Below are 57,671 nucleotides of genomic sequence, written 5' to 3'. Positions count from 1 at the left end.
TATTTTATAACTAAATATAAAAAATCAACAATCTAATTTCACTTATTATTTTTTATTCATTAAAATTTAAATTTTCAAAATAATGGGAACATATTTTGTATAAATATCTAGTTTTGATCAATTTTTTTTGTCAATTTTAAAAATGTTTTAATCGTGGTTTTTAAATTATTTTTAAAATACCTAGATTAAAATTTTAGTCAAGGCAAATAAAAAATTTTATTTATGAGGATTTGTTAATTTAAAAACTAGTGTTTTTTAAAAACACAATATATTTAGGATAAATTTTATAAATTTGGATTAAAAAATAAAAAGTTCTAAAGATTTAAATTTAAGAAAATGTCTATATTGTATGAATTATTACTTTTTATAAGTTATTTAAGTGTAAATATTTTTCTTTAAGAAACTACTTATTAAAGGATATTAAAATTTATATAAACTGAACCAATTTAAAAAGATAATTTATCAAATAGAATTTTAATATAATTACTTTATATTTAAAGAGATTGATATGCTAAAACTTAAAACTAATAGACAAGGAAAATTTACAAGCGAGTCAGTAGGTAAAGGACATCCAGATAAAATCTGTGATCAAATTGCTGATGCAGTTTTGGACCATATTTTAGAACAGTCACCTAATAGTAGGGTTGCTTGCGAAGTTTTAGCTAGCAATCGTTTAATTTTAATAGGAGGCGAAATTACAACTAACAAATATGTAGATGTTGTCAAGTCTGCTTGAGAAGTTGTTAAGCCACTAGGATATACTGAAAATGATTTTACAATTATTTCAAATATTAATGCGCAATCTATAGAAATTGCCAAATTAGTTAACCAAAAAAACGGAAAACTTGGAGCTGGCGATCAAGGAATAACAATTGGATATGCAACAAATGAGTCCAAATCATTTATGCCACTTGGGACTTTATTAGCTAATGATTTACTAATAGAAGTCAATAAATTTCAATTAAATAATGATTGAATTAAGCATGATATGAAAAGTCAAATAACATTAGAATATTCTGATGATAAAGTAGATATAAAACAAGTTATTTTAGCAATTCAACATGATTCAAAAGTTAAATTAGATTATTTGCGTGATAAGATAATTAAATGTGTTATTGCACCAGTTTTATGGAAATATAAATTTATTAATAAATTAAATGATATAGATAAATCAATTTGTTTAATTAACCAATCAGGAACTTTTATAGTAGGTGGGCCTATTGGAGATACAGGTTTAACTGGCAGAAAATTAATGGTAGACACTTATGGTTCATATGCACATCATGGTGGAGGAGCATTTAGCGGCAAGGATTATACAAAAGTTGATCGTACCGGATCATATTATGCTCGTTGAATAGCAAAACATATTGTAGCTTTAAATTGAGCAAGTGAGTGTGAAGTTAAATTATCTTGAGCAATTGGAAAATCTAAACCTATTGATTTATCTATTGACTGTTTTAACACAAACACAAAACCTATGAATGAAATTAATAAAAAAATTGCTCAGTTTTTTAATTATTCCTTAAGTGAAATTGTAGATTTATTTGCAATGAAAAAAATAAAGTATTTACCATATTCAGTTTATGGACATTTTGGTAGAGATGAATCGCCTTGAGAATCATTAAGTTTAATAAAAAAATTAGTTTAATTTTTCAATATATAAAATTTTGTTATTCATAGATTAATTTTTATTTATCAAATACTATAATTAAGTACATATGATATACCTTAATTACATTATTGTGAGTTTATTTTTATGAATTATCTTTTTATTAAAAAATTTATTGATAATGCATTAAAAAAATTAAATTATAAAAATATAAATCAATATTCAATTGAACATATAAAAAAAATTGAATTTGGAGATTTTGCCACTAATGTTGCAATGATTATTGCTAAAAGGATAAATAAAAATCCGATCCAAATTGCTGATGCAATTGCAAAAGAAATAAAAAAAAATAGCAATAAATATTTTTCTAAAATTGAAATAGCAAAACCTGGATTTATTAATTTCTTTATTAATCCTAATTTTTACCAAAATATTTTAAAAAATTTTTTAACAGGAACATTTAAATTAAAAATGCTTCCAAAAAATAAGAGAAAAAAAATTAATTTTGAGTTTGTTTCAGCAAACCCAACTGGTTCATTACACTTAGGTCATGTCAGAAATGCTTATGTTAGTCAAACATTATTTAATGTTTTAAAAATTTTGGGGCATAAAGTTATTAGTGATTATTGGATTAATGATATGGGATCTCAAGTAGATTTGTTTGAATTGTCATGTTTATGTCGCTATTTAGAATTACAAGGCATAAAAAATGATTTTCCTAAAGATGGCTACAAAGGAAAAGATCCATATGAAATAGCTCAAAAAATGAGCGAAAAATTTGGTAAGAAATTTGTTAATGCAAAATACAATGACTTAATGATTGAAGATAAAAAGGTTAAACAGATTGTTAACTCTTTTGCAATTGGTTGTATGTTAGATCAAATAAAAGCACATCTTAAAATGATTGGTGTTTCTATTAAACTTTGAACTAGTGAATACAAAATTTACCATTCAGGCATTTTGGAAAAATTATTGAATGGTTCTTTAAAAAAATACGTTTATACAAAAGATGGTGCAACATGATTAAAAACAACATTATTTAAAATTGATGATAAAGATCGAGTAATTATCAAAAAAGATGGTAGCAGAACATATATGCTAACTGATATTGGTAATCAATACAACAAAAAATTAAATGGTTTTGATTTGTTTTTACATGTTTGAGGTTCTGATCATGAAGGACATGTAAAAAAAATGAAATCAATTATGCCCATGATTAATATTAAACCAGAAGTTTTAGAGGTTGTTTTAATTGAAATGGTTAAGATAGTTAATAATGGCCAAGAGGTTAAATTATCTAAACGGTCTGGTAATGCAATAACAATTCCTGATATGCTAGAAATGATGTCAGTGGACACTTCAAGATGATATATTCTTGCACAAGCACCTAAAACTAAAATTGTTATTGATTTAGCAAAAGTTTCTAAAACAGATAATACAAATCCAGTATTTTATGTTCAATATGCTCATGCTAGAATTTCTCAATTGCTTAAAAAAGTAAAATTAAAAGATAAAAGCATTCCTAAGTCTTTTACAACATTAACTTCTAATAATGAAAGAACCATAATTAATATGTTGTTATCATTGGAATCTATTATTCATTTAGTTGCTAATAATTATGAGCCTCATAGATTGACAACATATTTACATGAATTAGCTAAGGTGTTTCATGCTTGATATAACGAATGTAAAATTAAAGACATAGTAGACTTGTCTGAAAAAAAAGAAAAATATTATTTAGCTAAATCAGTAGCAGTTACTATTAAATTTGTTTTAAAGATTTTGGGGATTTCAGCACCAACACAAATGAAACACTTACAATAAAATTCTTACTTATAAGTTAAATTATTTGCTAGAAAATAATATGTATTGCAAAAAGTAAATTTGCAATTTTAACTAAATTTAAATATTTTTGATTTTGTTATTAAAATTGCACTAAATGCTTTCAAATAAATTTAAAAGGTCTTACAATAAACAAAACACATATTCATTTTTGTCTTTATTGCTATATAATGTACTAGTTAATTAAATTATATTTTTATGAATGAATTTTTGCTTTAAGTAAAGGTTCTTTATACTTTCAATAAAGGGTTATTTATGAAAAAAGGTATTCATCTAGAAAGTACAAAAACAATTTTTACATGTGCTTCTTGCAATTCTAAATTTGATATTACTTCAACATTGTCAGCTACTGAAGTTACTATTGATATTTGTAGCAAATGCCACCCTTTTTACATTGGAAGTACATCACAACAAACCATTAAGGGTCGTGCTGAAAAATTATCATCTAAATTTGCAACTGGTAAACAAGTTATCTCAAAACCATCTTCATCTAAAACAATTAAAGAAAAAACAACATTAAAATCTAATTCTAAAAAAGCTAAAAGTTTGGAAGATCTTTAAGTTATAAATTTTTGGCAAAATAGTATTTTATACTATTTTTCCTATATACTTAATTTTTATCGTTGGTCATCTAAATGGAATATAATAAGCAACTTTTTGCAGCTTTAAAAAATATTCAAGCAAATGCAATTAAACTTGAAAATGAATTAGAAAATATTTCAGGCAACAATATTAAACGTGCTCAAGAAATTAATCGTGAATTAAAGCATAAACGTTTGTTATTGTCAAAGTTTGAATTTTATGAAAAATTAATAAATCAAGGTTTAGAAGCTGAGAAAATATTTAATGATTCAACTTTAAAAGATTTTTATGTTATAGCTCAAAAAGATTTAGATGAATCCAAAAGTAAAATTCCAGATTTAGAAAATGAACTTAAGATTTTATTGCTTCCTATAGATCCTAATGATGATAAATCAGTTATTGTTGAAATTAGACCAGCAGCAGGTGGTGATGAGGCTTCCATTTTTGTTGGCAACATATTTGACATGTACAAAGCATATTGTGATTATCAAAAATGAGAAATTAAAATTTTAGAATCTCAAACTACTAGTGTTGGCTATGGTTTTATTGTTTTTGAAATTAATGGCGAAGATGTTTATGCTAAAATGAAATTTGAATCAGGTGTTCATCGAGTGCAGCGGGTTCCTGCCACAGAGGCTAAAGGTCGTGTTCATACTTCTACTATAACTGTTGCAGTATTACCACAACAAGATGAAGTAGAAATTCAAATTAATCCTAGTGAGTTACGTGTTGATACTTATCGTGCATCAGGAGCCGGTGGTCAACATGTCAATCGTACTGAATCTGCTGTTCGTATTACACATATTCCTTCAGGGATAGTTGTTTCATGCCAAGAAGGCAAATCGCAAATTTCTAATCGAGAAACTGCAATGAAAATGTTGCGAACAAAATTATGAGAAAAAGCTGAAAGTGAAAAAAATGAAAGTTTATCCTCATTAAGAAGATCTCAAGTTGGTAGTGGCGATAGAGCAGAAAAAATTCGCACTTATAATTATCCACAAAATCGAGTTACTGATCATAGAATTGGATTTACACTTAATAACTTAAGTGATTTTATGTTAGGACATTTAGATTCTATTATTGAAGCACTTAGAGCAAATGAACAAGCTCAAAAGATGCGAGAATTTGCTTTATAATGACTTTTTTAGAATTACAAAATAAGTTTAATTATCTAGATAAAAATAGTTTTAATTTAATTATTTTTTATTTATCTAAAAAAGTAAAAAAAAGTTCTGATCTAATTTTTTATAGAAACACAGATATTGATTTTTCATTTAATTTATTTAATAAATATTATCAACTGCATTTCAACAAACAATATCCTTTGAGTTATATTACTAAAAATGCATTATTTTATGGACATAATTTTTTTGTTAATAAACATGTTTTAATTCCAAGAAATGATACTGAAATTATTGTAGATAAATTTATTAGTGCAGTAAAAAAAACTAATTACACTAATAAAAATATTTTGGATCTATGTACTGGTAGTGGTTGTATTGCATTAAGTTTGTCAAAAGTATTTCCTAGTAATTGTATTTATGCCACAGATATTAGTAACTCATCATTAAGAGTAGCTAAAATAAATAAAAAAAAATTAAATTCCAAAAATGTAATTTTTTTAAAAAGTAATTTTTTAAATTGCTTAAATAAAATTAACAAATACATCGATTATCTTATTTGTAATCCGCCTTATATATCATTAAATGATAATAATGTTGAATTTAGTGTAAAAAAATATGAACCTAAGAAAGCATTATTTACTCAAAAAAATGGTCTAAAATTTTATATAGATTTTGTGAACTATATTTTAAAAAACAATTGAAGGCCAACCATTTGTTGTTTTGAATTTGGTTTTAACCAACAAGAAAGTATTAGTAAATTATTAGAAAAAATTTCTTTTTTTTACAATATTTCTTTTTTTAAAGACAATAATAAAGTAGACAGAGGTTTTTTATTAACTAAAAAATAAAATATTATGCAAGTTTATGAACCTAATGAAATTGATGAAATTGTTTATGAATTAAAAAGTGGTCGTGCCATTTTAATTGAAACAGATACACAAATAGGGATTGTTTCGATTGATCCAAAACTTATTTATTTTTTGAAAAAAAGACCTAAACACAAAAAATTAATAAGATTTATTAGTGACCCTTATCAAGTTAAAACTAAAAATAAATTATTTTATCAGTTAGCTAACCATTTTTGACCAGGACAAATTACTTTAATTGTGAATAAGATTGCTTATAGAATCCCAAATCATCCAATTTTGTTACAAATTTTGAAGCAAGTAAATTTTTTATATTCTTCAAGTGCAAATATTTCATCTATGAAACCATTAGAAAATACATTAGAAGCTTTTTCAATTAAACACTTTGTTAGAAATGAAATAGATTTAGTTATTGTTAATGGTAAGTCAAATTCTAGTATACCTTCTACAATATTTAATGTTGATAGTGGTAAAATCATACGTAAAGGAAATATGTATAATGAATTAGTAAATTTTCTAAAAGAAAATGGAATCAAATATGATGAAAACCTACAAAAAACAATCTAAAAAAAAGATTATATATATTGGTGCAGATCATACTGGTGTAAATGTTAAAAATGAAATAATAAAGTATTTAAAAAATAATGATTATTTTGTTAAAGATACAATTGCTTTAAATTCTAAAGATAATGATGATTATCCAGATTTTGGTTATGCCGTTGGTTCCAATGTAGTGAAGCATAAAGGTTCTATTGGAATTGCCATTTGCGGCACAGGAATTGGAATTTCAATAGCTGTTAATAAAGTTAAAGGCGTTAGAGGAGCTTTAGTTTATGATCCCAAAATTGCAGAATTAGCGATAAAACATAATAATGCAAATGTTCTATGCTTAGGTGCTAGAATTACAGACATAAAAACTATGATCCAAATAATTGATATTTTTTTAAATACCAAATTTGAAAAAGGACGTCACTTAAGAAGAATTAAAAAAATATCTCAAATAGAAGAGCAAATGTATGAATCAAACAAAAAATAAAAAAACATTAAATTTAAAACAAAAACAAAGTTTAAAAAATTTTTACATTTCAATAAGTCTTTTTGGAGTGTTTTTAATTGGAACAATAATTTTTTCAATTTTTGGTTTTAGTGGCTATTCTTATACTGTTGATGTTAATGGACAATTTTTAAATCAACCAGGATTAGTTTTTATTGATCCAAAAGATGGTAGTCAAATTTTAAATGGTGGTACAGAGGGACAAGAATTGTATATGTACATTTATCCATTTGTAAAGAATGGAAATGTTAGATTGTTGTTATCTTTTTGTTCAATAATTTGTTTAATTGCAACACTTGCTTTTGCTTTAATTAGTTTTTTTTATTTTTTAAATTCCAAAAATATACCCCCAAAAATTAAAGAAAAATATAAAGATAGCATTAACTTAAAAAATGAACATGATTTTTAATACTTAATAATAGGAATAATGATATGTTAAAAAATAATCCACAACTAGCAATCAATAACATAAGAATGCTAGGTATTGAAATGGTTGCTAAAGCAAAATCCGGTCACCCAGGAATAGTTTTAGGTGCAGCACCTATAATGTATGCATTGTTTAAGAATCATTTGAATGTTTATTTAAAAGATTTACATTATTTTAATCGAGATCGTTTTGTTTTAAGTGCTGGACATGGAAGTGCCTTATTATACTCAACAATGCTTGTAGCTGGTTATCCATCAATAACTATTGAGGACATAAAAAATTTTCGACAATTGAATTCCAAGACTTCAGGCCATCCCGAAGCTCATATTTTAGATGGAGTTGATATTGGCACAGGTCCTTTAGGTCAAGGGGCAGCAGCAAGTGTGGGATTTGCATTAGCAGAAGCGCATTTAAATCAAACATATGATAAAGTTATTGATCATTATACTTACTGTTTGCTAGGTGATGGGTGTCTTGAAGAAGGAATAACTCATGAAGCAATTGCAATAGCAGGCAAATACAAACTAAATAAATTGATTTGAATTTATGATTCAAACGATATCCAATTAGATGGAAAAGTAAGTGATTCTACAATTACAAAATTTTCAGATGAATTTAAAGCAAATAATTGAAATTATATTTTGGTTAAAGATGGTAATGATTGAAGATCAATTGATTTAGCTATAACTAAAGCCAAAAAAAGTAATAGACCTACTTTAATTGAAGTAAAAACAACCATTGGTTATGGTTCAGAAAATGCAAAGTCATTTAAAGCTCATGGAACCCCACTTTCTTTAAATCAGGTAGAAAATGTTAGAAAATTTTTAAAATATCCTTGTAATGATATGTTTACAATTTTAGAACAAACTAAAAAAGAATTTAAACCTTTGCTTAAAAGAGGCAACAACCATTTCACAAAATATAACAAAAAATTAGAAATCTTAAAAAATAAAAAACCAGATTTATATAAAAAACTAATAGATTCTATATCTAATAAAATAAGTATTTCAAAATTTCACTTAAATGACCAAAAAGATAAAGAAGCAACAAGAAATATTTTTTCTAAAGTTTTTAATTTATTTACTAAGGATGTGCATAATATTTTAGTTTTAAATAATGATTTATCTGGATCTACAAAAGTTAAAGATATTAGTTCTGGTAAATTTGAGAGCAATAAGTATGATCAAAAAAATATCGATATAGGTGTGCGTGAATTTTTAGGCGCTGCACTAGCTTTGGGAATAACTATGCATGGTGGTCTTAAAGCCATTACTTCCACTTTTATGAGTTTTTCTGATTATTGTAAACCAGCTATTCGTTTAGCTGCTATTAATCAAGTCCCTTCCATTAATGTTTTTAGTCATGATTCTATTACAGTTGGAGAGGATGGGCCAACACATCAACCAATTGAACAATTAACTATGCTTAGATCTATGCCAAATACAATTACATTTAGACCTGCAAATACAGGAGAATTATTTGAAGCATTAAAATATGCTCTTAAATCAGAAAAAAAACCAGTAAATATAGTTACATCAAGATCTGAATTTACTCAATCAATTGCACCATCCTTAACTGATTTTGAAGCAGGTTTCTATTTTGTATTTAAACAAAAAAATGCCAAAATTAATTTAATTTCTACTGGAAGTGAAGTAGGGCTTTGTTTAGATATTGCTAAAGAATTGAGTGTAGAAGGCATTAATATAAATGTGATTTCAGTTACATCAATGGAATTGCTAAGAAATAATATTTTAGAATTTAAAAATAAAATTTTATCTAATGGTTGCAAATCAATAGCAATAGAATTTGGAAGTCCTTATATGTGATATGAATTTGTGGATACTGTTTATGGTTTAACTGAATATGGTAAATCTGGTACTCCTGAAGATATTGCTAAATTTTATGAATTAGATATCAATTCATTAATTAAAAAAATTAAAACTAATATTTAATTACAAAGCGAATGTTATGTCTAATATTGCTTATCTCATTATTCTTATTTTTTTCTTTATATTGTCAATTAGTTATATTATTTATTTAACTATGTATATTCAAGTAAGAAAACGAATTAACAAAACTTATGAGTATCAAAAAAAATATAAAGAATATGCAATTATCTCTTTTTCTAGTTTAATTAAACCTTTAGAATTATTGGCAAAAGGTGAATTGCTTGACAAAGAGGGAATCAAATTAAAATTAGTTATTGAATACATGAATAACTATGATGAACGCTACCAAGCTCAATTAGCAGAAATTTGAAAAGCTATTGACATGTTATCAGATTTAAAATACCATTTCAATTTTTCTAAAATAGACAAAATGTTTTTAAATATTGATGAAGAATTTCAAAAGTTAGATCTATGAATTCAAGATTTTAAAAAATTAACAAAAAATGCTTCTGGCTATCAAAATGAAACTTCTAAAATTATGGTTAAATACCGCTTGCTAGCAGATGAATTGTTAGCTTTTTTGACTAATCATATTCTTACCAAATATGATAGTCCTGTTTTCAAAGAATTTATTTCAAATATTTCTAAAAATTTTGAAGATGCTAATTTTGCTTGCATGACTTTTCAAAATACAAAGTATATAAAAGCAATGGAAAAATTAAGATATTCTATTTATACACTTTTATCCTATGTAAATCGTTTATATGTTTTAGAACGTAAAAATGATTATTTAAAATTTTTAATTCGTGAAATCAATTTTATGTACAATGAAGCAGAAAAAGAAGGTAATTTATCTAATTTGAATAAATTGAATGAAATGTATCGAACAATAATAGATACAAAAGAAGGAATTGCAAAAGTTGATCGTGATTTGCATATTCTTCAATTTAAAGAAGCTGAGGAAATGATAAATAGTCTTTTAAAGGTTTTACAACCATTAAGATCTACTTTAGTTAGCGAACACGAAGCAAAAAATATTATTAATATTGGAATAAATAATTTTGTCAAAGGAATGGGAAGTTTAGAAGAGAAAGGAAGCAATTTGATAGTAGCAATTAATGAATTAAATCAAATTTTTGCTGACCATCCAACTGTAATGAATAAAATTAATTCAATTCAAAAAACTTTTAATTTAACACGCAAGTCTATTATTAATTTACAAAAATTTTATTTTAATGATCATAAAGATAATTACAGTAAATTATTAGAAAAAATGACTAACTTTATTGATTTAATTGAAAAACTTAAAGAAGAAATTGATAGTTTAATAAGTGAAATAAATTATGAAATATCTTCTTATAAAAACATTGTTCATAAAATCAATAGTTTAAATTTAAAGTATTTTCAAATAAGTAAGTATATGATTGACAATAATTTGCTATTACCTAATCCTTTAATTGATGAATTTGAAATGTATAAATCACAAATTTATAAAAAAACAATTTTAGCTGATAAAGATTATCGTTCTATTTCTAATGATTTTGAAAATTTTACAGCACATTGCAATGAATTGTTTATAAAGGTATTAAAACTTGTTGTTGAGCAACTATCAATCAAAAAAATGAATGAATTGTTGATGATGTTTTTAAATAAATATCGTCATGAGAATACAAATATTGAAAATAATCTTTTGTATTTAGAAAAATTATACAAAGATTCTAAATATGAAGAATCTTTAATACATGGAATTAAACTTTTAAATTTAATTAAAAAATCTGCTGAATCTAACAACTTAAAATTGTCTTAAAACAATTTATATTTTAATTTTTATATTAAATTTTGGTTAACAAAATTATATTTGCTTAGATAATATGTTTTAAAATACAAAACAAATGGATATAGTCATTCCAACAGTAAAAATGCTTATAATTTTTGAGGCAATATCTAGAAAGAAAAATACTATTATTGATTATCAAAACTAAGTTATAAATTGAAGTATTAGATTAAATTCCTTTTTAAATAAAGTATTAAATATTAGACATGGTAATAAAGACAATCAGCAAAAACAATTTAAATCTTAATATTTTATGGTATAATGAGCACATAAATTGGTGTAAATTTTTTAGATGTAATGAATAGAAATACTTAAGTATTTCATGTATTTATTAGAGAGAGATTTAAGTTGATTTGCCAAATTATTTTAGCAAATCAACTTTTTATTATCTAGTTAGAAAATCTAAATATTTATAAGAATGGGTTGCTCATGAAACAGGAAAATGCTAGAAAAATTGGGTTTTTTAGTTCTTTAGCAATGGCTTTGGGAACAATTATTGGGATTGGTATTTTTCTTAAAAATACATCTGTTTTAAATGCACAAATAGATGCTAACACTAATACCTTTTCATTTTGAAGCATGATTGTTTCATGAGGATTATCTGCAATTATTATTTTTGCTGCTGCACTTTCTTTTGCAGAAATATCTACAAGTAGAAAATCTTCAGCTGGATTAGCAGGTTGGGCAGAACAATTATCTAATAAAAAGTATGGTCGTTTTGTAAGAGTTCAACACCCAATGTATTATTATGCTATTTTTGTTGGTGTATTACCATTTTTAGCAGTAGAAGGTCTTTATAAAGCAATTGATTTAAGTATTAATGGCACTAGTTCTAATGGTGTTCACTTTGGTTATATTTTTTTAGGTGGCTTCATTATTCTTGGATCATTGATTTTGATTAATTTCTTTTCGACAAAAGGATCAACTTGATTACAAAATAGTTCAATGATTTTAAAAATTATTCCTATTGGATTAGTTTTGATAGTTGGTTTAGCTAATCTAAATGAATCTAATATTTTAAATAAAACTTCAAATGATTTATTGACTTCACCAATTAAAGATTTATATGGTCCTGATTTAACTAAATTTCATATACCAACAACACAAACATTTAATGTAGAAGGAATGTTTATTGCCTTACCTAGTATTTTATTTGCGTTTGACTCATTTACAAATATTGGTAATATGTCTACAAATTTAAAAAATCCTGAAAAAACTGTTCCCCTTATCATGGTTATTTCAGTTTTAACAGCTGCAGTAATTTATATTTTAATAGCTTTGGGAGCTGCTTTTACTGGTTTTGGAGACGCTAGTAGTATTTTAAAAACTATTGTTCCTGATGTAGCTGTAAATGCTGACCAAATACGAATTTCATTAGATATTATCATTAATATTTTTATAACAATTAGTGCAATTGGTGTTGTAAATGGCATGTCTTTTTCAATAATTAGAGGAGCACAATCAATTATTGATTCTGGACAAATTATGGGCTGAAGAAAACTTAGTTATATGAATCAAACTAAAAATAATTTAGGTACATTATTATTAATACTTTTATCTGCTGGTAGTATTCATTTAATTGTTGGTATTGTTGCCACAATAATAAATAATGATGCAATTGTTGATTCAATTACAAATTTACCAACCTTATTTTTTATGGCAATTTATGCAAGTATAATTTTGCTTGGTATGATTGATAGATATACTAAAAAGCAATGTAAAAAAGTTTTTGGTTTTGAAGTTGTGGCCCCAATAGCAATTTTGGGTATTGCAGTCATTTTTTCTTATTTCTTTTTTTATCAATATATTTATGCAATTGCTGCTAATGCTAATTTACCATCCTCTTCTGGTTTATTTTTTAACAAAAATAATGGTAGTTTGCAATGAATGAATTATGATGATGCAATTATTTTTTGGGTATTTTTAGTTTGATTTATTGGGTTTCCTTTTTTAAATCATTTAGTTATTAAAAAAACAGGAGGATACAAGGTGGATTTAACTAATGCCGTTGTAGAAACTAAATAGTTTTATATGAATAATAAGTCTAATTTTAAACTTGTAAGTAATTATAAACCCTCAGGAGACCAACCAAAGGCTATAAAGTCTTTAATACATAATTTAAAATCTAAGGTTAAAAATCAAGTTTTGTTAGGAGCAACAGGAACAGGCAAAACTTTTACTGTTGCTAATGTGATAGAATCTTTTAATAAACCAACTTTGGTTTTGGCCCATAATAAAACACTAGCTGCACAATTATATTCAGAATTTAAAGAACTTTTTCCCAACAATGCAGTTGAATATTTTGTTTCATATTTTGACTTTTATCAACCAGAAGCTTATGTTGCAAGAACAGATACATATATTGAAAAATCATCAATAACTAATAAAGAAATTGAAATGCTGAGGTTAGCTACACTTAATTCATTAACATCAAGAAAAGATGTTATTGTTGTTGCTTCAGTTGCATGCATATATCCAAGTGCACCTCCAGAAGATTTTGAAAATTTTCGCTTAATTGTTAAAATCAAAAATAAATATAAAATTCATGAACTTAAATATAAATTAGCAAATTTGAATTATAAATTTAATCGAATTGATTTATCTCCTGGAAACTTTAGAATTAATGGTGATATTTTAGAAATTGCACCTGGATATACAAATGAATTTTATATTCGTTTATCATTTTTTGGAAATGAATTAGAAGAGATTACAAAAGTGGATCCATTAACTGCTAATGTAATTGAACGTTTACATGCATATGTAATTGCACCAGCTGATGAATATTTAATGAATCGTGATCGAATGAATGAGTCTTTAAATTTAATAAAAAATGAATTAAAGGAAAGATTAACTTTCTTTAAAAGTCAAAATAAATTATTAGAAGCACAACGACTTGAGCAAAGAACTAACTATGATTTAGAATGTTTACAAGAATTTGGTTTTTGTAATGGAATTGAAAATTATTCAAGACATTTAGAATTGCGCAAAGAAAATGAAACACCTTACACTTTGTTTGACTATTTTGGTAATGATTGATTAATGATCATTGATGAGTCACATATGTCAGTGCCACAAATTCGAGGAATGTTTAATACAGATAGATCGCGTAAAACTAGTTTAGTTGATTATGGTTTTAGATTACCATCAGCAATCGACAATCGACCCTTAAATTTTGAAGAATTTCAAAAGCGTTTATCTAATGTTATTTTTGTTAGTGCAACACCTAATAATTGAGAAATTGATTATTCTAATGGACATGTTATTGAGCAAATTGTTCGACCAACTGGGTTGGTCGATCCTGAAATTGAAATTCGTTCTTCTAAATATCAAATTGATAATTTAATTGAAGAATTGCATAGACAAATTGCAAAAAAAGAAAAAACTTTTGTAACTGTTATGACCATTAAAATGGCTGAAGATTTAACAGAGTATCTAAAAGAACGCAATATTAAAGTTGCATATTTACATAACGAGTTAAAGACTTTAGAACGTTCATTAATAATTAATGATTTACGGCGTGGGAAATATGATTGTATTGTTGGAATCAATTTATTGCGTGAAGGATTAGACGTTCCTGAAGTTTCATTGGTTTGTATTTTTGATGCTGATAAACCAGGATTTTTTAGAAGTGACAAATCATTAATTCAATTAATTGGACGCGCTGCAAGAAATATTCATGGTAAAGTTATTATGTATGCTGATACCATAACTGAATCAATGCAGATTGCTATTGATGAAACCAACAGAAGAAGAAACATTCAATTATCTTTTAACAAAGAAAATAAAATCATTCCTAAAACCATTATTAAACCAATATATGGTGATTTAGGTAATAAAGAAAGTGCACGAGATCTTTATAATTTTGTTTCTAAAAAAACTAAAGGTCAAAAAAATATTCAAAAAATGATTGATAATTTTCGAAAAGAAATGTTGGATGCAGCTAAAAAGCAACAATATGAAAGAGCTGCAGAATTAAGAGATATTATTTTAGAACTTGAAGCCGAAATAAACAACTCTAAAAAATAAATATAATGTTTGTGTAAATATTAGTTGTATTAAAAGAATTTATAAAAATTACTTTTTTTTTTTTTTTTTATAATGTTTAAGGTTTATTTTATTTATAGAGTTTTTTTATGGATGGTCAAAAATTAAAAAGACATGCTTGCATTTCTCTTTGTCCAATTATTGCTTTATTAACATTAGGTATTTATCCATTAGTTATTGGTATTTTATTGCTTGTCAACAATAATAAATTTGAAAATACAGGTGTTGCAATTGCAACAGGAGTTTTAGCATTTGTTTTTTTTCTTCCAGGATGAATAACTTCTTTTTGTCTTAAACCTAAAATGCCAAAAAATGATAATGTAAATTAATTTGTAAACATTTTATTTTTATAGTGTAAGAGAGGTAATTTATTGTGCAAAACTTTCTAGACAAAAAAGAAAATAATGTCATTATTATAAATCAAAAATTAAAGTGATTTTGATCAATGGCAAATGCAATTATTGCTATTAATGTATTTATGTTTGTTTTCTTTTTGATTTGACTTTCAACACTCGTTAGTTATTTTACTACTCCTTCATATGATTATCATACTGGTAGATATTATTACAATAATGATTTACTCTATGTTTGACTCACTTTTTTATCATTATGAGGTATTCTGGGTACTGTAATTTTTGTTATATCAATAGTATTAACAACTTCACTCTATTCAGAACTTAGTAAATTTATTTTTAAAGAAAAACAAAGTATTTTTTTTATTTTAATTTTTTTTGGAATTATATTTGGTATTGTAGGATTTATAGGTGCTATTATGATTAATTCTTATCTAAAAAACAATAGATCAAAAATTGTTGAAGAATTAAAAAAAAATTATGATGCTTCTAATAACTCTTTGCCTATGACTCATAACCAAGTAATTAATACAAAAAAATATGACAATGTGGTATGCAAAAAATGTAATCTTATTTTTAAGGTTGATGAAATGCATTCAGTTTTAGTGGATGTTGATCAAAATAATGTTATTTATTTGTGCAACAAATGTATAAAAGATAAATATTAATTAATAATTTTATCTTATTAATGAAGTCTTATTTGCTATTTAGACTATATGTTTTATGTTTAGTTAAAATTTTGCAGTTTACATTTGTAACATAAAGAGCATAATAGTTACTATATGAAATATTAGTTTTTAAATTAATGAAATTAATATTTTTTATGTTTTTGGTTATCATTAACATATTAAATGTTGTATTATTAATTAGAATTAATGAAACTTTTTATAGATATAAAACTTAAATTTTTACTTAGTATAAAAGTATTAAATATAAAAGTGTACATAATTAAGTATGCAGATATAATTACTGAAAAAATACCAATAGTCATTTGATGAAACTAATAGAAGAAGAAATATCCAAATAACTTTAATAAAAAACATTAAATTAGATTTAAAATTTTTGTTAAATTAGTATACGATGATTTAATAAATAAAGAAAGCACACCCAACCTTTATAATTTTGTTTCTAGGAAAAATAAAGCTTAAAAATCTATAGAAAAAAATGATTGACAATTTTCGAAAAGAAATGTGGGATGCAGCTAAAAAGCAACAATGTGAAAGAGATGCAGAATTAAGAGATATTATTTTAGAACTTGAAGTTCAAGTATCTTCATCAAATAAAAGTAATGTAAAATAAACTTAATTTTAGGTGAAAAAAATGTGTGGAATAGTAGGTTTTATTAACAATAAAAAGGATGTTTTGCCAAGCATACTTAATGGTTTAAAAAGACTAGAATATAGAGGATATGATTCAGCGGGTGTAGCTATTTTTACTGATAATATATTTAAAGTAATTAAGTCTAAAGGACGAATTTCTGATTTAGAAAACAAAATTAAAGAATTTAAAAATTTATCATCTTTTTGTGGAATAGGTCATACAAGATGAGCAACTCACGGCGGACCAAATGATTTAAACTCTCACCCTCATTTAGGTGGTTTAAATTATGATAAGTTTGCCATTGTTCACAATGGAATAATTGAAAATTATGCAGAAATTACAACATTCTTAAAAAGAAAAAAATACAAATTTAAATCAGAAACAGATACAGAAAGTATTGCGCATTTAATTGATTTTATTTCAAAATCTAACCCCAATTGGAAAATTCACCAAGTTATTAGAGAAGTTTTAAAAAAAATTAAAGGAACATTTGCATTAGCCATAGTTGAACAAAATCATCCAGAACGAATTATTGCTACTAGAAGAGATAGTCCTTTAATGATTGGATTAGGTAATAATTCATTTAATATGGTAGCTTCTGATGTAAGTGTTTTTTTAGATCATTCAAAAGAGTATATTGTTTTAGATGATAACGAAATAGCTATTATTGAAGCATCCAAAGTGGATGTTTACAATTCAAACAATAAACTTGTTAAGAAAAAAATTCACAAAATAACTTGAAATATTGAAAAAGTACAAAAAAATGGTTTTGACCATTACATGCTGAAAGAAATTTGTGAAGAACCAAAAACAATTAAGCAAATAATTAATAATTATGTATTGAATAATCAAATTAACTTTGATTTACCTAGTTCTTTAGTAAAAAAACTTAAATTAGTCGAAAACATCTCTATTATTGCTTGTGGTTCTGCTTTATATTCTGGAATGATAGCTCAACATCTTTTAGAAAAATTAGCTAAAATTAAAACTAACACTTATGTTTCTAGTGAGTTTAGATATCAAAATCATATTTTGACTGATAATGAAATATGCATTCTGATTAGTCAATCAGGCGAAACAGCAGATACAATTGCTGCTTTAAGAGAAATGAAGTCTAAAGGAATATACACTATTGCAATTGTAAATGTGGTATCATCAACAATTGCACGTGAAGCTGATTTTGTTTTATATATTCATGCTGGACCTGAAATTGCTGTAGCAACAACTAAGGCTTATATTGCTCAAGTTGGTTTATTATCATTGTTTGCTGTTTATTTAGCTAATTTAAAGAAAAATATAAGTTCTTCTTTTATAAAACAATTTATAACTGATTTTATTTATTTACCAAATTATATTAACCAAATTCTTAAAAATAAAAAAGAAATTTCTAAAATAGCTCAAAATTATTTTAAGCATAAAAATGCTTTTTTTATTGGTAGGGGTTTGGATTATGCTATTTGTGTTGAAGGTTCTTTGAAATTAAAAGAAATTTCATATATTCATTCAGAAGCATATCCAGCAGGAGAATTAAAGCATGGAAGTATTTCGTTAGTTGAAAAAAACACTCTTGTTGTTGCAGTTGCTACACAAACTAACATTTATGAAAAAACAATATCTAATGTTAATGAGGTTATTGCTCGAGGAGCAAAAGTTTTACTACTAGATACTAAAAAAAATAAAAATTCTAAAATTAAGACAGATAAGCTTATTTTACTCCCTAATATTAATGAAAACTTATCTCCAATATTAACAGCTACTATACTTCAATTATTAGCTTATTATATTGCTGTTAACAAAAAATGTGATATTGATAAACCTAGAAATTTAGCTAAATCAGTAACTGTTGAATAAAATATAATATGTGGCAATTTTATTGCACATCCATTTTTAAATAATTACCTGGTCATAAAGTAAACCCCTGTTATTATTAATCCAACTAATATTAATATTGTTATTGCAAGTAAACTTAAAATTTGTATAAATTTAATTTTTGAATTTTTTGTTTTAAGTTTATTTATTTTTTTCATGTAAGAAAATTCCTAAATTTATTTTTTAATTCAAATAATTTCTTATTTTTTTTATTCTAAATGTAATTAAAATTTGGAATTAAAATATGCTTATTTTTTATGAATAAAAATTATTTTTTACAATAAAAATTTATCTAAAAAATATTTTATTTTTTTGTTATTTTTTTGCTTATAATTTATTATCAATTTTTATTGTTTATTTCCTATAAAGGAGAAATATAAATTGGAAACAAAAAACTTTATTGAACTTTCAAATGTCAATAAAATTTTTGACGATGGATTTGTAGCTGTTCGTAATTTTAATTTGACAATTAATCGTGGAGAATTTGTTACTTTGTTAGGTCCATCTGGATGTGGGAAAACTACAACCTTAAAAATGATAGCAGGTTTTGAACAACCCACATATGGTCAAATAAAAATTAATGGAATTGATATTAAAGATATGCCAGCATACAAAAGACCATGTGCAACTGTTTTTCAAGATTATGCATTGTTTCCTAATATGACTGTTTACAAAAATATTTGTTATGGATTAAAAGTTCTTAGAACTAACTTAGATTCTATTCCAGCCCATCGATATGAAGAAGCAAACAAAGTTTATCAAGATGCAATAAAAGTTTCTAATCTTAAAATTAAAGTTTTAGAGAAAAAACGCTTAGATCTTAAAAATAAATTAGATAAAGTATCACAACAATATTTTAAAAATGATTGATTTAGTGAAAATCGTGAAATGAGATACACACAATTTTATGATGAAGTTATTAAGTTAAGAGATCAAATGACTGAAAGTGAAGATGTATTTGTAGTAAATAAAATTGAAAAACAAATTTTAGATTTAAAAAATAATTTTAATAAGAAAAAAGTGATTGATAGACGCTATGATAAATTGTTAAAAGAGTATAACAATGTTGATTATTGAATTTCATATTGAGAAACATATCCAATAACAAAAAAAGAAGCATATGAAAAACATATGCTTACTAGGCCATTAACTAAAAAAGAAATTTCTGATCGAGCAAATAAAATTATCGAAAAAGTTGGTTTATCTGGAAAGGAAAATAAATATCCATCAGAATTATCTGGAGGTATGCAACAACGAGTTGCCCTTGCAAGGGCATTAGTTATTGAACCAGATATTTTATTATTGGACGAACCTTTATCTGCTCTTGATGCTAAAGTACGTAAGATTTTACAGAATGAATTAAAGCGCCTACATAATGAATTTAAGTTAACCTTTATTTTAGTAACACATGAACAAGAAGAAGCATTAATGCTTTCAGATAAAGTGGTTGTAATGTCTGAGGGGGATATTGAGCAAATTGGAACCCCTAGTGATGTTTATGATGCCCCAAAAAATATTTGAGTAGCTAAATTCATTGGTGCTGCAAATATTTTTGATGGTGTTTTTCTAGGAAATCATAAAATTCAATTAATAGATGGAACAATAATTGAAACTGATGAAGGCGATGATGGTTCTTATGCAATTAATGAAAACATTCATGTTTTAATTAGGCCAGAAGATTTTGATGTTGTTCCCCAAGGCCAAGGTATTTTTGATATTGAAATTACAAATGCAACATATAAAGGTGTTTTGTGGGAATTGACAGGTTCAATGTTATCTAATGAAGAAATTCCAATAACAGTTCACAATATTGATTTTGTAAATATTAATCAAAAAGTTGGATTAACATTTGATAGTATTGATGTGCATATGATAAAAAAGGAAAAATAAACAGTGCCACGAATTTTATCTAGTAAATTTACTCATATTTTTAAAGCAAATAAAAAAATTTGATTATTATTACCTTTTTTTTTATTTATGTTGCTTTTATTTGTAGTTCCATTAATTATTGTTATTGTAGCTGCTTTTAGACCAGTTTTAGAAAATGGTATTTCTGGATCTACGTTAGATAATTTTAGTCCTATAGATGGCTTTGTTTGAGAAAAAATTTTTAAATCTTTTTGAATTGCATTTGTTTCAACAGTAATATGTACTGTTTTGGCTTTTCCATTTTGTTATTTTCTTTCTAATCTTAAAAATAAAATTTATACATCATCAATTATTTTATTTGCTACTGCACCTATTTGAAGTAGTATGCTAGTAAAATTAATTGGACTTAAGTCTTTATTTGATTTAATTGCTACTTCTTCAGTTGGGGCATTGACTATTAATAGTACATATGGTGATGGATACACAATTATTGGAATTTGTTATGTTTATTTGCCATTTATGATATTGCCTCTATATTCCATTTTGAGCAACATGCCTAAAAATTATTTGTTAGCTAGTCAAGATCTTGGACGAAATCTATTTTCTTCTTTTTTTTTAATAGTTGTTCCATATTGCAAATCTGCTATTACTTCAGGTGTTTTACTTGTTTTTTTACCAGCATTTACCACAGTTGCTATTCCTCAATTTTTAAATAATAGTAACAATAGTTCCATGATTGGTGACTATATATATGACTTAGGTAGCAACACACTAGAAAGTAAGGTAGCAATTGCCCAAGCAAGTACTGTAAGTTTAATAATTGGAATGATAATTTTGTTTGTTTATTTTCTTTGAAAATGATTACCTAAGTTAATTAAATTTTTGCAAAGATGTATAACAATTAATTTTGGTTCTAAAATTAAACAAAAGTTAAATTACTTTTGTTTTTGAAAAAATAAAAAATATCCAGGATAAATGAAAATATGCAAAATCATAAATTTTATTATTTACTAAGACAATCCTATGTTTGAGTAATTTTAGCTTGCATCTATTTGCCATTATTAATTGTTATAATTATAAGTTTTAATAATTCAACTATTCGTGGCAACATTAATTTAGTTTTTGGAGTTCCAACAAATGGAATTGGTAGTTCAGCATATGATCATTTGTTGTCAGATGGTCAATTTGTAGAAGGTTTAGTTAATTCTTTAATTATTGCCATTATTGCAACACCAATTTCTGTTATTATTGCAGTTGCAGCTGTATTTGCAATATGAAACAATAAACAAATTTATAAAAAGACAACTCTTGCATTATCTAGTGCTTCAATTAGTACACCAGAAATAATTTCAGGACTTAGTTTAATTATTTTATTTACTTTGACTTGATTAAGTTTTAATCAATCATTAGGATTATTTACAATAATTGTTTCTCATATATCTTTTTGTACACCATATGCATTGGTTGCTATTTATCCAAGAATGCAAAAAATGAATGTTAATTTAATTTTAGCAAGTGAAGATTTAGGTTATAGCAAACTTAAAACTTTTTTTAAAATTACTATACCTTATTTGATGCCAGCAATTTTATCAGGAGCTGCTATTGCATTTGCAATGAGTTTTGATGATTTTATTATCACTAATTTAGTTCGTGGTTCTACCCAAACAATTGCTACAGAACTTTATACAATGAGAAAAGGCGTAAAAGCTTGAGCTGTTGCTTTTGGATCAATTGTTATTTTTATTACCATCATAATTACAATAATATTTGCAATTAATAAATTTTTCAATGAAAAATTTAAACACAGAGCCAATGTTATTAGAAAAACAGAAAAAGTTATGAGATTAAATATTAGAAGTTTAAAAAAGAATATTAAAACTACCAAAAATCTTAAGGCAATTATTGATGAACAAAATTAAATTTAAAATTTTTAATGCACTAATTGCATTACCTATAGCAACTATTTTTCTATCATCATGTTCATTAGACATAAGTAATCCACTAGTATTTGCTAATTTTGAATCATATATGAGTTTAGATTTACAAAAAAGATTACTCAATAATTTTAAAGATTTACGTTTTGATTATTATGCATCAAACGAAAATATTATTACTAATTTTAAAAATGGAACATATTCAATTGGTGATGCATCAACATATGCAGTAATTGAATTAATTAAACAAGATCAATTAGTTCCTTTAAATTGATCTATTTTTAATTTAAAAAATCCTATAACTAAGGAATCAATTTTGACAGCAAATGATGCTTTATCATTATTTATTCCCTCAGTACAAAAAATTTTAACTGGATATTCTAATTTGGGTATCTCTAATTTATTGGAATATTGTGTTCCATATTTTTTACAAACTTATATTTTTGCATATCGAGGGGATAAAATTTCATTTCAACCAAATTCCAATTGAGATACCATTTTAAATGTAATTGGAAGCAATTCTGCAAAATTTGATTCTAGTAAATTAGGTGCAGTTGAAGATCAAAGAACTTTATTTTCTGTAGCAAATCTTGTTAATTCTGATCAAAATATGATAAGTGTTAATCCTTCATCTGATACAAACTTAAAACCATCTATTAATGATTACATTAATATTTATAAAAATTTAAGTAATGGAAAAAAAATTAACAAATCAACATTAGGAACAAATCCTGAACCAATTTTTTTAAATTCTGATAGCAGCATTATTTTAAATAAATTAGCTATTGGTTCTCTTAATGGAGCTATGTTGTTCAATGGCGATGCTATTTTTGCTGCCCAAGGTGGTGAAAATTCCTTAAATAATTTGCCTACATCACAAAATTTTCATTTTGTTATCCCTAGTTTTACTCCTATAGCTTTAGATTGCTTGGTAATTAATAAAACAAATCAAATTAATAACAAAAAGCGTTTAGAAGATGTATACGATATTATTAAAACTATTACACTTGAAGGCACTGATTCTAACAATCCAGATGAATTTGAAACATTAGAAAATAATATTTATAAATATGGGCCAATGTTAAATTTTTCTTTTGTACAATATACCTCCCCATTACAAATCATTAGTGGACAAGAACCCAATATTAATAGTGTTGTTTATACAAATAACTATTTTCAAAATGAAAAAGATCCTAATCTAAGTGAAGCAATTAAAATGGCTTATTCAGTTAATGTCCCAATTGAAACTGATATTACTAATTTAGTTGAAGCCCCATTAAATGCTTGGCAAAAACAAACCATAATTAATGCTTATTTACGTTTTAAAAATACTGAGTGAAGTTAAATTATGATTGAATTCAAAAATGTAATTATTGGGATTGAAACTACTTGTGATGACACAGGTATTGGAATATGATCAAATAACAAAATTATTGCTAATGTAATTTTATCTTCAGATTATTTACATCAAAAATATGGTGGAGTTGTTCCTGAAATAGCAGCACGATCGCATGAAGAAAATTTAGTAAAAGCATTAGATAAAGCATTAACAGATACTGGTATTTCATTTGATAAAATAACACATATTGCATTTGCAAATGAACCTGGATTGCCTGGTTGCTTACATGTAGGTAAAATTTTTGCAAAAACATTAGCTATGAATTTAAATGTTCCATGTATCTTTGTAAATCATTTATATTCTCATATTTTTAGTGCTGCAATTAACAATAAAAATATTATATATCCTTGTTTAGGTTTAGTTGTTTCAGGGGGACACACATCTATTTACCTTGTAAATAGTGCTAGCAATATTATTCTTTTAGATGAAACATTGGATGATGCAATTGGAGAGGTATATGATAAAGTTGGACGTGCTTTAGGATTATCATACCCATGTGGAGGAAAAATAGATGCTTTATATGATCCAAGTAAATCAAATTCTATTCAATTTCTAAGCACAACCACCAATCATAAAGTTTTTAGTTATTCAGGTATTAAAACTGCTGCATTAAATTATATTAACAAAATAACTATTGCTAAAAAAAAATTAAATGTTGTAGAATTTGCTTCATCATTTCAAAAATTAATAATTACTGATTTTACAAAAAGAGTTAAATTTTATTTAGACAAATATAATGTAAGTTGCATTGCTTTGGGAGGAGGGGTTAGTGCTAATAGTTTTTTGCGTAGTGAGCTGCATAAATTAAAGCAAAATGTTTTAGTTCCTGAAATGCAATATACAGGTGATAATGGAGCAATGCATGCTTATTATGCCAATTTATTGCTGAAAGAAAGTTATAAAGGAACATTTTAATTACTTTAATTTCTACTAAGAATTTGATTTTATAATTTATTATTTAGTAAATTTATTTAAACAATATTTCAAGGTTTTTTATGATTAATGATGCTTTGTATAATAAGTATCGTCCGTATAAATTTGAAGATTTATCTGGCGAAAATCATATTGTTAAAACATTAATTAATGCAATTGATAAAAACCAAATATCTCATGCTTACCTTTTTTGTGGCCCAAGAGGAGTAGGCAAAACAACAGTATCTAAAATTTTATCTAAAGCAGTTAATTGTTTAAATTGAAACAAAGATGTTTGTAATAATTGTGCAAATTGTATAAAAATTAACAATGAACAAACAATGGATGTTGTTGAATTGGATGCTGCAAGTAACAATGGTGTATCTGAAATTCGACAAATAATTGATAATGTTCATTATTTACCAACAGATTTAAAAATTAAAGTATTTATTCTTGATGAAGTTCACATGCTTACAACTGGAGCTTGAAATGCTTTATTAAAAACTATTGAAGATTGTCCCAAACATGTTGTTTTTATTTTTGCAACAACTGAATATCACAAAATTCCATTAACAATTCTTTCTAGATGTCAATGTTTTAGTTTTAAACCACTTTTACAAAGCTCATTAGTAAATTTAATTACATATATCAGTGAAAAAGAAAGTATCAATATTACCAAAAAAGCAATTGCAAAAATTGCAAATTTAGCCAATGGAGCTGCTAGAGATGCAATTACATTACTAGATCAAATAAAATCTTATAAAAATGCCCAACAAAAAATAGATGAAAATGATGTTAATCAAATATTTGGCTTATTAGATGAGGATCAAAAAATTGAATTTATTAATTCTTTAGTTCTAGATAATTCCGAAAAAGCTATTCAAATTATTGATAAGTTTGAAGAATCTGGAATAAATTTAAATTTATTAATTCAAGATACATTTATTATGTTTATTGATATATATCTATATTTAAAATATAAAAATTTTTCTATTTTAAAAATATTTAATGAATCTAATATTAAAAAAATAAAAATAGAAGATGAAAATTATGCTTTACAGTTAGCAAATATTTGAGAAGATTTGACAGGTAAATTTAAATACAATACTAATATTAAATACAACATTGAACTTGCTATATTCAAAGCAATGAATCTAATTAATAAAAAATCAAATTTTAATAGCAATAACAACAACAATAATAATAATAATGATGATGATATTAACACTAGTAAAATACATAAAAAAATAGAAATAAAAGAAAAACAAATTGAAAATGAAATTAATACTAATAAATCAAGTGTTAATAAATTTTCTGTTATTCAGACCCAAGAATTAATTAATGAAATTGATGATATTTTTGAAACTAAAGAACTCATTTTTAATAATAATGATAAAGAAAAAATAAATACATTAGATACATTAAATAAAATTGATGATATTTTTTTGGAATCAACTTTTTTTAGTATTGCAAAAATGTACAACAAATCTCTTTTAAATGATTATGAAATTATTTTTCAAAAATTAAAAAACACGGAAGATGTTTCAAATGATATTTCTTTCTTGTTGAATTATAAAAAAATCCTTTTAGCTTCTGATAAAGGAATTGTTTTGTTGTATTCAAATGATGATGAAATCACATTTGTAAATAATCATATTTTTGATTTAAAATTTAATAAATTCATTTATGACAATTTTTCTAAACCATTAATAATTATTGGTGTGACAAAAGAAATTGCAAAAAAATGAACAAATAATTATAAAAAAATTAAAGATCGTGGTGCAATACCTGATTTAAATATTGATGAAATTAGCAAAAGTGTTTTAAAAAATAATAAAACCAAAGAATTTGCAGAAAATTTATTTGGTGATAGTTTAAAATATGAATAAATTTTAATCGAGGTAATTTAAAATGAATTTTCAAAAAATGGCAGAAATGATTAAAAAAAATCAACGTGAAATGGAAAAAAAATTAGATGAATTTGATAAAACTGAATTTGATTTTGATTATAAAAATGGTTCAGTTAAAATAAAAATTATGGGTAATTTAAATATTATTAAAATTGACATAAATAACACTCTAATTGATCCAGAAGATAAATTAATGTTACAAGAAATGATTGCTGAGGCTATTAATGAAGCAATTTTAAAAATTACAACTAAACGGGATGAAATTGCAGAAAATTCAATGCCTAAGATGCCTGGTTTATTTTAACTTTCATGAGTGATTTATTAGAATTTGAACATTTGGTTGACGCGATAAAAGCTTTACCTAGTATTGGTAGTAAAAATGCTAGAAAAATTGCTTTCTTTTTGCTTAAAAAAGATGAGTATTTTATAAGAGAATTTGTTCAAAGAATTCAAATTGCACGTGCAAATATTAAAAAATGTTTAGAATGCAACAATTTATCTAAAAATAAAATTTGTGATATTTGTAATTCTCCTAATAGAGACAAAAAACAAATTTGTGTTGTTTCTACAGTTGATGATTTACTTGTGATAGAAAATTGTCAAGGTTACAATGGTTTATATCATGTTCTAGGCGGTGAATTATCAAAATCTAGAAATATCACGCCAGAAATGTTTAATTTTGACTTTTTAGTTAATAGAATTCAAAAAAATGAAATAAAAGAAATTTTAATTGCCACAAATTTTACTATTGATGGCGAATTGACTGCTAATTATTTAAAACTTTTACTAAAAAATTTACCTATTAATATTTTCAGAATTTCTATGGGATTGCCAATAAATTCATCTATTGATTATGCTGATGAGCATACATTAAAAATTGCCATTGAAAATAAAAATAAAATTAAATAAAATATTTTTTTATATTTTTAACTCAATCTTTTATTTGTTCACTAACTTTGTCAGGAAAATTATCATAATCTATAACTAAACCAATAAATTTATTGTTTTTAACTGCTTCTGACTCGCTATATGTATAGTTTTTTGTACTTGTTTCCCCAACAATTTTTACTTTTTTATTATTAGTTTGAATTGCTTTGTGTAATTTTGCCAAACCATTGCAAAATGTAAATGCATATATTTGACTATCACCTAAACCAAATAATGCTACAACTTTATTATTTAAATTAAATTTTTTAAAATTGAATTCTTGCCAAGAATCCACCATATCACCTATTCCTCAAGTAGAGGTTCCTAAAATAAAAGCTTCATATTGATTTAATGTGTTAGTATCCACATCATTTACATCATAAACATCTTTATTACTTATTTTCATTTCCTTTGCAATTAAGTTAGCTACTTCTGCAGTGTTACCCAAGTTTGTTCCATAAACAATTGCAATTTTCATTTATATAAATTACCCATTTAAATTATTTTGTCATTTAACTTGTGTAATTTTACTTTATTAAATTAAGCGTATTTAAAAAAACATTTAATTGATTATTTAGATATTTTTTGAATAAAGTTTCTATTAATTCAATCAAACTAATAAAATAAGTTTTTTAAATTTTTATATTATTTAAAATTTTATAGCAAATAAACTTATTATTTACTTGAGTAATTTTATTTGAACCAATATCTTTAGCACTTTATGTTTAGATGATATGTGCATATATAATTTTGGTTTAGTATTTTTGTGTTATTTGTTTCATTTATAAGTTTTTGTATTAAACTTAATGCATATGCAATTAGGTACAATATTATTGATAGTTACAATAGTAACAGGTTTAGGAATAATCATTATTACTCCATTAACTAAAAAGATAAGTAAAAATTATTATTTTTGATTTTTTAATGGTTTATTTGTTTTTTTATATGTTTTTTTTGGTAGACAACTTCAATATTTGATGCCAAATTTTACTAATAACATTAATGTATCTCAAAGTATATCTTTAAGCAGGATATTTTTGTTAGATTTGTGCCCTTTTTATGCTATTTTTGGATCATTAACTTTGTTTTTAAAAAACAAAAATTTATCTAAAATTATGGCCCCATTTGGATTATTTGGGGCACTTGTAACAATATTTGGTCAAATTGTTTCAGAAGCAAATTCAGTTTTGCCAAATAATTATTGGCAATATATTTTTATTGGTGATAATTTAAATCAACTTTATTTTATGATGCATTTCTTATCATTTATTTTAAGTTTAATGATTATTTGTTGACTTAGAGGATGAAAAATTATACTTTTTGGATATATGCATGTTTTTGCTTTTGTTTATTTTGGTTATATTTTATTCATATTAAGTGTTGTACCAACAATTACATCTAACACAACTGGAATTTTAGAAAATGATTGAATAAATGGTGGAGAGTACTTTGGGGTACAACAATTTTTAGGGGTACATAACTATCCATTAGTAATGATTATTGGTTATATCTTGTCTTATATATCAATTGCAATAATTTTCTTTATTAGATACGGTTTTGAAAAATTATTTATTTTTTTAAATAAAAAATTCAATTTAAAAATTGAGAATTTTGTTAAAAATAAGTGATTTTGTAAAACTTGAAATAAACTTTTTAAATAAAAGTTTGATAAATTTAGTTTTTAATTATTTTAATAATTTGTACTTATTATTTTTTGTGTTTATCAATACAATTTATACATCAATAAATACTTTTTTATATTAATCATTGAAAATATTTATTAATTTCAGTTTACAGAGTGGCAAAATTACAAGACATTTAGAACAACTATAAAATTTGTCACTTGAATTTGATGCAAAATTTATTTTTTAATGTTCTTGTTGTCATTAAAACAAAAAGTGTTTTATAACAACTTAAAAGATTATTTTTAATAAGATAACCACATACATTTAATAATTAATGGTAAATCAAATACTTATTTAAATTTCAAAATAAAAGTTTGATAAATTAAAAGCTAATATTGTTTAACTTATATACACAAAAATATATAAATTGTTTATTTGTGTTTTTTTATATATAATGTTAATTGTGTTTGAGCATATTAATTTATTTTTTATATCCAATTAATTGAAATGGAGAAACCATGGCTTTAAGTAAAGCAAAAAGGCTTGAAATTATTAATAATTACAAACAAACTGATACTGATGTAGGCAGTGTTTTTGTGCAAGTTGCAATTTTAACTGAAGAAATTAAATTATTGACAGATCATTTATTAAACAATAAAAAAGATTTTATATCTAAACGTGGTTTATATCGTAAAGTTTCTAAGAGAAAACGTTTATTAGCTTATTTAGAACAAAAAAACTTAGAAGCATATAGAGATTTAATTAAAAAGTTAAATCTTAGACATTAGTTTTTATTTTGCTTTTTTATTTATATATTTTATAGTTTTTTATTTTATTAATAAATTACTTGTTTTTAATTTGTTAAGAAAATAATGTTAAATCTAAGTAGTTATGGAGCTAACCTAAGGTGAATACTAATAATAAGCACAAGTTTACAAATAAAAATCACAAGCATTTTAAAAAACTATCTAACAATAAATTTAGTTTTTTTGCATTGGGTGGTCAGGACGAAAGAGGAAAAAATTGTTATGTCCTAGAGATAAACAATAATATTTTTATTGTAAACTGTGGTGTATTAGTTCCAACGGCATCATTGCTTGGGGTAAAACAGTTAATTCCTGACTTTGATTGATTAGCAAAAAATAAAAATCGAATTAAAGGTTTTTTTATTGGTTATCCAACTCAAGAAAATTTGGGATCACTACAATACATACTAAAAGCTGTTGGTCCTATTCCAATATATACAAGTATTGTTGGTAAATCATTAATTGAAACAATAATTGAAAAAAAAATTCAACTTATTTCTCCTAAAATGCTAAAAATAATAACTCTAGATAATTTAAAAACTTTAATAATTGGAGACCAAGAAATTATTCCTTTTAAAGTATCTAGTTCAATGTCATGATCATTTGGATTTGCATTTAAAACTACAGAAGGGTATGTTATATATATTGATGACTTTATTTTATCTAGTGATAAAAATTTAGCTTTTGAAAGCAGTCTTAATGAAATTGCAGCAATTACTAACAATAATGTTTTAGCACTTATTGTCGGTGTTGGATATGTAAATAAAAACCTTGGTTTCACTTCTCCTAAACATAAATCAAAAGAAATTTTGGATAAAATTATTAATGATTCTAATCCGGATGGAAGAATTTTTGTATCCTGCTATGATTCTAATGCTTATACAATTTTAACTGTAGCTCAATTAGCTAAGCAAAAAAATCGACCATTAATTATTTATTCACATACATTTATTAATGTATTTTCAACAATTGTTCGCAACAAAATTTTTAATAATCGTAATCTAGTTACTTTACCAATTTCTGAAATTGATAAAGTGGACAATGCAATTGTTTGCATTGCTTCCAATCCACATAGATTGTATTCTCGTTTAAGCAAGATTGCAAATGATGAAGATGAAAAAATTCATTTTACTAATAGAGATACATTTATCCTAGTTACACCAAGAGTAGCAGGTTATGAAGGTGTTGAAGCTAAAGTTTTAGATGATATTGCTCGTCATGATGTAGAATATGTTAAATTAACAAATGATGTTTTGCCAATGCAAGCTTCAAATGAGGACCATAAATATTTATTACATTTGTTAAAACCCAAATATGTCATTCCAACTAGTGGTTTATATAAAGATTTTATTCATTATGCTTCAATTGCAAAAAATGTAGGTTTTACATCAGATCAGATTTGTATTTTATACAATGGTGAAGTTATTAAATTTGTTAATGGTTTATTGCAAAAAGGTATTACTGAAATAACATTAGAATCTAAGTATGTAGATTCTTCTGGAGTTCAAGATATTGATACTAGTATTTTGTTTGAGCGTGAACAAATGGCAGAAAATGGTGTAGCTATTATTTTGGTTTTTTATAATCATAAAGAGCACAAGTTTCATTCAGAAATTAAATGTGAACTTTATGGAGTTTCTGATGAAGAGTCTAAATTAAATGTTATTAAAAATAAAATTTATGAACAATCAAATAATCTATTTAATGATTTATTGGCATTAAAGGCAAATCAAAAAGAAAAAGATATTTCAGTTAGTGAAATGAGAGAGTTAAAAGTTAGTTTGAAAAAAATTATCACTAAAATTTTTGAAAAAACAATTGATAAGCAACCTATTGTTTTACCAACTATAATTGACATTGCATCTTAATCAAATTTTATGACTCATCAACAAAATAATTTAAATATTGAATGATTAACAACATCAGAAACAAATAAAAATATTAAGCAATTAACATTCCGATTATTATTTGGATTTGTTGCTATTATTATTTCTGTTTTTTCCCTTTTAAGATTACCATATCTTGGTGAATTTTTGGATGGGGTTATTTTTGATCTGCTTTTATTTGGAACAGCTAAATATATTTTTTATTTATGTTTATTTTTAATTGGTATTTGTTTTTTAATTTATACAAAACGTTATTGACGATTAATTTTAACCAAACGTTTCATTTTATTTTTTTTATTAGTAATGTATACATTTGCTTTAATATTTGCAATTGTAAATTATTTTCAAATGTGAAATATTAGCAGTGAAATGACCATTAATATTTTTTTTACTAATTTTTTTCAATCGTGAAAAAAATTTAGCTGGGTTTCAGGTAAGTGAGTTTGAGAAACTGCAGGAGTTTTTATAAATGGGAATCTTTTATGAACAATATTTTTTGCACTCACATCAGGAGTTCCGGCTTTTATATTGTTTATCATACTTGTTATATTGATTATAATAATTGCTTTAATTGTTTGTGTGAAATTAAAAGTAAAAAAAATTGAATTTTTAAGAAAAAAATGTATTGTTTGAATGGGCGGATTTTATAAACAAATAAATAATTCAATCAAGCAAGCAAATGTTATTAACGAACCTAATAATGATTATACTGAGGCAACTAATATTTCCTCTGATTTTGCCACTACAATTAATAATACTAAACCAATTTTAATTGGAAATTCTGATGATTATAATTATGAAATTGGATTAAAACAAAATACAAATAATTTACCATTAACTTATGAAACTAATAGTACAGTGGAAACCTTTACTTTTAAAAATTTATCAAAAAAATCAATTAATTTTTATGAAGAAATTCAAGGTTCATCCGAAAACAATTATGATAAAAATTATGAATTTACTAAGACATCTATTAGTAATTTAAATGATTTATTTTCTAGATTGTTAATCAAAGGAACTATTATTGATTTTAATGTTGGACCTAGTTTGATTTCTATAGAAACTAAATTTGAAAAAAATGAAGATATTAATATTTTGGCTAAGAATAAAAAAGAAATACAAAATTCATTAAATGTAAGTAATTTTGATGTTTATATTAAATCAGATAATAAATTATATTTTCAATTTCAAGTCCCTTTTCCTAATAAAATTCACTTTAATTCATTGAATCAAAATATTCATACGTACAATAATCAGTTAAATTGTGTTATTGGTTTAAATGACAAAAATAAAGATTTATTCATAAGTTTAATAGAATATCCTACTATTTTTTTAATTGGAGCAATTGGCTCTGGTAAAGGAATGTTAATTTCAAGTATTCTTTTATCTTTAATTACACATTATTCATCAACAGATTTAATGTTGGCTATTGTTGATACACGATCTTCACATTTATCTAAATTTGAACGAGAACCACATTTAGTTAGTTCAATTTCAAATAACGCAAATGATGCTTTCATATTATTAGATAAAATTCTTGCAGAATTAAAATATCGAATTAATTTAATTAAAAATAATAATGTAAATAGTATTGATAAATATAATGAAACTAAATCTAATAAAGAGCAAATTAAACCTTTAGTTATTGTGATTAATGATGTTCAAGATTTGATTCACAAAAATAAAGAATATTTATTTAAATTTATTAACACAATTAGCAATCATGCAAAAGTTTTAAATTGCTATATGATTTTGTTATCTGATGAAATGAATGATGATTTATTTAAAATTAAATTTAATTTATGTTTTGGTTTTAAATTACCTAGCGATTTGGACTCAAATATACCAATTTATAAAAATTATTTATCAAAACTTTATGGCAATGGTGATTTTATAATGTTTGATGATATCAATAATCCAAAGTGAATTCACAGAGGTCAATCATGTTTTATAAGTTCTATAGATTTAACAAAAGTTCTTTCTAGTCTACAAAAACAGATGTCACAAAATAATTAATTTTTATGTATTTATCAAAAAATTTATTTTTTATTTCAACCGAAAAAGAAATGATATGTGAATTTCACCACATATCATTTTTTACTTGGAAAATACACTATCAAAGTGATTTGTTACATAATTTTGTAAACACAATTCCTTATTTAATATTTAATAAATATGACAGAATTTATATTAAAGATGAGAATTTAAAAGTAGGATGATCACATTTAGTTAATCAATTATTATTGAATCAAAAAAAATTTAAAGGTTCAATTAGTTTTAATGATGAATGAATTTATGGTAATTCAAGAAATAAAATAAAAAAAAAACTAAAATTAAAAATTAGATTATTAAGTGATGAATTATTTAATAATTTCAAAAATAAAACAAATGATGATATTTTTAATCAATTAATTGCTTCTTCTTTAAATAAGATTAAAAAATCTAAAAAAAATACAATTTATAATATTTTTTCAATTTCTAATTTTCAAAAAATTAATATTGCAAACAAAATTTTAAATGAACTTGTTATTTATCACAAAAATCGTTTACAAATTTTTTCCCAAATATTTAAAGAACTAAATCAAAAATTTTTTAATGTAAAACAAATAAATGAAAGATATTTCATATCACTATCTTATGAGTTGAATCAATCTATAAACAAATTATCTAATTTTAAAAATGACTTATTAATTTTATGGAATAAAATTTCTTTCTTTTTAGACAAAGAATTAAATTTACAACGTAAATGTGATGAATATTCTTTGATCAATCAATTAAAATGAAATAATGAAAAAATTAATGAAATAAAATATGATTTTAAATATGGTGATAGAACTTATTTTTTAAATATTTTTCTAAAAAAAATTAAAAAAAAGGTCAAACAAAATCAATCTGATTTTATTACAAAATATTCTTCATCAAGAAAATTAATAAAAAATTGAAAAAAAAGTTTAATACATGATTTGTTATATTTATGATGACAATCTATATGTTCATTCAAAAATAAAAAAACGTTTGTTTTTTACAAAATAAATCAGTATAAAATTTACAACTTAATTGTTTTTAGTAAATATTTAAAAAATTTAATTTATTTAGATCCTAGCGAAATAAGTATAGCCATTTCAGAAGCTAAAAATATTGTTGAAAATTACTATCAAAATTTTTATTTTTCATTTCAAGAATCTACAAATTCATATAAATCTTTAATTAATTTTCAAGACATTTATTATCAATATAAAAAGAAATTAAACAAAAATATTTTTTATGAATCCACCAAAACTCATTATTTTATTTTGAAATTATTTATAAACAATGCTAGTAAATTAAGTCAATATGCTAAAACAGATGCATTACTACGTTATGAATATTCTAAAAATAAATTTTTTTTAAAAAAAGTTAAAGAAAATAAAAGTAATTTTTTTTTATTTAAATCATTTAATGAAAGTTTAGAATTTAAAAATGCCCTATTTTTTATTCGGAATGAGTATAAATTAGTATTAAAAAAATTAATAAAAAGATATGAATCAGTAGCAAAGAAAACTAAAAATATAAATAATTTTTATTTTGTAAAATCGCAAATTTATTATTTAACTTTTTTTTCAAAAGAATTAAATTCATTGGATAATTATTTAAATAATTGAACATGAACAAAAAGTATTCAATTTTTAAGTTTATTTTTAAATTTCTTATTTATGAAATATTATGAATATTCAGAAGCCAAAGCAAAAGATTTTTTATGAAGTAAAAAGGAAGAATTAGTAGATTTTAATTTGAGTGAAGAAAATTGTTCATCATCAACAGACTTGCAAAATTTTTATAAGTTTTTAAATCTAAATAAAATAAAACTTTGATCTGATGAAATAAAAAAATTTTTAAGCAATACAACTTTGCCTAAAAATGAATATAAAAATTACAAAAATGTAAATTTTTCTAATCTAAATAAAATAGGTATTTGAAATAAACTTAATAAATTACTTGAAAATAAAAAAAATATTCAAAAAAATATTAATAATTTTATGCATGACTATTTATTTTATTGAAAAGCAAATTCTCAAAATAGAAATAAACAAATAAGTAATTTAAATGTTAATTTAAAAAAATTTGACAAAATTGGCAATCAATTATTAAAAAATATTAACATAGCAAACAATGAAGCATATAAATGTAATTGATTTAAAAATGAGTTCTTGGATAATAAATTTGTATGTGAATTATTAAAATCTAACAATTATATTTTAAATATTCTTAACAAATTACTTGCTTATTTTAAAAACCCCAATTTTCTTCAATGAAATAAAAATAAAAAAAAGAAAATTTTTTATAAATATTATGCAATTGAAAACTTAAATAATTGATTTAAAAGTGTTCAATTAGATTTTTTTATTTTATATAGTGATTATAAAAAAATAGATAATTTAAGTTTTTTAAAACTATACTTACTGAATGAATTTTTATATAAACCTTTATTGTTTATTATTTCTGACTTATCTATTAATGACAAAAATTCCTTTAATATTATAAAAGGATTGTTGTTAAAACAACAAAATAGAGAGGGTTTTGCTTATATTTTTTTAGACAAAAATAATCTTTCTCAAGAATTAAGTATGAAAGCACTATAACTTTATATAAAATTAAAAATATTTTGAGCAATTTATAATGGACAAAAATAATAAGAATGATTACATTGTAGTTCGAGGGGCTCGGGAAAATAATTTAAAAAATATTGATATTGATATTCCTAAAAATAAATTTGTTGTAATAACAGGTTTATCAGGATCAGGAAAGTCTTCTTTAGCTTTTGACACAATATATGCTGAGGGACAAAGAAGGTATCTTGAATCGTTATCTTCTTATGCAAGAATGTTTCTTGGGGGCAACGAAAAACCAGATGTTGATTCTATTGAAGGGTTATCTCCATCTATATCTATTGATCAAAAATCTACTTCTCATAATCCAAGATCTACTGTCGGGACAGTAACAGAAATATATGATTATTTAAGAGTTTTATGAGCTAGATTAGGTAAACCTTATTGCTTAAATAATCATGGAATTATAAAAACGCAAACTATAAAACAAATTTTAGATAAAATTTGCTCATATCCAGAAGAAACAAAACTACAAATTTTAGCTCCATTGTATTTTCAACAAAAAGGAACTTTTAAAAATGAATTTGAAAAATTAAAAAATAAAGGTTTTTTAAGAGTTTATGTTGATGGCAATATTTATTCATTAGATGAGTTAATAATTTTGGATAAAAATGTCAAGCATAATATTAGTGTTGTTGTCGATAGAATAGTTTTGAATTATGACAATCAAACAAAAACTCGTTTGACAGATTCTTTAGAAGTTGCTTTAAATTTAACACAAGGGAAAGTTGATGTACTTTGTGATGATAAGGTGGAAAATTTTAATCAAAATCATTCATGCGACAAGTGTGGTTTTAGCATCCCTGAATTAGAACCTCGTTTGTTTTCTTTTAATTCTCCTATTGGAGCATGTGATTATTGCAAGGGACTAGGTTTTACTTACGAACCAGATCCAGAAAAATTAATTCCTAATAAAGAACTTTCAATTAATGCTGGCGGAATAGATTTTTTTAAAAATACAGTTAATACTCAATCACTTGATTGGCAAAAATTTCATCAATTATTAAAATTTTATAAAATTCCATTAAACAAACCTATTTCAAGTTTGTCCATTGAGAATATAAATCATATTTTATATGGTTCAGATGAATTAATTTTAGTTAGAACAATATCATCATCTGGTAATGTGAATGAAAAACAAGAATATATTGAAGGAATTGCTAATTTAATTAAACGGCGTCATTTAGAAACAAGTAGTGAAATGTCACGTGAATATTATTCTAAATACATGTCTGAAAAAATTTGCAAAACATGTAATGGCAAGAAATTGTCAAATAAAGCATTATGTGTGAAGATAAACAAATTAGATATCATTGAATTTACAAATTTATCAATTGAAATGGCTATTAATTTTTTAATTAATTTAAAGTTTAATGATGAAGAAATGAGAATTGCTAAATTAGCATTAAAAGATATTATTGATCGTTTATCTTTTTTACAAAATGTGGGTTTAGAATATTTATCTTTGTCTAGAAGTGCATCTACTTTATCTGGTGGAGAAAGTCAAAGAATTAGATTAGCAACTCAAATTGGTTCAAAGTTAACAGGTGTTTTATATGTTTTGGATGAACCATCTATTGGATTACATCAAAAAGACAATGATCGTTTAATTGATACATTAAAATCTATGCGTGATCTTGGCAATACATTAATTGTTGTTGAGCATGATGAAGATACAATGATGGAAGCAGATTATTTAATTGATATTGGTCCAGGAGCTGGAGTTCATGGAGGTAAAGTAATAGCCCAAGGCACCCCAGATGAAGTAAGCAAAAATAAAAACTCTATAACTGGAGATTATTTAAGTGGCCGTAAATATATTGATGTTCCTAATAAGCGTCGCTCAGGTTGTAAAGATAAAATAGTTATCAAAGGAGCTAGAGGGAATAATTTAAAAAATATTGATGTAATTTTTCCTTTAAAAAAATTTATTGTAGTAACAGGGGTTTCTGGAAGTGGGAAATCAACACTAGTTAATCAAACTTTAGTTAAAGGTATTGAAAAAATTGCTTTCAAAAAATTTGTAAATCCAGAACCTTTTAAAGAAATTCAAGGAACTCACAATATTGACAAATTAATTGTAGTTTCACAAGACCCTATTGGAAGAACCCCCCGTTCTAACCCGGCAACTTATATTTCCGTTTTTGATGACATTCGTGAACTTTTTGCAATGTTACCTGAAGCACGTTCCCGTGGTTATACTTGCAGTCGTTTTTCTTTTAATGTTAAAGGTGGACGTTGCGAACGCTGTATGGGGGATGGATTAATTAAAATTGAAATGCATTTTCTACCAGATGTCTATATAAAATGTGAAGAATGTATGGGCAGAAAATACAATGAAGCTACTTTAGAAATTAAATATAAAAATAAATCAATTTATGATGTTTTAAAAATGACTATTGTTGAAGCTTTAGAATTTTTTAAAAATCAACCAAATATTTATCGTAAATTACAATTAATGTGTGATGTTGGTTTAGATTATTTGGAACTAGGAACTAGCGCCATATCATTATCTGGTGGCGAAGCCCAAAGAATTAAATTAGCTAAATTCTTGCAAAGAAGAACTAATGGTAAAACATTGTATGTTTTGGATGAACCAACTACTGGATTGCATTCGCATGACATTAAAAAATTAATATGTGTTTTAAATCGAATTGTGGACAACGGAGATACAGTAATTGTTATTGAACATAATTTAGATCTTATTCAAGTAGCAGATTATATTATTGATCTTGGTCCTGATGGCGGGAATAATGGTGGAAAAGTTATTGCTCAAGGTTCACCAGAAGAAATTATGTTATCAAGTACTAATTCATACACAGCTAAATATTTAAAAAAACATTTAGATAATAAAAATCTTAGAAGAAATAACAAATAAATTTAAATATTATTTAATTTTAATATTAAGTTAAAACTGTTTTTGCAAATTAAAAAAATATTTAATATGTTATTTTAAAGATATAGTATTTTAATGTACAAGGATAATTTAGGTAATTGAATGAATACATTTTCTTTTATCATTGCAGCATATAATAGCGCTTCATATATAGTAAATACAATTCAATCAGTTGTTGATACAAAATATGACCCCAATAAATATGAAATTATTATTGTAGATGATGGATCTACTGATAACACTTTAGAAATTTGCAATAAATTACAAAAACAATATTCAAATATTCGAATATTTTCGAAACCTAATGGTAACTGAGGTTCAGTTATTAATTATGTTCGCAAGAACAATTTGGTAAATAATGAATATGTAGTTATTTTGGATTCTGATGATTTAATTTTTAAAAATTTTTTTAAAATTTTTAATAAAAAATCTAAAAATAGTGACATGTTTTTAATGGGATTATGAGTTCAAGGAAAAGTATTTAAATATTATGCTAGTCCTTATTATTGAATATTTAAAAGAACAGTTCCAAGAGATAATCGATATACCGTTGCTTTTGCACCATTTTCAATAATTATGAAAAAATCAATTTTTAATCAGGCCCCTGATTTAGTTGAAAATACAAGTTATCAAGATTTTTATTTATTTGTCGATTTATTGAGCAAAGCTAAAACTGTAAGATATACTCCGTGACCATCAGGTCTTTATAATAAATATCGTCCTGGAAATACAATGGGCGCCAAATGAAATGATAAAAGAATGATGCAAGAACAATTGCTTCATAACAAATTAAAAGAAATTAATTTAGCTGAAACTTTAGTTTTTAGAATTTTTATGAGTGGTTATTGTAGAAAAGCTCAAGAAACCAATTATAAAATTGAAATGAACAAAATTCCTAAACCTTCATGACTACCTAGATGAATTCATTGGGCTTATTGAATTATTTATTTTGTTCATTTAAAAAAATATGTATTAATTAAAAAATAAAATAAAAATATAAAAATTTTACTTTAATACAAAACAAATTATTGCTTGCAAATTAATTTCATATTTTAGTTTGTTTTATATAATTTACTAAGTTTTATTGAGTTAATTATAGATGAGAAGTTTATGGATACAAAAAAAAGAATTAATGTTAGTGGTTTTGCAATGGATAGCGCAACAAGTAAATTTAGGCCTTATAAATTTACACGAAGAGCATTAAAACCTGATGATATTTTAATTAGAATTAAATTTGCAGGTATTTGCCATTCAGATATTCATACAGCACGTGGTGAATGAGGACCTTGTGTTTACCCTATTGTTACAGGACATGAAATTGCTGGAGAAGTTGTGGCCATAGGACCAAAGGTTAAAAAGTTTAAAATAGGTGATAATGTTGGTGTAGGTTGCATGGTTAATAGTTGTGGCAAGTGTTCTAAATGCAAAGCTGGATATGAACAAAATTGCAGTAAATGTGTATTTACATATAATTCTAAAGATGGATTTAATAAAGATGAAATTCAACAAGGAGGATATTCTAATTATTTTGTTGTGACTGAAAAATTTGCAATTAAAGCTCCTAAAAACGCACCTTTAGAGTATGTTGCTCCATTATTATGCGCAGGAATTACAACATATGCGCCAATTGTTTTTTCTAAAGTTAAAAAAGGGCAAAATGTTGGTATTGCTGGTTTTGGTGGTCTTGGATCAATGGCAGTTAAATATGCTAAAAAAATTGGTGCTAATGTTTATGTTTTTGCTCGCAACAATAAGAAAGAAAAAGAAGCTAAAAAACTTGGGGTTAAAAAACTATATACTTCTTTAGATAATGTTAAAGAGGAATTTGATTTTATCATGTCGACAATCCCAAACAATTATGATGTAATAGAATATATGAATTTATTAAAATTTGGTGGCGAAATGGCAGTTATTGGTCTCCCACCATTAAAAGATAATTGAAGTTTAAATCCAGCTCGATTAATCATGAATGTAAATGACAAAAAACTTTATGGATCTATAATTGGTGGCATTAAATTAACTCAAGAAATGCTAGATTTTTCATTAAAAAATAAAATTTATCCAGAAATTGAAATTATTAAACCAAATCAAATTAGTGAAACTTGAGAAAAGATGACAACAGGTAAGGGTAAATTTAGATATGTTATTGATATGAGAAATGTTAAATAATATTTTGTTGATGTAATTATCATTTATACAAACTCTTAAATATTAGACATATAATTGGATGCATTTTAAAAATAATTTAAAAAGGTTTGTTATTTAAAATATAATAAAATTGCTATTTTTAGCAAACATGTAGTGTAGCATTAAAATTTTAGTAATAACAGATATTTTTAAATGCTTAAAAACAACAATTTTATTATTTGTTTATAAATAAATTGAGAGTATTATATGAAAAAAAGAAAAATAAGTAAAATTAGTCTTAGTTTGTTGATGTCAACCTTAATGATTTCTAGTATATCCATTGTTTCAATATCTTGTAATAATGTTAGTGATTCCCAAAGAATTTTAACTTTAAATAATGATTTTATTTCTAAAGAACATGCATATTTGCAAAATGACGATTCTGAGTTACCGATTTTTAATCCTAATAATCCAAATCCAGAAAGTGTATTTGATTCTTTAATTTCTAATAGTCAAAATGCAATAAATGCATTAAAAAATTTAAAAAATGAATTGAATTTAACAACTGATGAATCTATTTGAATTGATTCATTCATTTTTCAATGACAAAATAAAATCAACAATATTAAAGCAGGAATAATATATTTAGGTGCAAATCCTATTCGTAACAAAGGTATTTTGTCTTCATCATCAAATCACATTAATGATTATGTTAAATCCGCTTTAAATATTTATCCACTAAATGATCAAACTGGTGATCCAGATTTATCTAGTAAACCAGATAAAGATTTGGTTTTAAATTTATCTGATAAATTAGCTAAATGTAAAGATATTTTAAATAATTACAAAAATATTATGAATTATGGAGCAGATAGATATGGATATATGCCATCAACAATTGCAAAAAAATATTTGATTTATCAATTTTTAACTACATTTTATATGGATCAAATAAATACTTTTGCATCTTCTTCTAATCAAAATTCAATTTCAATCAAAGATTTATTAAATATTCAATCCAATAAAGATGATTTTGAAACTTTGTCTAATACAATAAACAATATTGATTACTTGGATTCTAATCAAAAATCAAATATTACTAGTAATATAAATGAACTAAAAAAAGCTTTAAAAGATTTTGTTACTTGGTATTGTACAACTTATTATAATCACTCATCATCATTTGGAACCCATGTTAGTTCAGATCTAACATTGTCAAAACAAATTGATTCAGCAGAACAAAGTGAAAAGGTTATTATTGCAGCTAATGGAACCAAAATTTATGGGGTAAATATTACATCAAGTGATTTAAATGCTAAAAATGTCGGCATTGGTTTTATGCAATTAAAGAATACAAAAGTTAAACCTAATGATGTATATCAACAATTACTATTTAGTAATAATTCAGTTAATACAAGTGCATTAGACATTTATCAACAAGGAATAGAATTAACTAATGCTTCAAAAGTAAATATGCTAGATATTGCAAATAAATCATTTGCAATTATTGATCCTAGTGCCCAAAGTAAAATTTGGTATGATGATGATGGGATTGGAACTAATAAGCCACAAGAAATTACTTTAAATGACTCTGATCCATTTACAAAATTTAATAAATGACTTAATCAAGAAGATTTTTTCTGAGGTCGTGAGCATTTAGAACAATCTGATCTAGATAAATATGTTAGATCTTATTGATTAAGTCCAGCAAATCCAACAATTCAAAAATATAAGTCTATTATTGAAACACAAGGTTATAAGAGTCATTGAGAAAATAAAAATACAATTAATGGTTCAACTACAGGAACTATTACTGGTAATGAAGCACTTGCAGGTGCAGTGAAATCACTAGAAGATTATACAAATTTTAAAAATACAACAGATCCATTATATAACAGTATGTTTAATCAAATAAAGGACTATGTATTATCACCATATAATTACAATATTAGAGAAGATATTGGTGTAGGAATGGAAGGACCAAGGGGTTCATGTCAATTCCAATACAATTGCGATCCATATTATTCGTTGCCAAAGTGATCTATTAGTTCATTAACTACTCATGAAGGTAAAATGGGACATCATACTCAGCAAGAATATTGAACCGAATATTTACAAGGTAAAGATGGTTCTAATCAAGATGGTCCAGGATATACTTTTGTTAATGATGCTTTTCATGAAGGGTGAGCAGTATTTACAGAATGATATGCAAACGAACTAGGTGTTTATGGTTCTGATTTAAATGCAAATACAAGAATGCCTCAAAATTGATTAAATGCCAAAGGATTAATACCGAATTTTGATAAAGATAAAAAAGTTTCTGAATTAACCCAAACTATGAAAAATTTACATAATGGTGTTTATTATTTAAAAGCAAAAGGTAATGATAATAGTGATGAAAAATTACAAAATGCAATAACATTAGGGAATATGCTTCAATATTATGGTTTTTTAAATGAATCTCAATTAAGAAACATGCGTTTATGTGTTGATGTTGCTTATCATCATTCAAGTAGTGATAGTGAAAGTGTCACTTCTAATAATGAACTTCCATTAGGTGCTTCAATTAAACAAGTAAGAGATTATATTAGTAAAAATTCTGCATTATCTATTGGTGATATTAATTCAGAATCTGTTAGATATTTAGTTATGCCATCACAAGCTACGGGTTATATGCTTGGTAAAATTGTCTTTGAAGAATTATATAAAGCAGTAGAAGCAAAATTAAATACTTCTTTGTCTAGCAATAGTTCAGAATCAAAACGCTTTTTTGATTTAGTTCTTAAAAATGGTGAAATTCCATTAGAGGTTCTACAAAATCAAGTTAAAAAGTGTTATTCACTTTAATTCCTTTAAGTTATAAATCAATTAGTAATATCTAATTTTATTTAATATTTTTATTATTAATTTTTATCTAGTGTGTTTGTTTCATAGAATAATAAAAATTTAAATATTTATGATTGCATTTATCTAATTAATTTTAGAAAGCTATTCATTTAATGTAACAGTGCATTTTATGAATAACTTTTTATTTATGTATTTTTGGTTTAATATATTGGTTACTATAAATTTTAGATATATAGGTATCAATATAATCATCATCTATTCATTTAAATCAATATTTTGTTTTTTTAAAGACAAAAATAATTGATAGGTTATGATATTGTTTAAGTAATTTTTTACATAATTTTTAACTATATATATCAATAAGTTAATTTAATTATTTTCAATATTTATTGTGCTCTAAATTAATAATTAAAAATTTTATAAGCAATTTTTATCAACTAATTTATTTAATCATATGGCTAAAATAAAAGATTTATGCCATAAATGTTAGATATAAATAAACTAGATTTGTTAAACAAAATGCTTTTTTTTAGAATGATTAAGGTTTGTTTATAAATAATTTTGAAATGATGTTTATTCTATGAAAAAGAGAAAAATAAATGTTAAATATTTGTTATTAATTTTTGTTTCATTATTTACTTTATGTCTTTCTTCATGTTCAGTTTCTATTTCACAAAACCAAATGGTTGAAATAATTGATCCTGTTGGAGCAAAAGTAAAAGTTCCTAAAAATCCTAAAAAGGTTGCATGCATATCAAGGTGTAGTTATGATTTGTTGTTAGGATATGGATTATTTGATAATGTTTATGGTGCATACAAAGGAACATTGACTAATCCATGAGTAAATGAAATTTATCCAGAGTCATCTAAAGTTAAAGAATTAGCATATAATCCTAGTGTAGAAGATTTGTTAAAAGATGGAGTTGATTTAATTTTTGCTCCTACTAAAGCTATTGCTGAAAGTTATCGGAATGCAGGGTTAAATGCAATTACGATTAGTTTATATGGAACACCTACATTTGATAATTTTATTTATAAGTATAGTGACATTATTACAACTATTTGAGATAGTTCAATTGCTAAAGAAAGAGCAACAAAATGAAAATCAGATGTTGAAAGTGCAATTAATGATGTATATGAAAAAATTAAAGAATCTAATATTACTGAAAAAAAAGTTTTTTATGTCCGTGGTGATAAAGATAAAGGAATTAATTATACAGATACAATAGGTTCATTTACTGAATATGGATATCGGGTTTTAGGATTAAATGATTATAGCAAGGGTTTAGGTGATGATAAAACAGCACCATCAGATGAAGACATAATCAAATTTAATCCAGATTATATTGTTTGTGGGGGGATATATCAAAATAAAAATATTAGTTTAATTAAATCAAATGATAAATATAAAACTTTATCTGCTGTTCAAAATAACAAAATTTTTAATATTCCAATAGGTTTTACAGCTTTTGAACAATTATCTATTGCTACACCAATTTTCTTTTATGATCAAGCAAATAAAATTTATCCTGAATTATTTAAATATGATATTCCAAAATTATTAAAAGAAAGTTTGAAATATTATTTTAATTATGACATAACTGATGAAAAAATTGGATGAATGCTGCATGGTTTTGGTCCAACAGGGAAGAGTTTATATTAAAGATATACAGAGATGAAGAAAATTTTTATAAGTAAAAAAATTTAATTTTTTTAATAGTTTCTATTTTTTTATTAATAACAATTTTTTTTATTGCATTAATGGTAGGTAGGTACACCATCAATCCTATTGATTTTTTTCATGCTACCTTCACAGGAGACGAAGGTTTTGTAACTGAAAGAAATGTTATTGTTAATTTACGATTACCAAGAACAATAATTGCTTGTTTATCTGGGATTGCTTTAAGTTTATCAGGATTGCTATATCAGGAAATATTTCAAAACAAACTAACATCACCTGACTTGTTGGGAGTTAGCAATGGTTCAGGTTTTGGTGCTGCAATTTCAATAGTTGCTAATATTCCTAGTGTTTTTATTAGTGTATTTGCTTTTTTATTCGGCTTAGGTGCTGTTTTTTTAACAGTTTTTATTTCAAAATTGTTCAAAAATTCAAAGTCTACAATTTTTCTTATTTCTGGAGTTATTGTTAGTGCTTTCATGTCATCTGCTCTTGCTTTTACAAAATATTTGGCAAAAGATGAAGTGCAATTATCCAGCATCACATATTGATTAATGGGATCATTTGCTAATTCATCATTTAATAAAGTTTATGTTTTAACACCAATTATTTTGGGTTGCACAATTATTATTTTGCTTTTTAGATGAAGAATTAATATTGCTTCTTTAGGTAGAGAACTAGCACAAACAAAAGGAATTAATTATTCATTTTATAAATATGCAATTATTGCAATTTCTACATTATTAACAGCATCAACAGTTGCATTTTGTGGAACTATATCATGGGTTGGTTTAATTATTCCCCATATTGTTAGGTTAGTATCAGGTAAGGATACAGCTAAGAATGTTCCATTATGCATAACCTTTGGTGGCATATTTATGATTTTTACAGATATTCTTTCTAGATCTTTTACTTCTCAAGAAATTCCTTTAAGTGCAATTACAGGTATTTTTGGTGGAGTTATATTTATTGGTATATTGTTGACAAAACGTAAGGGCAACTATGTCATTTAAAGTAGAAAATTTATTTTTTAAATATATCAAGCGTGGAAATTATATTTTAAATAATTTGTCTTTTTCAATTGAAAAAGGCAGTATAAATATTATTTTAGGTCTTAATGGTTCTGGAAAGACAACTTTAATTAAAATATTAGCAGGAATAAATAGTGATTATGAAGGTTCAATTTTTTATGACAATCTAAATTTTAGAAAAACAAAAATTTATGATAAAAGTAAATTAATTTCTTATGTTTCACAAAATCTTGATCAAGCCCATGATGTTCTTGTTAAAGATTATTTAACTTATGGAATTGTAAATTCAATTAAATTTTATAATGTGCCATCAAAGAAACAAATAGAAGCAATATATGAAAATGCTCAAAAATGAAAAATTGATCATTTAATGACAAAAAAGTTAGGTGAACTTTCTGGTGGTCAAAGAAGATTAGTAAATATTTGTGTTGCTTTGCTTCAAAATGCAGAAACAATTATTTTAGATGAACCAACTGCATCACTTGATTTAAACAAAGAAAATGAAATTTTATTAACATTGAATGATATTAATAAGCAAGAAAATAAAACAATTATTTTTTCAACACACAATCCTAATCATGCAACATTATTAAAATCTAATGTTATTTTAATTAGTAAAGGGAAAATAGTTGACTCTGGAGATGCTAAATTAATTATTAATACTAGAAAATTAAGTAGTATTTATGGTGATACTTTATGTTTCAAAGAAAGTTTGCAATATAAATGATAAAGAATAGTATGATTTCTTAATTTTATTTAACTAATATCAACAATAGATGATCATTTAATTTCATGTAATTTATTATTTCTATCTATTAATATAATGTAAAAAGCAGAAGAAGCTTTTCCATTAAGTTTTCCGATAATTTCTTCTCCTGTATTCAGTGTTACTTTATAAATGTGATTATCAGTTAAGTTAATTTGTAATTTTGGAGCAATTTCAATATTACTTATTCCTTCTGCACTAAGAAAATATTTGTTTGAATAATTAGTTATAGGAGAGTTTAAGCAATATGAAGCATATGGTGGTACTGACACGCAATCTCCTACTAGACCACCATTACAATCAGGAATTTCATCAATATATCCATAATAAATATCATCAGGATTATCATTTAAAGAAGTTCACTTAACATAAACTAGATCACCAATTGAAAGTTTTTTAGATTTTTCAAAATTAATAACATAATTTCATGATAAATCTTTATTTTTATTGCTTATGGTTTTGAGACTAAATTTAGACCAATTTATTTTTGAATCTAATTTAGTAATAGAACCATAAAAAGTGCAATTATTTTTTGTAGTAACTTTAACAAAATCATTAATGTCAATTTTTTCAGGTCCCAAAATAGAATAAATATTTTCTCATGGCAACATTTTTTCCTGGCTATTAAATGATAATTTAATACCATCAGTATTTATTAATGTAACACAACCATAATAACCATCATTTTCACGATTAACAAGGATACAATCTTTTAATTGAAAGGGTAATGGTTTAACTAAATTTAAAGAATTTCATGCATAAGTTTCATTATTGTTTAGTATTAATCCATCTTGTGTTATGTTTGTAAGGATGCCAAATTTATTTAAGGCGTCACAACTAATTTGAATGTTTTCTCCAATTTTAAAAGTAAATAGTTTTATTGTTTTAATATCAGAATTTAAATAAAAATTATTTGAAATTCTTAAACCATTATTTAAAATTTCTGTAATTGGTCCATAAACACTTTCAGTATTGTTAAGTAAAATTTCTACCTTATCACCTAACTTTATTTTTTGTGAATTTGTATCATCATCATTATTATTATTATTATTGTTGTTGTTAGGTTGGTTATTATTACTACAATTAGTTGCTAATATTGGAAAACTAATTGTTGGTATTAGTAAAATTGGTATTAATAACTTTAGTTTAAAGTTAAATCTTCTCTCTCTCTCTCTTAGTGCTCATGAATATTTACAATCCTATAAAATTGTGTTAAATTTATTGTTATTATAATTAAAAAATATTTTTAAATTTATAAATACTTAAGTTAAGCATTTTAGAGGTAGTTTAAAAAGATGGTTATTAAAACAATTGAAAATAATTTATGAACAAATTGTTTATTTGTGTATATTTGCAATAAATTTTGAGAGAAGTAGTTTTATGAAGAAAATTAAAAAGTATAAATTTCTTATTTTTGGAAGTTCATTATTGGGGATGGTAGCAGTTCTTGCTCCTATTTTGTCTTCTTGTGGTACTAATCAACAAGTCACAAATAATGAAACATCAACTTCACAAACTAATTCAGATACCAACCAATTAGAAATATATGATGAAAATACACCATATATAGTGGATCAAGATTTAAAAGCAGCTTTTAAAAAATGATACAAAAACTTATCTAATGATAAATGATTTAAGGACAAAAATTATAATTATATTAACTACTTTTGCAAATCAGAACAACAAGCTATTGGACTATATGCAGTTGGTTGAGGAATGTTTTGAAATGAAGGTTTACATGCAGGCAAAGTTAATTTACCTAATTGTAATTTTTTTGAAAGTACTTTAGATTCTAATGCACCACACTTAATTAGAGGAAATGATTACAAGTTAGTTGAAAAGGCATTAGATAAAGCAATCTACCCATGAGATGATGTTGTTTGACATGGTTGTGAGTATATGGAAACAGAATTTTATGATCAATTAAAACCATACATTAATTTTGATGCTAACACAAATTCTTATGATTATACAAGATGTGTAGGCAAAACTATTACTTCAAATGGTTTTATTTCAACAAGTATTTCAAAAGAATCTGCTTTAAATTATTTAGGTTGATTACCTGGAGTAAATAATTTTGGAGCTCCAGAGTGACATACAAACATTACAAATCCTCATCCATTAAAATCCCCAGTTGCTTTTAAAATTCATATCCCAGCGAAATATCGTGGCGCAGCTTATTTAGCAGATTTTGACTGAGCAAATATGGGTCCTAATTATGACAACCAAGTTTTAATTAATCGCCATTGCCAATTTACAATAACAAAAGTATGAAAAGAAAATGGGGTAACTTTTTTTGATGTTAATTTAATTAAAAATGATTTAAAAGACGAACATCATTACAATTCTTGCAATTGCCACAATCATGAACATTGTAATTATCATTGCAATAACATAAGTCATAAACATCATGATTAAATAAAGTTTAATTTTTATCAAAAATTAGATATTGCTTCTTATACTTTTAATTAATAATAAGTTTTAAGTAAAATATTTGTTTATTTGGTTATTCTTAATTTTCTTAAATTAATTTTATTTATCTAAGTATTTTTATAAATCCTTAAAATTTTTATCAAAGTCATAAATATTAAATTTTGCAATTATTATTTTTAATAACCTAATAAACACAAAAAGATGGTGCTATAATTTAAATTATTATTAATATAATAATAAATTGTGATTTTATTAGAAAAAAATTAGGTTTTATCATGAATAAAATTAATATAAGTTCAGAATTAATGAAAAATATTAGTTTATCTGATATCCATAAAAAGTATCAAAAAAAAGTAGATAAAATTCATCAAAGTATTTTCAATAAAACTTGTTTAGGGCATGAAATGCTAGGTTGAATTGATTATCCAGATCAAGATCATTCTTCTTTGTTCTTAGAAATGGATAAAATTAAGACTAAATGACTTAAATTTGGTATCAATGAAGTTGTTATAATTGGTATTGGAGGATCATATACAGGCATTAAAGCAATTATAAATTTTGTGAATGCTGATAAACAAAAAGAAAAAATTAATTTTTGTTTTTTTAATGCTTTGTCATCTACTGAAAATATTAATTATTTGAATTCTTTAAAAACTAAAAATTGAAGTATTATTGTTATTAGTAAATCAGGATCAACTTTAGAAACTGCATTAAATTTTAGAATTTTAAGAGAAGCTATAAAAAAACAATATAAAAACAAACATTATGAAAGAATAGTTGCTATTACTGACCCAAATGTTGGTACATTGCATGATATTTGCATCAAGAATGGATATAAAATATTACCAATTTTTTCCAATATAGGTGGTCGTTTTTCAACAATTACTCCAGTTGGTTTGTTTCCAGCATTATTGGCAGGTATTGGCATTAAATCTATTTTACAAGGAGCAAAAGATGCAAAACAAGATTTAAATTCTTCTGATTTATATAACAATACTGCTTACTTATATGCTGTATATCGACATTTTCTGTATAAACATCTCAAATATGATGTAGAAATTTTTATGACATATGAATCTAATTTAAAATACTTATGTGTACAGCATCAACAGTTATTTGGGGAATCAGAAGGAAAAAAACAAGATTCATTATTTCCTACATATGCAATATGCACAACTGACTTACATTCAATGGGTCAATTATTTCAAGAAGGTAAGCAAATTTTTTTTGAAACAGTTTTAAAAGTTTTAAATCCAAACAAAGATATGAAAATTAGTAAGTCTACCTTTGCAAATGATGATAAACTTGATTATTTAGTTGGTAAAACTATTAATGAAGTTAACTATCTTATTAGTGATGCAGTTATGAAGGCTCACAAAGATGATGGAATAAATATTATTCAAATTTTTATTCCAGATACATCAGCATATACTTTTGGTTATTTTTATTATTGATTGTCTATAGCAACAGCTATGTCAGCTTCTTTATTAAATCACAATCCTTTTAATCAAAATGGTGTTGAAATTTATAAAAAAATAATGTTTAAATATTTGGGCAGGAAATAACTAATGGTCTTTGATTTTAAAAATTTTAAAAAATTATCATTTTCTGTTTTACCATTAATTAATAATTTTGATTTAAGTTATCTATCTTTTTTAAAACAAATTGGTTTAACAAATATTCATTATGATGTAATGGATGAATTTACAGGAACTAAAGGTTTTGACACATCTCATTTAGATAGTTTGTATTCTTTGGGATTTAAAGTTAATGTTCATTTAATGGTAAAAAATATTTCATTGCATTTAACTAAATTTATAAATTATCCTTTTGACGGAATTTCTTTTCATGTAGAACCATTAAATAATATAGAAGATGGTCTTCAGTATATTAAATACATTAAAAATCACAATAAAAAAGCAGGAATTGCTTTTAAATTTGACACTAACTTTGATAACTATTTAAATTTAATAGCTAATGTAGATTACATTACATTAATGTCAGTTATTCCTGGAACAGGTGGTCAAAAATATAATTCAATTGTTGAGGATAATTTAAAAAAATTACAATTATTGTGCGAAAAAAACAATATTAAATTACCGATTATTGAATTTGATGGCGGAATTACATCAGTTGAAATAAAAAAATTATGACCAAAAGGTAATGTTTTTGTTACAGGATCTTGATTTCATAATTTATCATGAGATGAAAAAAAAGAAATTTTAAATTCAATAAATTCTGGATCATTATGAAATCCCTTTAATTCATAATATAATTTTGAATTTTTTGGATATCATAATTAAAGTTTTTATCATCTGAATATGAACCAATTCCATATGTACCAATTATTTTAGCACCACTGTATTTTAATAAGTTACTAGAAATTTTACGAACACTTTCTCCACCACTAGGACCTGGAGACACACAAACTATAAAAAGACTTTGATCATTAAAATATTGACCATTTTTAAAGTTAAAGTCTCTACTTAATCAGTCAAAAATATTTTTAACAAAACTTGGTAAATATCCATTGTGCTCTGGAGTAAACAAAATAATTGTTTTATATTTTTTTAATCTATTTTCTAGATCTTTAATTAGTTTTGGTATGCCTTGATTTTCAATCATAATGCTATACAATGGTACATCATAATCTTTTAAATAAATTAAATCACAATTGATTTTATTTTGCAATTGCATCGCAATTTTATTATTAATTGAATTGGGTGAGTTACTACCAACAATTATTAAATAATCATTCATAGTTTAAGTTCCTTTTTATTTTTGAAGTTCATTTTATTTTAGTCATTAGAAAAAAAATTTGTTTATGCTTGCTTATCTATTTTTTTGTATTTTAAAATATTTTTAATATTTTTATTTTAAGGTAATTAAAAGTGGCCAAACCAATACAAAGATGAAACACACGTCCAGTTAATATAAAAAACGTTCAATTAGGTGGTCAAAATAAAATTATTTTGCAATCAATGACAATTGCAAAAACCAAAAATATTAAGAGTTGTTTAAAACAAATTAATGAGTTACATAAAGAGGGAGCAGAATTAGTAAGGGTAGCAATTTTTGATGATAATGATGCTAAAGCTATTTCAAAAATTATAGAATTAGCCCCATGCCCAATTATTGCTGATATTCATTTTAATCCTAATTATGCAATTGCAGCATTAAAAGCTGGCGTGGCAAAGATTAGATTAAATCCAGGTAACATTACTGATAAAAATAAATTAATAGAAATTGTAAAATTGGCCAACAAAAGAAATGTTCCAATCCGCGTAGGAGTTAACTCTGGTAGTTTACCAATGGATTTAATGAATAAATATGGAGTAACAGCCAAAGCTATGAATATTGCTGCAAAAAGATATGTCAAAATGTTTAATGATGTTGGTTTTGAAAATATTGTTATTTCATTAAAAACATCTACACCACTTTTATCCATGGAAGCATACAGATTAGGCGCTAGAACATTTAAATATCCTATGCATCTTGGTATTACAGAAGCTGGTACTATTTTAAATGGAGCAATTAAATCTGTTGCTGGTTTGACACCATTAATTCTTGAGGGTATTGGCGATACAATGCGAATATCTTTAGCAAGTGATCCAGTTGAGGAAATTAAAGTTGGTAAGCGTTTATTAAATGCTCTTGGATTATATGATAATTTAGTTAATGTGGTGGCTTGCCCAACATGTGGAAGATTAAATTTTAATATGTTTCCTATCGTTGATGAAATTGAGGAATATGTAAAAAAAATGAATTTTCCTTTACGTGTTTCAATTTTAGGTTGTACAGTTAATGGCCCAGGTGAAGCTAAAGAAGCTGATATAGGAATTGCTGGCGGAGCTGGAAAGGGTATAATATTTAAAAAAGGGGTAGTGTTTAAATCAGTAAAAGAAGCTGAGTTAGTGCCAGAATTAAAAAAATTAATTGATGAAGAATATGCAAAATTCCTTAAAAAAGGTAAAAAATAATTTGAATAATTCCTTAGATTGAGATTTAGAATCAATTCTTAATAACCAATCATTAGATAATTTATATAACCAATTAAGTAAAAACATAAACAAATTAATAAATATTTATGATGAAGGTAAATGTTATTTAGATGAATCTAAGTTTTCTAAATATTTGTCATTAAGCTTAACTATTACTAAATTTTTTAATCAAATTTCTAATTATGTTACTAATAAAATTAATGAAAATGTACTTTCTTCAGAAATGAGAATGTGAGAACAAAAAATTTTTGATTTATCCCAAAAATTGGATATAGCTTTATCTAATGAATACAATATAATTTTTAAGTATGAAGAAAAAATTAAAAAGTTTTTAAACCTTACAAAATATAAAAAATATAAAAGATTATTTAATTTAATTTTTCAATATAAACCTTACTTACTATCTAACCAAAAAGATTTAATAATAACTAAATATAAAAATGGCATTATTGATGTTGCTAGCATTTATCAGGTATTATCTACTTCAGAATTAAATTACCAAAGTGTATATAATAAAAATAATAAAAAAATTTCAATTAAAAATGAATTAGATTTATATGCTCTGTTAAAGAGTCGTGATCATGTTTTAAGAAAATCTGCATGAATAAGTTTGAGAAATGCATATTTAAATAATAAGAATACGTTTACAAAATTACTTTATTACAATTATTTATCTTTAAATTTATTATCAAAAATCAATAATTTTGATAATTTTATTAGTGCACAATGTTTTATTGATGAAATTGATAAAAATTTTTTATATTTAGTGCAATCAAAATTACAAATTTTTTCTAATCTTTATGAAAAATATAATAAGTTACATTTTTCTGCTTTAAAGAAAAAATATAAACTTAAAAAAATATATCCTTGGGATACAGAATTAAATCTTTTTTATTTTTCTAAAAAATATTCAATTGATGAAGCAAAATCATTAGTTTTAAATTCTTTAAAACTTTTTGGTCAAAAATATGCATCAGAAATAAAAAATATATTTAATAATCGATGAATTTCTTGATTGCCAAAAAATAACAAGCAATTAGGATCTTATTCTATTGGTGAAATATATGGCATGAAAAAATTTTTTATTTTTTTAAATTATGAATATAACCTTGATTCTGTATTTTCATTAAGTCATGAATTAGGACATGCTATGCATTCATTATATGTAAGCAATAATCAAACTATCTATTGTGAAATAGATACATTAACTGGAGAAATTGCATCTTTAGTTAATGAAATGTTATTAAGTTTTTATTTAATAAATACATTTCAAAATGATTTAAAATTAATTGCCAGTATATATGAAAAAATAATTTCCAATTTTTTTGATACAACTTTATTTCAAATTGCTTTAAATGATTTTGAATTACAATTTATTTCAAATTTAGATGATAATAATTTTGTAACATCTGAACGAATATTTGATATGTATTCAAAATCACTTTCAAAATATAATCTAATAAACAAGAATAATTTTAATAAAAATAAAAATTTTAAAAATTTATTTAGTATTTTTCAAATTGAACACTTTTACTCTGGATCACTTTATGTTTATAAATATGCAATTGCTGAAATCGTGGCTCTAAATATTGCAATAAAAATTTTTAGTAATGACAAAAAAGCAATTAAAAATTACATTAGTTTTTTAAAGTTTGGTTCATCAAAAAGTGCAATAGAAATGATTAAATTTTTAGGCATTGATTTAAGCAATGAAGAATGTTGAAATAATGCATTAAATTACATTAATAATTTAATAAGAAAATATAAAATTGTTATAGACAAACTAATAAAACATAAATAAAAATTTAAAAACTTATTTTAAGTTATTTTGCAACAAAAATTCTTTTGTAGCTTTTTTTAATTCTTTTTCTATCCCTAATTCACTTGAACTGTGACCGGCATTTTTGACAACAATTAATTTACTTTTTGTTAAAACTTTATTTAAATCATAAGCATTTACAATTGGACAAACAAAATCATATTGTCCATGAATTAATCAGCAAGGTTTATTTTTTAGTATTGAAACATTGTTTAAAATGTAATTTGGATCTTTAAAAAATGTTTTGTTAATTGCATAATGACACTCCATTAATGAAATTTGATAATCTTCCATAGGATTAGAAGGAATATGAATTGTTTTATTAAAAAATAATAAAGAAGATTCTCATTGACTTCATCTTTGACCAGCAATTATTCTTTTTTGTTTATCTTTAGATTTTAATTGATTGTAGTATCAATGAATAATATTTTTTTGATTTTGTTTTGGAACTATTTCAATAAATTTTTCATATTTTTCAGGAAATATTTGAGCTACTCCTGTTGGTTCCAAAAATCAATTTCAATCTTTTTCTCTTCCTAAAAAAATTCCTCTTAAAATTAGTCCAGAAACATTCTTAGGGTATTTAATTGCATATGATAATCCTAAAGTAGAACCTCAACTTCCTCCAAATATAAGTCATTTTTTAATTTTTAAAAAATTTCTTAATTTATCTATATCATCAACTAAGTGTTTTGTTGTGTTATCTTCTAAATGAAATTTTGGAACAGAATTGCCACAACCTCTTTGATCAAAAAGGATTAAATGATATTTGTTTAAATCAAAGAATCTTGGTGAATTATGACTTATAGACCCACCAGGACCACCATGTAAATAGACTGCTGGAATGCCATTAGGATTTCCTCATTCTTCTCAATAAATTTTATGTAATTCACTAACTTGTAAATATCCATTTTGAATTAATTTTTTATTATTTGTTATTTTTTGCATTGCAATATTTCTAAAAATTATTTATTATAATATCAATATTATTATAAGTAAATAAATTGCTTTGAACTATAGTAGATAAGGAAATGAATATGAAGATACATAATCACAAGAGTGAAACTTTTTTAACTGAAGATGGAAGTATATTAAGTACATCTAATAATTTTTCTTTTCCCATTGATCATATTGCAATTAGGCAAGAAGAATCTAAATTAAAAGGCATGACACCTGTAAGTGCATGATTAAATAGTTTATCTTCATGTCATTTGTTAATAATGAAGTTGTATGCTTCGAGTCAAAATTTAAACTTAATGAATGCCAAAATTATTATTGAAGCATCATCTGAGGGGGAACCAACAGATGATTATTATGGAATTAGAGAAATGACAATTCATTATTAT

At 24.3% G+C, this 57,671-nt stretch carries 45 protein-coding genes and 1 pseudogene (1 of these 46 only partly in view); 42 read left to right on the top strand and 4 right to left on the bottom strand.

From position 1 onward, the window contains the following. The first annotated feature begins 508 nt into the window (after nt 1-508). The 24 genes and pseudogenes from metK to recR all read left to right on the top strand — a co-directional run bounded on the left by metK (nt 509) and on the right by recR (nt 27,746). The gene (metK, locus tag T383_RS0101560; RefSeq protein WP_033159925.1) at nt 509-1,648 is read left to right on the top strand and encodes a methionine adenosyltransferase; all 1,140 of its coding nucleotides are present in this window, start codon (nt 509-511) and stop codon (nt 1,646-1,648) included. A 108-nt stretch (nt 1,649-1,756) separates the two neighbouring features. After that, a complete protein-coding gene (argS, locus tag T383_RS0101555; RefSeq protein WP_033159924.1) occupies nt 1,757-3,433 on the top strand; it encodes an arginine--tRNA ligase in 1,677 nt (558 codons plus the stop codon). Nucleotides 3,434-3,706: 273 nt separating this feature from the next. Further along, complete coding sequence (rpmE, locus tag T383_RS0101550) at nt 3,707-4,012, top strand: 50S ribosomal protein L31 (protein ID WP_033159923.1); 306 nt, start codon at nt 3,707-3,709, stop codon at nt 4,010-4,012. Between the two features lie 74 nt (nt 4,013-4,086). Next, nucleotides 4,087-5,169: a peptide chain release factor 1 gene (prfA, locus tag T383_RS0101545; protein WP_033159922.1), complete on the top strand. Its 1,083-nt coding sequence runs from the start codon at nt 4,087-4,089 to the stop codon at nt 5,167-5,169. Continuing rightward, entirely contained in the window at nt 5,169-6,005 is an 837-nt protein-coding gene (gene prmC, locus T383_RS0101540; protein ID WP_052663982.1) for a peptide chain release factor N(5)-glutamine methyltransferase, read from the top strand. The genes prfA and prmC overlap by 1 nt, the downstream gene beginning before the upstream one ends. 6 nt (nt 6,006-6,011) lie before the next feature. Then, nucleotides 6,012-6,590: an L-threonylcarbamoyladenylate synthase gene (locus T383_RS0101535; protein WP_052663980.1), complete on the top strand. Its 579-nt coding sequence runs from the start codon at nt 6,012-6,014 to the stop codon at nt 6,588-6,590. Further along, nucleotides 6,565-7,059: a ribose 5-phosphate isomerase B gene (gene rpiB / locus T383_RS0101530; RefSeq protein ID WP_052663978.1), complete on the top strand. Its 495-nt coding sequence runs from the start codon at nt 6,565-6,567 to the stop codon at nt 7,057-7,059. Before T383_RS0101535 ends, rpiB begins: the two co-directional genes overlap by 26 nt. Continuing rightward, complete coding sequence (locus T383_RS0101525; RefSeq protein ID WP_033159921.1) at nt 7,040-7,486, top strand: hypothetical protein; 447 nt, start codon at nt 7,040-7,042, stop codon at nt 7,484-7,486. Before rpiB ends, T383_RS0101525 begins: the two co-directional genes overlap by 20 nt. Nucleotides 7,487-7,509: 23 nt before the next feature. Beyond that, on the top strand, nt 7,510-9,456 hold the full coding sequence (locus T383_RS0101520; protein ID WP_033159920.1) for a transketolase-like TK C-terminal-containing protein: 1,947 nt from the start codon (nt 7,510-7,512) through the stop codon (nt 9,454-9,456). Nucleotides 9,457-9,472: 16 nt separating this feature from the next. Then, entirely contained in the window at nt 9,473-11,200 is a 1,728-nt protein-coding gene (locus T383_RS0101515; RefSeq protein WP_033159919.1) for a septation ring formation regulator EzrA, read from the top strand. A 456-nt stretch (nt 11,201-11,656) separates the two neighbouring features. Continuing rightward, the gene (locus tag T383_RS0101510; RefSeq protein WP_033159918.1) at nt 11,657-13,252 is read left to right on the top strand and encodes an APC family permease; all 1,596 of its coding nucleotides are present in this window, start codon (nt 11,657-11,659) and stop codon (nt 13,250-13,252) included. 6 nt (nt 13,253-13,258) lie between these two features. Further along, a complete protein-coding gene (uvrB, locus tag T383_RS0101505; RefSeq protein ID WP_033159917.1) occupies nt 13,259-15,253 on the top strand; it encodes an excinuclease ABC subunit UvrB in 1,995 nt (664 codons plus the stop codon). Between the two features lie 107 nt (nt 15,254-15,360). Continuing rightward, complete coding sequence (locus tag T383_RS0101500; RefSeq protein ID WP_033159916.1) at nt 15,361-15,600, top strand: hypothetical protein; 240 nt, start codon at nt 15,361-15,363, stop codon at nt 15,598-15,600. A 44-nt stretch (nt 15,601-15,644) separates the two neighbouring features. After that, the gene (locus tag T383_RS0101495; protein WP_033159915.1) at nt 15,645-16,292 is read left to right on the top strand and encodes a hypothetical protein; all 648 of its coding nucleotides are present in this window, start codon (nt 15,645-15,647) and stop codon (nt 16,290-16,292) included. A gap of 496 nt (nt 16,293-16,788) precedes the next feature. Beyond that, on the top strand, nt 16,789-16,923 hold the full coding sequence (locus T383_RS03985) for a hypothetical protein (protein WP_265736602.1): 135 nt from the start codon (nt 16,789-16,791) through the stop codon (nt 16,921-16,923). A 21-nt stretch (nt 16,924-16,944) separates the two neighbouring features. Continuing rightward, entirely contained in the window at nt 16,945-18,795 is a 1,851-nt protein-coding gene (gene glmS, locus T383_RS0101490) for a glutamine--fructose-6-phosphate transaminase (isomerizing) (RefSeq protein ID WP_033159914.1), read from the top strand. Nucleotides 18,796-19,194: 399 nt separating this feature from the next. Beyond that, nucleotides 19,195-20,703, top strand: a complete 1,509-nt coding sequence (locus tag T383_RS0101485; protein WP_033159913.1) for an ABC transporter ATP-binding protein — start codon at nt 19,195-19,197, stop codon at nt 20,701-20,703. Between the two features lie 3 nt (nt 20,704-20,706). Then, the gene (locus T383_RS0101480) at nt 20,707-21,657 is read left to right on the top strand and encodes an ABC transporter permease (RefSeq protein WP_052663975.1); all 951 of its coding nucleotides are present in this window, start codon (nt 20,707-20,709) and stop codon (nt 21,655-21,657) included. Nucleotides 21,658-21,665: 8 nt separating this feature from the next. Further along, nucleotides 21,666-22,484 (top strand): annotated as a pseudogene (locus T383_RS0101475) (ABC transporter permease); the annotation flags it as partial. 103 nt (nt 22,485-22,587) lie between these two features. Further along, nucleotides 22,588-23,961 carry a type 2 periplasmic-binding domain-containing protein gene (locus T383_RS0101470; RefSeq protein ID WP_033159912.1) on the top strand — a complete coding sequence of 458 codons (1,374 nt, stop codon included), beginning with the start codon at nt 22,588-22,590 and terminating at the stop codon, nt 23,959-23,961. 3 nt (nt 23,962-23,964) lie between these two features. Next, on the top strand, nt 23,965-24,930 hold the full coding sequence (gene tsaD / locus T383_RS0101465; RefSeq protein ID WP_033159911.1) for a tRNA (adenosine(37)-N6)-threonylcarbamoyltransferase complex transferase subunit TsaD: 966 nt from the start codon (nt 23,965-23,967) through the stop codon (nt 24,928-24,930). An 80-nt stretch (nt 24,931-25,010) separates the two neighbouring features. Beyond that, on the top strand, nt 25,011-26,816 hold the full coding sequence (dnaX, locus tag T383_RS03735) for a DNA polymerase III subunit gamma/tau (RefSeq protein ID WP_052663973.1): 1,806 nt from the start codon (nt 25,011-25,013) through the stop codon (nt 26,814-26,816). Between the two features lie 22 nt (nt 26,817-26,838). Next, on the top strand, nt 26,839-27,141 hold the full coding sequence (locus tag T383_RS0101455; protein ID WP_033159910.1) for a YbaB/EbfC family nucleoid-associated protein: 303 nt from the start codon (nt 26,839-26,841) through the stop codon (nt 27,139-27,141). 5 nt (nt 27,142-27,146) lie between these two features. Then, nucleotides 27,147-27,746: a recombination mediator RecR gene (gene recR, locus T383_RS0101450; protein ID WP_033159909.1), complete on the top strand. Its 600-nt coding sequence runs from the start codon at nt 27,147-27,149 to the stop codon at nt 27,744-27,746. Here recR and T383_RS0101445 read toward each other — a convergent pair. After that, complete coding sequence (locus T383_RS0101445) at nt 27,739-28,242, bottom strand: flavodoxin (protein WP_033159908.1); 504 nt, start codon at nt 28,240-28,242, stop codon at nt 27,739-27,741. The two genes, recR and T383_RS0101445, sit on opposite strands and share 8 nt — an antisense overlap. Nucleotides 28,243-28,576: 334 nt before the next feature. Here T383_RS0101445 and T383_RS0101440 point away from each other — a divergent pair, with 334 nt between their 5' ends. From T383_RS0101440 to T383_RS0101385, 12 genes are all read left to right on the top strand, one after another. Then, nucleotides 28,577-29,425, top strand: a complete 849-nt coding sequence (locus T383_RS0101440; RefSeq protein ID WP_052663971.1) for a DUF5378 family protein — start codon at nt 28,577-28,579, stop codon at nt 29,423-29,425. Nucleotides 29,426-29,907: 482 nt separating this feature from the next. Then, a complete protein-coding gene (gene rpsO / locus T383_RS0101435; RefSeq protein ID WP_033159907.1) occupies nt 29,908-30,177 on the top strand; it encodes a 30S ribosomal protein S15 in 270 nt (89 codons plus the stop codon). Nucleotides 30,178-30,296: 119 nt separating this feature from the next. Beyond that, nucleotides 30,297-32,063, top strand: coding sequence for a ribonuclease J (locus T383_RS0101430; protein WP_052663969.1), 1,767 nt, complete (start codon nt 30,297-30,299; stop codon nt 32,061-32,063). 9 nt (nt 32,064-32,072) lie between these two features. Further along, nucleotides 32,073-34,097: an FtsK/SpoIIIE domain-containing protein gene (locus T383_RS0101425; RefSeq protein WP_033159906.1), complete on the top strand. Its 2,025-nt coding sequence runs from the start codon at nt 32,073-32,075 to the stop codon at nt 34,095-34,097. Nucleotides 34,098-34,207: 110 nt separating this feature from the next. After that, on the top strand, nt 34,208-36,700 hold the full coding sequence (locus T383_RS0101420; RefSeq protein WP_156940236.1) for a hypothetical protein: 2,493 nt from the start codon (nt 34,208-34,210) through the stop codon (nt 36,698-36,700). A 37-nt stretch (nt 36,701-36,737) separates the two neighbouring features. Continuing rightward, nucleotides 36,738-39,605, top strand: a complete 2,868-nt coding sequence (gene uvrA / locus T383_RS0101415) for an excinuclease ABC subunit UvrA (RefSeq protein WP_033159904.1) — start codon at nt 36,738-36,740, stop codon at nt 39,603-39,605. Nucleotides 39,606-39,725: 120 nt separating this feature from the next. Beyond that, complete coding sequence (locus tag T383_RS03730; protein ID WP_052663967.1) at nt 39,726-40,610, top strand: glycosyltransferase family 2 protein; 885 nt, start codon at nt 39,726-39,728, stop codon at nt 40,608-40,610. A 123-nt stretch (nt 40,611-40,733) separates the two neighbouring features. Continuing rightward, on the top strand, nt 40,734-41,792 hold the full coding sequence (locus T383_RS0101405) for an NAD(P)-dependent alcohol dehydrogenase (protein ID WP_033159903.1): 1,059 nt from the start codon (nt 40,734-40,736) through the stop codon (nt 41,790-41,792). A 225-nt stretch (nt 41,793-42,017) separates the two neighbouring features. Then, entirely contained in the window at nt 42,018-44,597 is a 2,580-nt protein-coding gene (locus T383_RS0101400) for a DUF885 family protein (RefSeq protein WP_033159902.1), read from the top strand. Between the two features lie 580 nt (nt 44,598-45,177). After that, nucleotides 45,178-46,260, top strand: coding sequence for an ABC transporter substrate-binding protein (locus T383_RS0101395; protein WP_033159901.1), 1,083 nt, complete (start codon nt 45,178-45,180; stop codon nt 46,258-46,260). Between the two features lie 41 nt (nt 46,261-46,301). After that, nucleotides 46,302-47,288, top strand: coding sequence for a FecCD family ABC transporter permease (locus T383_RS03835; protein WP_033159900.1), 987 nt, complete (start codon nt 46,302-46,304; stop codon nt 47,286-47,288). Then, nucleotides 47,278-48,036, top strand: a complete 759-nt coding sequence (locus tag T383_RS0101385; protein WP_033159899.1) for an ABC transporter ATP-binding protein — start codon at nt 47,278-47,280, stop codon at nt 48,034-48,036. Before T383_RS03835 ends, T383_RS0101385 begins: the two co-directional genes overlap by 11 nt. Nucleotides 48,037-48,062: 26 nt before the next feature. Here the strand turns inward: T383_RS0101385 and T383_RS0101380 are convergent, their stop codons facing one another. Then, on the bottom strand, nt 48,063-48,683 hold the full coding sequence (locus T383_RS0101380) for a hypothetical protein (RefSeq protein ID WP_033159898.1): 621 nt from the start codon (nt 48,681-48,683) through the stop codon (nt 48,063-48,065). A 769-nt stretch (nt 48,684-49,452) separates the two neighbouring features. On the opposite strand from T383_RS0101380, the gene T383_RS0101370 reads away from it, so the two are divergent. The 3 genes from T383_RS0101370 (at nt 49,453) to T383_RS0101360 (ending at nt 52,775) form a co-directional block, all read left to right on the top strand. Beyond that, nucleotides 49,453-50,490 (top strand): ADP-ribosyltransferase, encoded by a 1,038-nt coding sequence (locus tag T383_RS0101370; protein WP_156940235.1) that lies wholly within the window; start codon nt 49,453-49,455, stop codon nt 50,488-50,490. 290 nt (nt 50,491-50,780) lie between these two features. Continuing rightward, entirely contained in the window at nt 50,781-52,070 is a 1,290-nt protein-coding gene (locus tag T383_RS0101365) for a glucose-6-phosphate isomerase (protein WP_033159895.1), read from the top strand. A 3-nt stretch (nt 52,071-52,073) separates the two neighbouring features. Next, entirely contained in the window at nt 52,074-52,775 is a 702-nt protein-coding gene (locus T383_RS0101360; RefSeq protein WP_033159894.1) for a ribulose-phosphate 3-epimerase, read from the top strand. Here T383_RS0101360 and T383_RS0101355 read toward each other — a convergent pair. Continuing rightward, nucleotides 52,765-53,265: an NADPH-dependent FMN reductase gene (locus tag T383_RS0101355; RefSeq protein ID WP_033159893.1), complete on the bottom strand. Its 501-nt coding sequence runs from the start codon at nt 53,263-53,265 to the stop codon at nt 52,765-52,767. The two genes, T383_RS0101360 and T383_RS0101355, sit on opposite strands and share 11 nt — an antisense overlap. Before the next feature lie 131 nt (nt 53,266-53,396). Here T383_RS0101355 and ispG point away from each other — a divergent pair, with 131 nt between their 5' ends. Together ispG and T383_RS0101345 are read left to right on the top strand one after the other, a co-directional pair. Then, the gene (ispG, locus tag T383_RS0101350; protein WP_052663962.1) at nt 53,397-54,485 is read left to right on the top strand and encodes a flavodoxin-dependent (E)-4-hydroxy-3-methylbut-2-enyl-diphosphate synthase; all 1,089 of its coding nucleotides are present in this window, start codon (nt 53,397-53,399) and stop codon (nt 54,483-54,485) included. A gap of 1 nt (nt 54,486) precedes the next feature. After that, nucleotides 54,487-56,307, top strand: a complete 1,821-nt coding sequence (locus T383_RS0101345; protein WP_169735588.1) for a M3 family metallopeptidase — start codon at nt 54,487-54,489, stop codon at nt 56,305-56,307. Nucleotides 56,308-56,319: 12 nt separating this feature from the next. Here T383_RS0101345 and pip read toward each other — a convergent pair whose 3' ends face one another. Continuing rightward, nucleotides 56,320-57,273 (bottom strand): prolyl aminopeptidase, encoded by a 954-nt coding sequence (pip, locus tag T383_RS0101340; RefSeq protein WP_033159891.1) that lies wholly within the window; start codon nt 57,271-57,273, stop codon nt 56,320-56,322. A gap of 89 nt (nt 57,274-57,362) precedes the next feature. Here pip and T383_RS0101335 point away from each other — a divergent pair, with 89 nt between their 5' ends. After that, nucleotides 57,363-57,671, top strand: the 5' portion of a protein-coding gene (locus T383_RS0101335; RefSeq protein ID WP_033159890.1) for an OsmC family protein. The gene runs 132 nt beyond the window's last position; the window shows 309 of its 441 coding nt (coding positions 1-309); it begins with the start codon at nt 57,363-57,365; its stop codon lies beyond the right edge, outside the window.

This window comes from Mycoplasmoides alvi ATCC 29626 (assembly GCF_000701785.1).
Lineage (GTDB): Bacteria > Bacillota_I > Bacilli_A > Mycoplasmatales > Mycoplasmoidaceae > Mycoplasmoides > Mycoplasmoides alvi.
Note: the sequence above shows the minus strand (reverse complement) of the source record. Positions and strands in the feature narration are given on the sequence as shown.